Genomic DNA, 53,697 nt, shown 5'->3' with positions numbered 1-53,697 from the left:
AACGCTCGGCTGGGAAACCCCAGCCGAGCGTCTGCATAAACTCATCGCGGCCTAGACAACCGACCACGTGTTGCAACGACCCCTAGAAACCGCCGATCGGACGGGGCCTTCGGACTGTCAGGCGGGGATCAGAAGCGGCGGGTGACCAGCGCCCGCTTCACTTCCTGGATCGCCTTGGTGACCTCGATGCCACGGGGGCAGGCCTCGGAGCAGTTGAAGGTGGTGCGGCAGCGCCACACGCCCTCACGGTCGTTGAGGATCTCCAGGCGCTGCTCGGCACCCTCGTCGCGCGAGTCGAAGATGAAGCGGTGCGCGTTGACGATGGCGGCCGGGCCGAAGTACTGGCCGTCGTTCCAGAAGACCGGGCAGGACGACGTGCACGCGGCGCACAGGATGCACTTGGTGGTGTCGTCGAAGCGCTCGCGGTCCTCGGCGGACTGCAGGCGCTCGCGGGTCGGCTCGTTCCCCTTGGTGATGAGGAACGGCATGACGTCCTTGTACGCCTGGAAGAACGGGTCCATGTCCACGACCAGGTCCTTGAGGACCGTGAGGCCCTTGATGGCCTCGATCGTGATCGGCTTCTCCGGGTTGACGTCCTTGATCAGGGTCTTGCACGCCAGCCGGTTGCGGCCGTTGATCCGCATCGCGTCGGAGCCGCAGATGCCGTGCGCGCAGGAACGGCGGTAGGTGAGGGTGCCGTCCTGCTCCCACTTGATCTTGTTGAGCGCGTCCAGGACGCGCTCCTTCGGGTCCATCGTGAGCTGGTAGTCGACCCACACCGGGTCCGGGTGCTCCTCCGGGTTGAACCGGCGGATCCGGAAGGTGACGGTGATCAGCTGAGTGGCACCGCTCTCGGCCGCGTCCAGAGCGGCCGAGTGCTCCACGGTCGGAGTGCTCATCAGTACTTACGCTCCATCGGCTGGTAGCGGGTCGTGACGACCGGCTTGTAGTCGAGGCGGATGGAGGTCGTGCCGTCGGCGGCGACCTCCTGGTACGCCATGGTGTGCTGCATGAACTTCACGTCGTCACGGGTCGGGAAGTCCTCGCGGTAGTGGCCGCCGCGGGACTCCTCGCGGGCCAGCGCGGAGACGGCCAGCACCTCGGCCAGGTCGAGCAGGTTGCCCAGCTCGACGGCCTCCAGGAGGTCCGTGTTGTAGCGGAAGCCCTTGTCCTGGATGGAGACGTTCTTGTAGCGCTCACGCAGCGCGGCGATGTCCTCGACCGCCTGCTTCAGGGTGGCGCCGGTGCGGTACACCATCGCGTTGGCGTCCATGGTCTCCTGCAGCTCCTTGCGGATCTGCGCCACGGACTCGGTGCCGGTGGACTCGCGCAGGCCGTCGACCAGCGCCTGCACCTTCTCGGCCGGGTTCTCGGGCAGCTCGGTGAAGTCCACCGTCTGCGCGTAGTCGGCGGCGGCGATGCCGGCCCGCTTGCCGAACACGTTGATGTCCAGCAGCGAGTTGGTGCCCAGGCGGTTGGCGCCGTGCACGGACACGCACGCGACCTCGCCGGCGGCGTACAGGCCGGGGACGATGTCGGTGTTGTTGCGCAGGACCTCACCCTCGACGTTGGTCGGGATGCCGCCCATGGCGTAGTGCGCGGTGGGCTGGATCGGGATCGGGTCCGTGTAGGGCTCGATGCCGAGGTAGGTGCGCGCGAACTCGGTGATGTCCGGCAGCTTGGCGTCCAGCTGCTCCGGCGGCAGGTGGGTGAGGTCCAGGTAGACGTGGTCGCCGTCCGGACCGCAGCCGCGGCCTTCGCGGATCTCGGTGTAGATCGCGCGGGAGCAGACGTCACGGGACGCGAGGTCCTTCATGACGGGGGCGTAGCGCTCCATGAAGCGCTCGCCGTCCTTGTTGCGCAGGATGCCGCCCTCGCCGCGGGCGCCCTCGGTGAGCAGGATGCCCATGCGCCAGATGCCCGTCGGGTGGAACTGGAAGAACTCCATGTCCTCCAGCGGCAGGCCGCGGCGGTACACCAGGGCCTGGCCGTCACCGGTGAGGGTGTGGGCGTTGGAGGAGACCTTGAAGAACTTGCCGGTGCCGCCGGAGGCGAACACGACCGACTTGGCCTGGAAGACGTGGATCTCGCCGGTGGCCAGCTCGTAGGCGACGACGCCGGCCGTCTTGCCTTCGTTGATCAGCAGGTCGAGGACGTAGAACTCGTTGAAGAACTCGACGCCGTGCTTGACGCAGTTCTGGAACAGCGTCTGGAGGATCATGTGGCCGGTGCGGTCGGCCGCGTAGCACGAGCGGCGGACCGGGGCCTCGCCGTGGTTGCGGGAGTGACCGCCGAAGCGGCGCTGGTCGATCCGGCCCTGCTCGGTGCGGGAGAAGGGCAGGCCCATCTTCTCCAGGTCGAGGACGGCGTCGATGGCCTCCTTGCACATGATCTCGGCGGCGTCCTGGTCGACCAGGTAGTCACCGCCCTTGACCGTGTCGAAGGTGTGCCACTCCCAGTTGTCCTCCTCGACGTTGGCGAGGGCGGCGCACATGCCGCCCTGGGCCGCGCCGGTGTGGGACCGGGTCGGGTAGAGCTTGGTCAGGACCGCGGTGCGGCTGCGCTGCGTCGACTCGATGGCCGCGCGCATGCCGGCGCCACCGGCGCCGACGATGACGGTGTCGTACTGGTGAATCTGCATGGGGGGTTAACTCGCCTCTGGCCTCTGCCGATGGTCGATGGTGCTCGCGGCTCAGATGTTGGGGTCGAAGGTGAAGATCACCAGGGTGCCCAGCAGCACGGTGAAGACCGTGGCGGTGCCCATGAGCCCCTTGAGCCAGAGCCGGGTCGAGTCCTTCTCGGCGTAGTCGTTGATGACCTGACGCATGCCGTTGGCGCCGTGCAGCATGGCGAGCCAGAGCATCGTGAGGTCCCAGACCTGCCAGAACGGCGAGGCCCAGCGGCCGGCCACGAAGGCGAAGCCGATCTTGGAGACGCCGCCGTCGAGCACCAGCATGATCAGCAGGTGGCCGAGGATCAGCACGACCAGGACGACACCGGACAGGCGCATGAAGAGCCAGGCCAGCATCTCGAAGTTGGTCCGGGTGCGGCGCGGCGTCTTCTTGGTCCGCTTGCGCGGCGGCTCGATGACGAACGCGTCGGCCGGATTGCCGGTGCCGAGGCCCTTGCCGGTGTGCGCCTGGTTGGAGGGGACCACCACAGCGTCGGAGATTTCCGTGGACATCAGTCAGCTCACTTCCCGAACCAGTCGACCAGCGTGTGCTGCAGGATCGGGTAGAAGGCGCCGGCCATCAGGACGACCCAGACTCCGACCACCGTCCAGAGCATCTGCTTCTGGTACTTCGGGCCCTTCGACCAGAAGTCCACGGCGACGACCCGCAGGCCGTTCAGGGCGTGGAACAGGATGGCGGCCACGAGGCCGTACTCCATCAGGTTCACGAGAGGAGTCTTGTACGTCTGGATGACGGTGTCGTAGGACTCCGGCGACACTCGCACCAGTGCGGTGTCCAGGACGTGGGCGAACAGGAAGAAGAAGATGAGGACGCCGGTGACTCGATGAGCCACCCAGCTCCACATGCCTTCCCGGCCGCGGTACAGCGTTCCAGCCGGCACGGAAAAACCCTCCGGAAGCGATTGGGGGCTCGGCCGGCTTCGGTGTCGGTCAGCCCGGCCGGGTACGGTCCTCCGGCCGCGAGCATCCTATCGACGCCGTCTCGGGAACCGCCTCCGGGGGCCCCAGGTGTGATCAATCAGGCACGACTGGCCTAGTTCGGCGGGAACCGGACCCTTATCGGGCACTTTGGGTGATCGGTCGATTGCGCTACGGTGTCCCATCCGCCGCCGCCGACACCCCTCCGAGGCATCTGTGCCGCATCGTCCCCGAGCGTCCGTCGTCCCCCTCCTGTGCGTGCTGGCGCTCGCCACGGGCTGCACCACGGTCGGCGGGCCGTCCGACGGCCGGGCCGTGCCGGTGCGCGAACTGTCCGCTGCCGAACTGCGGACCGCCGCGGTGACCGGCGCCGACCTCGGCACCGGCTACGCGGTGACGGTCATGGCGCCCGGTCACGGTGACACCGGGCAGGGCTCCGGGCGGGAGACGTCGGACGTCCCGGCCTGTCAGCCGCTGCTGGACGCCGTGGCACCCGGCGGCGGCGCGGGCCCGGGCACCGCCCCGCCCGGCGCGGGGCTGCCGTACGCGGAGACCGATCTGAGCGTGGCCCGGTCCGCCGACCCCGCGGGCGCGGCGTACGGCGCCCTGGTGGGCTACCGCTCGGGGCGGGCCGCGCAGGTGCAGGCGGAGCTGGAGAAGCTGTTCGGCCCGTGCGCCGTCTTCACCTCGACGGCGCCGCCGCCACCGGCGGAGCGGGGGAAGAAGGGGGTGCAGTCGACGCACACCCGGCACCGGCTGGCCCAGGCCGACACGCCCACGCCCGAGGGAGCGGACGCGGCGACCGGATTCACCCTCACGAATGAATCGGGTACGGCCGTGCTGTCCCAGCGGGCCGTGCTGACCCGGGTCGGTCCCGCGCTCGCGGTGTTCACCACCTTCGGCGTCTCCACCGAGCCGGCCGCGGCACCGGACGAGCGGATCGTGCGGCAGCAGGTGGCGAAGCTGCGGGCGGCCCAGGCCAGGAAGTGAGGGGCCGCCCGGACGGGTCGGCGGGGGCCGGCGGCTCAGTGCGCGCCGGCCTCCGAATGGGTGGCGACGAGGTGCTCCAGCCGGGTGAGGGCGATCCGGCGCAGCTCGTCGGCCGCGACCAGGCGCTCCTCGTCCGGCTCGTTGGCGAGCCGGGTGCGGATCGAGGAGAGCACGGTGTCGAGCATCTCCTCGGGCGCGACGCCCTCCAGGCAGACCACGAAGACGTGGCCGAACCTGGCCTCATACGCGGCGTGGGCCGCCCGCAGTGCGGTGTGCGCCGCCTGGCTGCCCGGGGCCCGCATGCCGAGCAGCGGCTGCGGCATCCAGCTCTCGTCCGCCAGGGCCTCGGCGAGGTCGGCCGGGCGGAGGTCGTAGGAGGCCTCGCTGGCGGCGGCCAGCAGGGACTCTATGTCGGGGTACGGCCGGTGGGCGGTGAGACGCAGGGCCCAGCGGTGGCTGCCGCAGCAGGCCAGCAGGGCCTCCTCGGCGGCGCCGGCGTCGGCCTCGTTGAAGCGGTGCAACCCGAGGAGGGTCGGCTCGGAGTTGGGGTCGAGCCGCTGTGACGGGATGTCGCTGGCCAGCGGGTCCTCCTCGTGAGGGCGGAAGGTGGCCGGTGAAGGGTCCGGGTGGAGCAGGTGAAGTATGGGGCTGCGGGACGGCGGCCGGCGCCTGTCGGGCAGCGGCTCAACGGTAGTTGAGCGATCATCAGTTGGGGAGGGCGCACGCGGATTTCATCCGAACGAGCTATCAAGTTGTGACGTTGACACCTTCGTGTCAGCGCCCTCCCCGTCTTCGTCTGCTAACGGGCCGCGGACGCTCAGGTGCAGCGCGTCCCGGCGGCCGGCATCGTGCCCGCGGTCAGGTAGGCCTCCAGGGCCTGGTCGATGCAGGCGTTGCCCTTGCCGAACGCGCCGTGGCCCTCGCCCACCCGGGTCAGCAGGGTGGCACTGGCGAAGCCCTTGGCCAGCGCCTCGGCGGCGGCGTACGGGGTGGCCGGGTCACCGGTGGAGCCGACGACCAGGATCGGGTCGGCGCCCTCGGCCCGGATGGTGTGCGGCTTCTCGGGGCTCTGGAACGGCCAGCCGTTGCACGAGGACTCGGTGAAGTCCTGCACGTCGACGCCCTTGGTGAGCAGCGGGGCCTGCTCCTGGAGCTGCTTGACGGCCTGCTGGGCGCGCTCGGCCGTGGGGGCCGGGGCGGAGCCGTCGGCGCAGGAGATCGCCGCGTGCGCCTCCTCCATCGGGGAGTAGTGGCCGTTCTCGTCGCGCTCGTCGTAGTCGTCGGCGAAGGCGAGCAGGACGTCGCCCTTGCCGTTCTTCATCGCGACGGAGAGCGCGACGCGCAGGTACTGCCAGGTGCTGTTCTCGTCGCCGTAGAGCGCGCCGCGCACGCCCGTCCAGGCGAGGTCGCTGCCGACCTTGCGGCCGTCCTTGGTGGGCAGCGGGTGGTCGCGCAGACCGTCCAGGAAGTCGGCGGCCTTCTTGGCGGCCTGGCCCGAGTCCTTGCCCAGCGGGCACTCGGCCGCGTGGTTGTCGACGCAGTCGGCGGCGAAGCGCTCGAAGGACTTCTCGAAGCCGGCCTGCTGCTTGACGACCGAGTCGAGCTCGTCGGCGGCGGGGTCGACGGCGCCGTCCAGGACGAGGCGGCCGGCGTTCTTCGGGAACTCCTCGGCGTACAGCGAGCCGAGGTAGGTGCCGTAGGAGACGCCCAGGTAGTTGAGCTTCTTGTCGCCGACGGCGGCGCGCAGCACGTCCATGTCGCGGGCGGAGTTGCGGGTGCCGACGAAGGCCAGCAGCTTGCCGGACTTGGCCTGGCAGGCGGCGATGAACTCGGCGTTCTGCCGGTCGGACTGGGCCTTGCGGGCGGCCGGGTCGAGCGGCGAGTCGACCTGGGCCTCGGCGTCGCGCTGCTTGTCGTCCAGGCAGGCGATCGGGGAGCTGGCACCGGTGCCGCGCGGGTCGAAGCCGACCACGTCGAAGCGGCTGTGCAGGGGGCCGGCGAAGTCCTTGGCGCCGTACTTGACCATCTCGACGCCGGAGGCGCCCGGGCCGCCGGGGTTGACCACGAGCGAGCCGATCCGCTGGTCGGGCTTGGTGGCCGGGTACTTGACCAGCGCGAGGTCGAGCGCGTCCTTGGCCGGGTCGGCGTAGTCCAGCGGGACGTGCAGCTTGCCGCACAGCATGGCGGAGACGTCGGCCTTGGCGTCCGCGGCCTTCGGGTCCGGCGGGCAGGGGGCCCAGGTGATCTGCTGGGCGTAGAAGGGCTTGAGCGCCGGGTCGTCCGCCCCGGTCGGCTTCGGCGCCGGGGTGGCCGTCGCGGTGGCGGCGGCGGGCGCCGGGCTGCCGGCGGCCTTGTCCTGGGCCGTCGGGGCGTTGTCGTTGCAGGCGGAGGTGAGGAGCAGGGTGCCGGCTGCCAGGGCGGTCAGCAGGACCCGTGGGCGGGCGGCCCGGTTGATGTTCATCGCACGTGTGTATCACTGCCGGGTGATGCCGTGGATCAACGGGTGCCGGGCTGCCCGCCGGGGCTCTGATCAGGCGCGATGCACCTTGTGGTTGGCGGCCTGGGCACGCGGCCGGACGACCAGCAGGTCGATGTTCACGTGCGACGGGCGGGTGACGGTCCAGGCGACGGTGTCGGCGACGTCCTCCGACGTCAGCGGCTCGGCGACGCCAGCGTAGACGGCCTCCGCCTTCGCCTCGTCGCCGCCGAAGCGGGTGAGCGCGAAGCCCTCGGACTTCACCATGCCGGGGGCGATCTCGATCACCCGGATCGGCTCGCCGCACAGCTCCAGCCGCAGCGTCGCCGCGATGGTGTGCGCGGCGTGCTTGGCCGCGACGTACCCGCCGCCGCCCTCGTACGCGGCCAGCGCGGCGGTCGAGGAGAGCACCAGGACGGTGCCGTCGCCGGTGGCTCGCAGGGCGGGCAGCAGGGCCTGCGTCACGTGCAGCACGCCGAGCACGTTCACCTCGTACATGGCGCGCCAGTCGGCCGGGTCGCCGTGCTCGACCGAGTCGGCGCCGAGCGCCCCGCCGGCGTTGTTCACCAGGACGTCGACCCGGCCGACCTCGGCGGCGAAGGTGTCCACGGCCGCCCGATCGGTGACGTCCAGGGTGAAGGCCCGGCCGCCGATCTCCTTGGCGAGCGCCTCGATGCGCTCGGTGCGCCGGGCGGTCAGCACCACGTCGAATCCCTCGGCGGCCAGCCGGCGGGCCGTCGCCGCGCCGATCCCGCTGCTGGCACCGGTGACCACGGCCACCTTCTGCTCGGTCATTGCCACTCCCTGGGGCTTGTCGGTGTAGGGGTACGCACTTCGGTCGTCAGTCCGATCATCTCAACCGCGTCGGCTCCCCGGTCTCCGGCCCGGCAGGCCCTACATTGCGAGCAACGAGCCCCAGCCCGCCGAGCCCCGTGGAGGGACCCATGGCAGCCGAGCCGCGCCGTGCCGAGTCAGGCTTCCCGATCGAGCCGCTGTACGGACCGGAGGCGCTGGCCGGGTGGGATCCGGGGAGCCGGCTCGGGAGGCCGGGGGAGTTCCCGTACACCCGGGGCGTCTACCCGTCGATGTACACCGGCCGGCCGTGGACGATGCGCCAGTACGCGGGCTTCGGCACCGCGGCCGAGTCCAACGCCCGCTACCGGCAGCTGATCGCCGGCGGCGGCACCGGGCTCTCGGTGGCCTTCGACCTGCCCACCCAGATGGGCTACGACTCGGACGCGGCGCTCGCCGCGGGGGAGGTCGGCAAGGTCGGGGTGGCCGTCGACAGCGTCGAGGACATGGCGGTGCTGTTCGACGGGATCCCGCTGGGCGAGGTGTCCACCTCGATGACCATCAACGCGCCGGCCGGCCTGCTGCTGCTCCTCTACCAGCTCGTGGGCGAGGCCCAGGGGGTGGCGCCGGCCCGGCTCACCGGGACGATCCAGAACGACGTGCTGAAGGAGTACATCGCGCGCGGCACCTACATCTTCCCGCCGGCCCCCTCGCTGCGGCTGGTCGCGGACGTGTTCCGGTACTGCCGGGCGGAGATCCCGCGCTGGAACACCATCTCGATCTCCGGCTACCACATGGCCGAGGCCGGGGCCGGTCCGGCGCAGGAGATCGCCTTCACGCTGGCCAACGGCATCGCGTACGTGCGCACCGCGCTCGCCGCCGGGATGGCCGTCGACGACTTCGCGCCCCGGCTCTCCTTCTTCTTCGTGGCCCGCACCACGCTGCTGGAGGAGGTCGCCAAGTTCCGCGCCGCGCGCCGCATCTGGGCCCGGGTGATGCGCCAGGAGTTCGGCGCCCGGGACCCCCGCTCGCAGATGCTGCGCTTCCACACCCAGACCGCCGGGGTGCAGCTCACCGCCCAGCAGCCCGAGGTCAACCTCGTCCGGGTCTCCGTGCAGGCGCTCGCCGCCGTGCTCGGCGGCACCCAGTCGCTGCACACCAACAGCTTCGACGAGGCGATCGCGCTGCCCACCGAGAAGGCCGCCCGGCTCGCCCTGCGCACCCAGCAGGTGCTCGCGTTCGAGACCGACGTGACCGCCACCGTCGACCCGTTCGCCGGCTCCTACGTCGTCGAGTCGCTGACCGACGAGGTGGAGGCCGCGGCCCTCGCCCTGATGGCCCGGGTGGAGGAGCTGGGCGGCGCGGTGGCCGCGATCGAGAGCGGCTACCAGAAGGCGGAGATCGAGCGCACCGCCTACCGCGTCCAGCAGGAGACCGACGCCGGAGAGCGGACGGTGGTCGGTGTCAACCGTTTCCAGCTGGACGCCGAGGAGCCGTACCAGCCGCTGCGGGTCGACCCGGCGATCGAGCGGCAGCAGGCCGAGCGCCTCGCCCGGCTGCGCGCGGAGCGTGACGCGACCGCGGTGGACCGGACGCTGAACGCGCTGCGTCGGACCGCCGAAGGAGGGGAGAACGTGCTCTACCCCATGAAGGACGCACTGGCGGCCCGCGCTACCGTCGGCGAGGTGTGCGACGCGCTGCGCGAGGTTTGGGGCACCTACGCGCCGGTGGAACGCTTCTGACTATCCGTCAAACAGGCAAGGGCCGTGACCGTCGCCCCGGGTGATCGTTGCACAGGACAAGCAACCCGGGGAAGGCGGCTGAAACGAGATGTCATACCCACCTGCTCGGCCGGTATGCGCCCATCCGGGGACTAATTTTCCGGAAGTCGGGCCAAAAACCCCCGACAGGCCTACGCTTGGGGAGATGAACCGTCCTGAGCCCGCTCAGCCGGGCGCCACTCTGGCCGCTGCCCGCCCCGCCGCCGAACTGCGCGCCCGGGTCAAGAGGCTCGAGCCCGAGCTGATCGCCTTCCGCCGCGATCTGCACCGGCACCCGGAGCTGGGCCGCCAGGAGTTCCGCACCACCGGCCTGATCCGCGACCGGCTGGTGGCGGCCGGGCTCGCCCCCCGGGTGCTGCCCGGCGGCACCGGTCTGATCGTCGACATCGTCCCCGCCGGGACGGCCGCCGGCACCGGGATCCTCGCCTTCCGCGCCGACATCGACGCACTGCCGATCGACGACGCCAAGACCGACGTCCCCTACCGCTCGACCGTCCCCGGCCGGGCCCACGCCTGCGGCCACGACGTGCACACCGCGGTCGTGCTCGGCACCGCGCTGGTGCTGGCCGACGCCGCCCGCAGCGGCGAGCTGCGCCGCCCGGTCCGGCTGGTGTTCCAGCCGGCCGAGGAGGTCATGCCCGGCGGCGCGCTGGACGTCATCAAGGCCGACGGGATGGACGGCGTCGAGCGCATCTTCGCCGTGCACTGCGACCCGAAGGTCGAGGTGGGCCGCATCGCGCTGCGCACCGGGGCCATCACCTCCGCCTGCGACCGCCTGGTGCTCCACCTGGACGGCCCCGGCGGGCACACCGCCCGGCCGCACCTGACCACCGACCTGGTGACCGCGATCGCCCGGATGGCCGCCGACCTGCCGGCCGCGTTCGCCCGTCGGATGGACCCGCGGTGGGGCGTCAGCCTGGTCTGGGGCCGGATCGCCTCCGGCTCCGCGCCCAACGTCATCCCGCAGCACGCCGAGCTGGAGGGCACCATCCGCTGCCTGGAGCTGGACGGCTGGCGCGAGGCGCCGGACGTCCTGCACGACCTGATCGCCAAGGTTGCCGAGACCTACCGGGCGAAGTGGACGCTCGACTACCACCGCGGGGTGCCGCCGGTGGTGAACGAGGCGGTCTCCGTCGCCCTCCTGGAGGAGGCCATGACGGCCCGGTTCGGCCGGGGCGGCGAGCAGGTGGTCGAGGGCACCGAACAGAGCCTGGGCGGAGAGGACTTCTCCTGGTACCTGGAGCACGCTCCGGGCGCGCTGGCCCGGCTGGGCGTCCGCGCCCCCGGCGACACCTCCGTCCGCGACCTGCACCAGGGCCGCTTCGACGTGGACGAGCGGGCGATCGGGATCGGTGCGGAGCTGTTCGCGGCGCTGGCGCTGGAGGCCCACGGGAGCTGACCCGCATCCGCGCATGTTCGGCCGTCGCGTGGCGGATCCGTCGGGATCCGGGGTTTTGGCGCTGTTCCGTAAACTGGAGCGCATCAGTTCCGGATCACCGTCCGCGCACGGGAAATGGGCCTCGGGGCGACCGTCAGACCACGGTTTGATAACAACCCGAATGCTCCGGCACCCCGTAACACAACCGTGTTCTACGCGCGTTACGGTGGCGTCCGACCACGCTAATCGGGTGCGTGTGAGAAGGAGAAACTCCCTTGCGCCGTTCAATGAAGCTCGCCGCGGTTGTGCTCTCGGGTTCCCTGGGCATGGCCTCGCTCGCCGCTTGCGGCGCAAAGAGCACTGACAACACCTCCTCCGGCTCGTCCTCCGACGGCGGCCTCAAGGTCGGTATGGCCTACGACATCGGTGGCCGTGGCGACCAGTCGTTCAACGACTCCGCCGCCCGCGGTCTCGACAAGGCCAAGTCCGACCTCGGCGTCTCGGTCACCGAGGCCGAGGCCAAGGCCGGCGAGGCCGAGGCGGACAAGGAGACCCGCCTCAAGAACCTGATCGACGCCGGCTACAAGACCGTCATCGCGGTCGGTTTCGTGTACCAGCCGGCCGTCAACAAGGTCGCCAAGGACAACCCGGACGTCAAGTTCGCGATCATCGACTCGCACGACGACGCCCAGCCGGCCAACGTCACCTCGCTGGTCTTCGCCGAGCAGGAGGGCTCCTACCTCGCCGGTGTGGCCGCCGCGCTGAAGAGCAAGGCCAAGCACGTCGGCTTCATCGGCGGTGTGCAGACCGAGCTGATCAAGAAGTTCGAGGCCGGTTACCGTGCGGGCGTCAAGTCCGTCGACCCGAACATGCCGGTTGAGGTCACCTACCTCACCACGCCCCCGGACTTCTCCGGCTTCGCCTCGCCCGACAAGGGCAAGGAGGCCGCGCAGGGCCAGCTCGACAAGGGCGCGGACGTCATCTACTCCGCCGCCGGCTCCTCCGGCAACGGCGCCATCGAGGCCGTCGCCAACAAGCAGGGCGCCCTGGCCATCGGCGTCGACTCCGACCAGGCCGCCCAGCCGGCCCTGGCGAAGTACAAGAACAGCATCCTCACCTCGATGGTGAAGAACGTCGACAACGCGGTCTTCGCCTACATCCAGTCGGTCAAGCAGGGTGCCCCGTTCACCGGCACCAAGCTCTTCGACCTGAAGGCCGACGGTGTCCAGCTCGCCACCACCGGTGGCAAGATCGACGACATCAAGACCCAGCTGGACGCCGCCGCCAACGCGATCAAGACCGGCGCCACCACCGTCCCGACCGCGCCCGCCCAGTAAGGCACCGCGCGGCCCGGACGTCGTAGCGGCTGCCGCCTGCCCGGCAGCGCGATGATGGGCACAGCAACACGGGAGGGGCCCGGCAGGGTGCGCTCAACGCGTACCCCCGGGCCCTCTCCCGTCCCCCCTCGCTTCCCCGTTCCCCCCTTTTGGCCCTCCCAGCGCAACGACGCGCCTCCAGACCACCAGGAGATCGCCATCACCGCATCCGATCCCGTCCCCCTGCGCAAGGACGGAACCCCCAGCGCGGGGACGGCGACAACGGCCGTCGAACTGCGCGGCATCACCAAGCGCTTCCCCGGCGTCGTGGCCAACCACGACATCAACCTCACCGTCCGCGGTGGCACCGTGCACGCCCTCATGGGTGAGAACGGCGCCGGCAAGTCGACGCTGATGAAGATCCTCTACGGCATGCAGAAGCCGGACGAGGGCACCATCGCGATCAACGGCGAGCAGTGCGAGTTCAATTCCCCGGGCGACGCCATCGCCCGCGGCATCGGCATGGTGCACCAGCACTTCATGCTCGCCGACAACCTCACGGTGTGGGAGAACGTCGTCCTCGGCGGCGAGAGCCTCTACGGCATCGGCGCCAAGGCCAAGGCGAAGATCAAGGAGATCTCCGACCAGTACGGTCTGGGCGTGCGCCCGGACGCGCTGGTCGAGGACCTCGGCGTCGCCGACCGCCAGCGCGTCGAGATCCTCAAGGTGCTCTACCGCGGCGCCCGGATCCTGATCCTCGACGAGCCCACCGCCGTCCTCGTCCCGCAGGAGGTCGACGCGCTGTTCGACAACCTGCGGGAGCTGAAGTCCGAGGGCGTCACCGTCATCTTCATCTCGCACAAGCTGCACGAGGTGCTCGCGGTCGCCGACGCGATCAGCGTCATCCGCCGCGGCACCACGGTCGGCGACGCGGACCCGAAGTCCGTGACCGCCCGCCAGCTCGCCGAGATGATGGTCGGCGCCGAGCTGCCCTCCCCGGAGAGCCGCGAGTCGACCGTCACCAGCACCGAGATGCTGAACGTCCAGGGCCTGCGGATCGCCAAGACCGACGCCGAGGGCATCGAGCGCGTCGTCCTCGACGACATCTCGCTGACCATCCGCAAGGGCGAGGTCCTCGGCATCGCCGGTGTCGAGGGCAACGGCCAGGCCGAACTGGTCGAGGCCATCATGGGCATGCTCCCGCTGGACGCCGGCACCGTCACCCTCGACGGCAAGGACCTGTCCGGCAGCCTCACCCGCGCCCGCCGCGAGGCCGGCATCGGCTACATCCCCGAGGACCGCCACCGCCACGGCCTGCTGCTGGAGGCCCCGCTCTGGGAGAACCGGATCCTCGGTCACGTCACCGAGAAGCCGAACTCCAACGGCCCGCTGCTCGACCCGGCCGGGGCCCGGCAGGACACCTGGCGCATCGTCCAGGAGTTCGACGTCCGCACCCCGGGCATCGAGGTCACCGCGGCCTCCCTCTCCGGCGGCAACCAGCAGAAGCTGATCATCGGCCGCGAGATGGCCCACGACCCCAAGCTGCTGATCGCCGCGCACCCCACCCGCGGCGTGGACGTCGGCGCGCAGGCGCAGATCTGGGAGCACATCCGGGTCGCGCAGCGCAACGGCCTGGCCGTGCTGCTGATCTCCGCCGACCTGGACGAGCTCATCGGCCTCTCCGACACCATCCGGGTCATCTACCGCGGCCGCCTGGTCGCCGACGCCGACCCGGCGACCGTGACCGCCGAGGACCTGGGCACCGCGATGACCGGTGCGGCCCGCGGCCACCTGGAGTCCGACCCGGAGGCCGTCGCCGCGGCGCAGGCCGTCGCGGCCGAGGGCACCACGGTCGAGGACGCGCACCCGCACACCGACACCGCCGACGACGCCGAGGCGGGGGAGTAACCCACATGACCAGTCCCAACCCCCCTGCCGCCAAGCGCAGCCTGGCGCAGCGGATCAGCGGTGAGCGGATCGTGTTCGCACTGGCGGCGCCGGTGCTCGCGGTCGTGCTCTCGGTGACGATCTGCTCGATCCTGCTGGCGACCTCGGGCAAGAACCCGTTCGACGCGTGGAACGTGATGATCACGTACGCCACCAAGTCGGACGGCCAGGTGGCGATCCTCAACCGGGCCACCACCTACTACCTGGCCGCCGCGGCCGCCGCGTTCGGGTTCCGGATGAACCTGTTCAACATCGGCGTCGAGGGCCAGTACCGCGTCGCGGCGCTGTTCACGGCGTACGTCGGCAGCCAGATCGACCTGCCGTCGTTCATCCAGGTCCCGCTGCTGCTGATCACCGCCATGCTGGCCGGTGGCCTGTACGCGTCGATCGCCGGTGCGCTGAAGGTCTTCCGCGGCGTCAGCGAGGTCATCGCGACCATCATGCTGAACGCCATCTCGATCGCGATCGTCGGTCTGCTCCTCGTCCCGGGCATCTTCGCCCCGAAGGTCAGCAGCACCAGCAACTCGATCCAGACCAGCCCGGTCTCGCAGTCCAGCCACTTCTTCTCGATCAACACGGCCGGCGGTCCCCTCTGGGGCTTCCTGTTCATCGCGATCCTGGTCGGCGTGGTCTTCCAGTTCGTGCTGACCCGCACCCGCTTCGGCTTCGACCTGCGCGCCACCGGCCGCTCGGAGAGCGCCGCGACCGCGTCCGGCGTGAACGTCAAGCGGATGGTCATGATCTCGATGGCCGTCTCCGGCGCCATCGCCGGTCTGATCGGCCTGCCCGAACTGCTGCAGAACTCGTTCTACTTCGGCCAGAGCTTCCAGGCCGGTCTCGGCTTCCTCGGGATCTCGGTCGCGCTGCTGGGCCGCAACAGCCCGCTCGGCATGGCCTTCGCGGCGCTGCTGTTCGCGTTCCTGGACGCCACCGGCTCGCAGCTGCCGCTGAACGGCGGCTTCCCGTTCGAGATCGTCGCGGTCATGCAGGGCACCATCGTCATCTGCGTCGTCGTCGCGTACGAGCTCGTGCGCCGCTACGGCCTGAAGCGCCAGCAGCAGAAGGTCGGCGCCCAGCTCGCCGCCCAGCTCGCGGCCACGGAGAAGAAGGAGGTGTCCGCATGAGCACGGCTACCGCTGCCGCTCGTCCCAAGGCGCCCGGTGCGCCCGCCAAGAAGCGCAAGCTGTCCTGGCCGGTCGTGCTGCTGCTGATCGCCGGCGCCCTCGCGCTCTTCTCCGCCGTGGGCATGGCCACCGGCAACCACTCGCTGACCTCCTCCGGGCAGATCACCGCCGCGCTCAGCGCCGCGGTGCCGATCGGCATGGCCGGTCTCGGCGGTCTGTGGTCCGAGCGGGCCGGCGTGGTCAACATCGGCCTCGAAGGCATGATGGTCGCCGGCACCTTCTGCGGCGCCTGGGCCGGCTACCTGGTGAACCCGTGGGTCGGCCTGCTGGCCGGCATGGCCGGCGGCGCGCTCGGCGGCCTGCTGCACGCGCTCATCACCGTCACCTTCGGCGTCGACCACATCGTCTCCGGCGTCGGCATCAACCTGCTGATCCCCGGCATCTGCGCGTACGTCAACCGGATCTACTACAAGGACTACGTCGCCGTCGGTGCCGGCGCCAACCAGTCCCCGCCGGCCGACCCGCTGCCGTACATCACCATCCCGGGCCTGTCGCCCTGGCTGCAGGGCATCGAGAAGCACCACTGGTTCTTCGTCTCGGACCTCGCCGGCGTGATCGGCGGCATGGTCACCAACATCTCGGTGGTCGTGGTCCTGGCCGGTGCGCTGATCGTGGTCAGCTACTTCGCGCTCTGGCGCACGGTCTTCGGCCTGCGGCTGCGCTCCTGCGGCGAGAACCCGACCGCGGCCGAGTCGCTGGGCGTCAACGTCTACAAGTACAAGTACCTGGCGGTCGTGGCCTCCGGCGCCTTCGCGGGCCTCGGCGGCGCCTACCTCTCACTGGTCGCCGCGCACTTCTACAAGGACGGCCAGACCAACGGCCGCGGCTTCATCGGCCTCGCGGCGATGATCTTCGGCAACTGGATGCCGGGCGGGCTCTCCATGGGCGCCGGGCTGTTCGGCTTCACCGACAGCCTCCAGCTCCGTGACCCGCAGTCGGTGCACGTGCTGCTCCTGACCGTCTCCATCGCGATGGGCCTCCTCGCGCTGTGGCAGCTGTACCGCCGCAAGTACACCTCCGCGGTGATCTCGCTGGTGGTCGCCGGCGGCCTCGGCGCCTGGTACGCGCTCACCGACGAGGTGCAGCGCCCGCTGATCGTCGCGACGCCGTACGTGATCACCCTCGTGGTGCTCTCGCTGGCCTCGCAGCGCCTGCGGATGCCGAAGGCGGACGGCCAGATCTACCGCAAGGGCCAGGGCAAGTGACGGCCCCCGCGATCGACTGGGAGCGGCTGCGCGAGGCCGCGCGCGAGGCGATGACCCGCGCGTACGCGCCGTACAGCAAGTTCCCGGTCGGCGCGGCCGCGCTGGTGGACGACGGGCGGCTGGTCACCGGCTGCAACGTCGAGAACGCCTCGTACGGGCTCGGTCTGTGCGCCGAGTGCGGGCTGGTGTCCGCGCTGCACGCCAGTGGCGGCGGTCGGCTGACCGCGTTCACGTGCGTGGACGGCTCCGGCGAGCTGCTGATGCCGTGCGGGCGCTGCCGCCAGCTGCTGTACGAGCACGGAGGGCCCGACCTGCTGGTCGACCTGGCCTCCGGCGTGAAGCCGATGAGCGAAGTCCTGCCCGAAGCGTTCGGGCCGGAGCGGCTCTAGCATCTGCATTTGTTACGCGCGTAGAGTGTCGCGAGTGGGCCGAAACCCGGTCATCTCGCGACACTCTTCGCTTTTTGAATCCCCTCTTGGAGCACGCATGGACGCCATCTCCGTCATCAGGACCAAGCGCGACCGCGGAGAGCTGAGCGACGCTCAGATCGACTGGGTCATCGACGCCTACACCCGCGGCGAGGTCGCCGACGAGCAGATGTCCGCCCTGGCCATGGCCATCCTGCTGAACGGCATGAAGCCGCGCGAGATCAGCCGCTGGACCGAGGCCATGATCCGTTCCGGTGTCCGGATGGACTTCTCCTCGCTCCCGCTGCCCACCAGCGACAAGCACTCCACCGGCGGTGTCGGCGACAAGATCACCCTCCCGCTCGCCCCGCTGGTCGCCGCCTGCGGCGCCGCCGTCCCGCAGCTCTCCGGCCGCGGCCTCGGCCACACCGGCGGCACCCTCGACAAGCTGGAGTCCATCCCGGGCTGGCGGGCGCTGCTCTCCAACGACGAGATGATGGACGTCCTGCGCGGCGCCGGCGCCGTCATCTGCGCCGCCGGCGACGGCCTCGCGCCCGCCGACAAGAAGCTGTACGCGCTGCGCGACGTCACCGGCACCGTCGAGGCCATCCCGCTGATCGCCTCCTCGATCATGTCCAAGAAGATCGCCGAGGGCACCGGCGCGCTCGTCCTCGACGTCAAGGTCGGCTCCGGCGCGTTCATGAAGAACATCGACGACGCCCGCGAGCTCGCCCGCACCATGGTCGGCCTCGGCACCACCGCCGGCGTCAACACCGTCGCCCTGCTCACCGACATGTCGACCCCGCTCGGCCTCACCGCCGGCAACGCGCTGGAGGTCCGCGAGTCGGTCGAGGTGCTGGCGGGCGGCGGCCCGGCCGACGTCGTCGAGCTCACCCTCGCGCTCGCCCGCGAGATGCTCGCCGCGGCCGGCGTGCACGGCAAGGACCCGGCGGACGCGCTGCGCGACGGCTCGGCGATGGACCACTGGCGCCGCATGATCACCGCCCAGGGCGGCGACGTCGACGCACCGCTGCCGGTCGCCCGCGAGCAGCACGTCATCCCGGCCCCCGCCTCCGGTGTGCTCACCACGCTCGACGCGTACGCCGTCGGCGTCAGCGCCTGGCGCCTGGGCGCCGGCCGCGCCCGCAAGGAGGACCCGGTGCAGGCCGGGGCCGGCATCGAGATGCACGCCAAGCCCGGTGACACCGTCGTGGCCGGCCAGCCGCTGCTGACCCTGCACACCGACACCCCCGAGCGCTTCGAGTACGCCATCGAGGCCCTCGCCGGCGGCATCGAGGTCGCCCCGGCGGGCACCGCGTTCACCCCGAACCCGATCGTCCTCGACCGCATCGCGTAGTCGCCGGACGGGCACTGGGCCCGGTCGGCGCGGCGCGGGTGCGCCGGGCCGGCCGGGCCCGATGTGCGTGGGTCAGCCGACGGTGGCGAGGGTGACCTTGAGGAACTCCTCCGGGGCCTCCTGGATCAGGTCGTGGCCCACGGGGAGGACGTGCACCGTCCAGGCCGGGTCGTCGCGCAGACGGCCGTAGGTGTCCAGGAACGGCGTGCCCTCGAAGCGCTCGGCGTGGATGTAGACGCGGCGGGCGACGGAGTCCGCGGCGCCTGTGAGCCGGACCGGCTGCAGCAGGGCGGCCATCGGGTGGACGGTCGCGCGCGGGTCGAGGGCGGGGTGCAGGCCGACCATGGTGTGCCCGTTCCCGGCGGCGGCCCCGGCCAGGTACCGCTGCTTCCAGAGCTCGTTGGCGATCCCGTGGGCCGACTCGCCGTCGCGCGGGACGAACGCGTCCGCGTAGAGCAGGGCGCAGACCCGCTCCGGCACCCGGTCGGCCACCCCGGAGATCACCATGCCGCCGTAGCTGTGCCCGACCAGCACGGCGTCGTCGATCCGCTCGGCCTCCAGCAGCCCGACCACGTCCTGGACGTGCGTGTCCAGATTGATCGCCCCGTTGTTCAGGTGCCCGCGCTCACTGACCCCGCTCAGCGTCACCGGATGCACCTCGTGCCCGGCCGCACGCAGCCCCTCGGTCAGTGGCCGGTACCACCAGCCGCCGTGCAGGACGCCGGGGACGAGGACGAAGGTGGCCATGATGGATTCCTCTGCTGTTCGTACGAACTGACGGAGGAAAACCTACGGCCGGGCCGGGCGGGGTGTCAGGCGCAGGTGAGCAGACCGCTGGTGTCGAGGGTCCACGGGCCGACGGTGATCGTGGCGCCGAAGTCGAACTTCTCGTGGGACGCGTAGCCGCGCTCCGGGTGCACGATGCCGGTTCCGCCGCGGGGGTCGATGAGCAGGTGGACCGGGATGCCCATCGCCGCGTAGTCGCGGACCTTGTCGTGGTAGTCGTTGTCGGGATTGGACTCGGAGACGACTTCCACGGCGAGCAGCACCTCGTGCGGGAGAACCGCCGGCTGCTCTCCCGCCAGGGTGGCCTCGGGGAAGACCATCAGATCCGGGTTACGCAGCTGGCCGGGGCCTATCGGCGCTGGCTGTCAAGAGCCCGGGACTGCTCTTCGAGTGGTATGGGCCTGGCGGGTCGCGTACAGGGTGACGGCGGCGGCGAGGGTCATGGCGGTGAGGCCTACGGCGGCGGCGCCGGGCCAGCCGGTGGCGTGGTAGGCGTCGGCGCCGATCGTGCCGCCGAGGCTGTTGCCCAGGTAGTAGGCGATCAGGTAGAGGGCGGAGGCCTGGGCGCGGCCCTCCGTCGCGGTGCGGCCGACGGCGGACGAGGCGGTGGCGTGGCCGGCGAAGAAGCCGGCGGTGATCAGGACCAGGCCGAGCAGGGCGCAGACCAGGGAGCCGGCCAGGGACAGCAGGAGCCCGGCGGCCGTCACGCCGATGGAGACGTAGAGGGCGCCGCGGCGGCCCAGGCGGCCGGAGAGCCGGCCGGCGGCGGCCGAGGTGCCGGTGCCGACCAGGTAGACGACGAAGATCGAGGCGGCGACCGACTCGGGCAGGTGGAAGGGGGCGCCGATCAGCCGGTAGCCGACGGTGTTGTAGACCGCGCCGAACACGGCCATGAACAGCAGCCCGAGCGCGTACAGCCGGACCAGCAGCGGGTTGCGCAGGTGCCGTCCGACGGTCCGGGCGAGGGCGCGCGGGTCCACCGGGGCCGGGGTGAAGTGCCGGGCGGCGGGGATGAGCAGTCGGAACGCGAGCACCGCGAGCAGCGCGAGGACGGCGGAGGAGGCGAGGCCCCAGCGCCAGCCGAACCCGGCGGCGGTCCAGCCGGACAGCAGCCGGCCGCCCATGCCGCCGATGCTGTTGCCGGCCACGTACAGGCCCATCGCGGAGGCCAGTGCGCTCGGATGGACCTCCTCGGCGAGGTAGGCCATCGCGGTGGCGGGGAGCCCGGCGAGGGCGGCGCCCTGGAGGACGCGCAGGACGACGAGGGTGGTGAGGTCGGGCGCGAACGGCAGGGCGAGGGCGAGGGCGGAGGCGGCGAGCGTGGAGGCCGTCATCACGGCGGTGCGGCCGTACCTGTCGGACAGCGCGCTCGCGGGCAGGAGGCCGAGGGCGAGTCCGAGGGTGGCGGCGGAGGCGGTCCAGCTGGCCTGACCGGGCGTGAGGTCGAGGTCGGCGGAGAGGACCGGCAGCAGGCCCTGGGTGGAGTAGAGCAGGACGAACGTGGCGACCCCGGCGGCGAACAGGGCGAGGTTGGCGCGGCGGAACGCGCGCTGGCCGGGGCGGTGGCGGTCGTCGTGGGTCGGGACGCGGGCGGCGGAGGCATCCGGGGCGGGCACGGATGCCCTGGTATCGGCGGGCTGCATGAAGTCGACGTTAGGCCTGCCGGGTTGATGCGTCCAATGCATGAACACGCGATGATCGATGCACTGGCGCATGAGTCGAGGATGGTGGCGGGATGACCGCGAAGGAAGCGGCGAACGGCACGGAGCAGTCCCGGTACCGGCCGGCCGAGCTGGGGCCCGACCTGCCGGCCGTCCAACTGGCGCCTCGGCTGGCCCAGTTCGCGGCCGTGGCCCGGCTGGAGCACGTGACACAGGCGGCGGCGGTGCTCGGCATGCCGCAGCCGACGCTGTCGCGGTCGGTGGCGCGGCTGGAGGAGGAGCTGGGGGTGGAGCTGCTGGCCCGTCAGGGCCGGACGGTCCGGCTGACCAGGGCGGGACGGCTGCTGCTGGCCTCGGTGGAGCGGGCGCTTGCCGAGATCGAGCGCGGCGCCGAGGCGGCCCGGGCGGAGGCGGACCCGTCGGTCGGGCGGGTGGCGTTCGGCTTCCTGCACACCATGGGGACGGACGCCGTCCCCGCGCTGCTGCGCGACTTCCGGGCGGCGCACCCGCAGGTGCGGTTCCAGCTGGTGCAGGACTACGTCGGCGCGATGCTGGAACGGCTGCTGGACGGCGAGCTGGACCTGTGCCTGGTGGCGCCGCTGCCCGATGACCCGGCCTTCGCCGCCCGCCCGCTGGACGAGCAGCGGCTGCACCTGGTCGTCCCGGCGGACCACCGGCTGGCCGGGCGGCGGCGGATCCGGCTCGCGGAGGTGGCGGAGGAGACGTTCGTCGGGCTGGAGGAGGGGTACGGGCTGCGGGCGATCACGGACGGGTTCTGCGCGGAGGCCGGGTTCGTGCCGCGGCTGGCCTTCGAGGGGGAGGAGGCGGAGACGCTGCGCGGGCTGGTGGCGGCCGGGCTGGGGGTGGCGCTGTTGCCACCGGCGCTGGTGCCCCGGCCGGGGGTGGTGGACCTGGAGGTGACGGCGCCGCGGACCCGGCGGGCGATCGGGCTGGCCTGGGCGGCGGGGCGGCCGCTGACGCCGCCGGTGCGGGCGTTCCGGGACTTCGTGCTGTCGCGGCGCGGGCGGCTGCTCGAACACGACTGAGACCCGCGGATTCCGGCGCCGAACCGCGGGGCGGGGTGCGGCGAACTCCGGGGGAGGGGGGTCGCCGATCTCGCTTTCGTCCCGGGATACGGGACGGGACTGACCCGAGTGGTGGAATTCCCGGTGGACTTTCGGCGAACCGGCCGTGTGGGGAGTGGTGGGTCTACGCGCGTAGGGTCTATATTTCCGCAATGGAGAAGCAGATCCCTGTCACCACCGCGGGCACCGGCCCGCGCATCCCCACCCCCGACCAGATCCGCCGCGCGCCGAAGGTGCTCCTGCACGACCACCTCGACGGCGGGCTGCGCCCGGAGACCATCGTCGAGCTGGCCGCCGCCGTCGGCTACGCGGGCCTTCCCACCACCGACCCCAAGGAACTCGGTGAGTGGTTCCGCGAGGCCGCCGACTCCGGCTCGCTCGTCCGCTACCTGGAGACGTTCGCGCACACCTGCGCCGTCATGCAGACCCGGGACGCCCTGATCAAGGTCGCCGCGGACTGCGCCGAGGACCTCGCCGCCGACGGCGTCGTCTACGCCGAGGTCCGCTACGCCCCCGAGCAGCACCTGGAGGGCGGCCTGAGCCTGGACGAGGTCGTCGAGGCCGTCCAGGAGGGCTTTCGCCTCGGCGAGGCCAACGCCCGCGCGGCCGGCCACCGCATCCGGATCGGCACCCTGATCACCGCGATGCGGCACGCCGCCCGCTCGCAGGAGATCGCCGAGCTGGCCAACCGCCACCGGGACTCGGGCGTCGTCGGCTTCGACATCGCGGGTGCCGAGGCCGGCTACCCCCCCACCCGCCACCAGGCCGCCTTCGACTACCTCAAGGGCGAGAACAACCACTTCACCATCCACGCGGGCGAGGCCTTCGGCCTGCCGTCGATCTGGGAGGCCCTGCAGTGCTGCGGCGCCGACCGGCTCGGCCACGGCGTGCGGATCGTCGACGACATCACGGTGAACGAGGACGGCAGCGTCGAGCTCGGCCGCCTTGCCGCGTACGTGCGCGACAAGCGCATCCCGCTGGAGATGTGCCCGACCTCCAACCTCCAGACGGCCGCCGCGACCTCGTACGCCGAGCACCCGATCGGGCTGCTCAGCCGGCTGAAGTTCCGGGTCACCGTGAACACCGACAACCGCCTCATGAGCGGCACCAGCATGAGCCAGGAGTTCGGCCACCTGGTGGACGCCTTCGGCTACACGCTGGGTGACATGGAGTGGTTCACGGTGAACGCGATGAAGTCGGCGTTCCTGCCGTTCGACGAGCGGCTCGCGATGATCAGCGACGTCATCAAGCCGGGCTACGCCGAGCTCAAGGCCGAGTGGCTGTTCAGCACGGGCGGCGGCCAGGGCTGAGCGGGTCCGGAGCGGCCTCCGGGTGAGTCCCGGGTGAACGCCGCTGCCCCGCAGGGCAGTTGGCGTTCATCCGACTACTCACTCGGGTGAGTGAACGCCTTTTGGTCCTCGCACGACCGGCTCACTACGGTGTGCCAGTCATCGCCGACAGGCCGTGGCGGACGGTCCGCCGTCCGTTCCCGCGTGTCGCGTCGGCCACCGACGAGGACTCAAGGGGACGAACTCATGAAGCAGGCTCTCAAGGCCGCCGGCACCGCGGCGCTCGGCATCGCCATCGCGGCGGTCGGCGCCGGCACCGCGTCCGCGGACGCCCCCGCGCCCGGCGGCGTCGGGCTGCCCACCACGGCGCTGCAGAACCCCGCGGTCACCGGCGCGGTCACCGACACCGCAAACAAGCTGCCCGGCGGCGACAAGGTCACCAGCACCCTCGGCCCCCTGGCCCCGAGCGCCGGGCAGGCCGCCCCCGCTCCGGCCGCCCCCGCGGAGGCCGCCCCGGTCGCCGGCGTCACCCAGACGCGCGCTGCGGTGCCGAACATCCCCGGCCTCGACAAGACCCCTGTCGGCGGGCTGACCGGTGCCCTGCCGGGCCTCGGCGGCTGACCGTTCCACCCGCACGGCGACGGGCCGCGCACCCCGGTGATCCCGGTGGTGCGCGGCCCGTCGCCGTGCGTCACGGCTCCTGGGGGAGCAGGACCCAGAGCGCCAGGTAGATCAGGAACTGCGGGCCGGGCAGCAGGCAGGAAGCCAGGAAGATCAGCCGGACCGTCCAGGCCGACAGGCCGAAGCGCTCGGCGATCCCGGCGCAGACGCCGGCGATGACTCGGTTGTGACGGGGACGGGCGAGGCGCGGGCTCATGGGGCTCTCCGTGGAGTCGTGCCCGGTCCGGCCTCTCCGGCGGGCGTACTTCCATGCTCCGCCGCCGCCGGCCCGGAATCCTCCGCCCGCCAGCCGATTCGCCCGCCCCCCGTCTCACCGGCGAGGCGTACCCACGAGTCGGGGCCACCTCGGGGTCCACCCCGAGTCCCCGCGCAGGTGCCCGGCGGTTTCCAGGGGTCAGTTCGCGCGTGGGGGCTGCTGGGGCCGGGCGTAGGGGTTGTCCGCGACGGGCTGGGCGGGCGGGGTGGTCGGCGCGGGCTGGGGCGGCGGGGCCACGGGGGAGGACTGGAGCGGCTGGGCGTTCGGGTTGTAGGCCGCCGGCGCCGACGGCTGGGCCGGCTGCTGGGCCGCCGGGGTGGTGCCGCGGTTGACCACGGCCTTCACGGCGCTGGCGATCAGCAGGACCGGCAGGATGAAGGCCTGGAAGTAGATGTGGTAGACGCCGCCCTCGAAGACGAACCCCAGGTAGTAGGCGTAGCCGGCGAACACGGCACCGGCGAGGATGTTGAGGACCCGCCAACCGCCCTTCAGGCCGCCGATGTTGATGGCGCCCAGGATCACCATGGCGATGCCGCTGATGGCCAGCAGGACGACGTACCAGGAGAACAGGGGCTGGTTGCCGAAGTCGAGGTTGTTCAACGCGGAATCCTGTGGGCTGGAAGGAAGAAACGGTGAACCGTTGGGGACGAGAGCGCACGGTACTGGAGGCCGCCGACATCCGTCGCGCGCTTTTCGTCACGGAGCCGTTGCGTTTCGCGGGAATCGGGCTGAGAGGGTGGGGAAATGACTGACTATGACGTGCTGCGGGTCTTTTGCGGGCCCGGCGGGGAATGCGGGAACGCGCTGGGCGTCGTGCGGGACGGGGCGTCGGTGCCGGGTCGCGACGAGCGGCAGGCGGTGGCCCGGGAGTTCGGGTTCAGCGAGACGGTGTTCGTCGACGACCCGGTGCGGGGCGTGATCGACATCTACACGCCGACGCTGCGGCTGCCGTTCGCCGGGCACCCGTGCGTCGGGACGGGCTGGCTGCTCGGGGTGGACCGCCTCGTGACGCCCGCCGGCGAGGTGGGCGTCCGGCGGGAGGACGGGCTGACGCTGATCGAGGCGCGCGCCGACTGGGCACCGCCGCGCACCCTGCGGCAGTACGGGTCGGAGGCGGAGGTGGACGCGCTGGAGGTGCCGCCGCCGGGCGACTGGATCTACGCGTGGGCGTGGCAGGACGAGGCGGAGGGGACGGTCCGGGCGCGCGGCTTCCCGGGGCGCGGCGACGGGATCGACGAGGACGAGGCGACGGGTGCGGCGGCGCTGCTGCTGACCGCGCGGCTCGGGCGGGCGCTGACCGTCACGCAGGGCCGGGGCTCGCGGATCGTGACCGCGCCGCGCACGGGCGGGCTGATCGAGGTCGGCGGTCTGGTGCTCAGGGAGTCGGCTCGGCCGACGCCCGGGCGGCCGGGACCGGAGTGATCGCGGCGGCGACCGGGGGGCTCACCAGGCTGGTCATCTTCGAGGTCTTCGGGGCATTCGCGGCCTTCGCCGCCCGTTGAACGCCCTCCGTCGCCCCCTCGGGCCTGCGGGTCCGGGGCCGCCGTTCCCGCACCAGGCGCCGCAGCGCCGGGACGAGGGTCACGTGCGTCACGGCGACGCCGATCACCGCGAGCAGTATGTGGTCGACGTTGAGGACGTGCCCGGGCGTCCAGGAGGAGAGGAACTCCAGGCCGGTGGCCAGCAGGGCGGAGACGCCGGTGGTGCGCAGGAAGGACGGCAGCCACGGGGCGCGCGGCCGTCCGCCGGCCAGCGGGAGCAGGACGCCGAGCGGGGCCAGCAGGACGAGCTCGCCGACCACCTGCCAGGCCGAGGAGGAGCGCAGGGAGGCCAGCGGCGTGAGATTGGCGTCGTAGACCCAGGCCACCGGCAGGGGTCTGAGCACGACCAGCCACAGGACCAGCGACAGGTGGAGGGCGAGGCCCGCCAGTCCGACCTGTCGCAGGGGACGGTGGACGGCCGGCGCCGGCCCGGTGTCGGCCCGTGCGCCGGAACGCTCGTCGCGTGTCCTGGTGCCATCTCGCTGCACGGGGGGAAGGACGTGAGCCGGTGGCGCGGCGGTTCCACGCCGGGCGTGAACATTCCGACACGCGCCCCGATCCGCCCCGAGCGGGCGGAACCCGTCACTTGCAGGCGTTCGCCGCCGCCGTCGGAACGGCGCTGAACACGGTGTCCTGCGGCGGGCTGGTCGGCCCGGCCGGGCTGGGCGACGGGCCGGGGCCGGCCTTGGCGGTGCTCCGGGCCGCGGGCGGGCTCGGTGCGACCGGGGTCGGGGTGGCCGGCGCGGTCGGTATGTGCGGGGCGGTCGGGCAGGCCGTCCGGCTGGCGGGGGCACCCGCGTCCACCGGGACGGCGGTCGGGCGGATCCCGCAGCCGGAGGCCAGCGCGAGCAGGAGCAGTACGCCGGCGGCCCGGCGGGCGGCGGGACGCCGGACGGTGGCGGGGGCAGGGGGGTTCACTGGGCGTCCTCGTGCTCGACGGCGTCCCGGACGGTGCCGTCGCCGGCCCCGTCCGCGGACGGCGGCGGTGGTGGTGTCAGCGGCAGCGTCAGCGTGAACACCGCCCCGACCTCCCCGTTCGCCGCCGTGATCGTCCCCCCGTGGATCTGTGCGTTGGCCATCGCGATGGACAGTCCGAGGCCGCTGCCCTCGGAGCGGGCCCGGCCGCGGTCGGCCTTGTAGAAGCGGTCGAAGACGTGCGGCAGCACGTCCTCGGGGATGCCCGGGCCGCTGTCCGAGACCTCGACGACCACCGAGCCGTCGGTCTCGCGGACCTTGACCCGCACCGGCGAGCCGCCGTGCTTGAGCGCGTTGCCGATCAGGTTGGCGAAGACGACGTCCAGGCGGCGCGGGTCCACGACGGCGAGGATGCCGCGCGGGGCGTCCAGTTCGACCGCGTCGTACCAGGCCCGGCCGTCGATGCAGGACATGATCAGGTCGGCGACGTCCACCTCGTCGGCGACGAGCTTGGCGGTGCCGGCGTCGAAGCGGGTCACCTCCATCAGGTTCTCCACCAGGTCGGACAGCCGCCGGGTCTCGCTGACGACCAGCCGGACGGCCGGCTCGATCATCGGGTCGAGCGACTCGGCCTCGTCCTCCAGGATGTCGGTGACGGCCGTCATCGCGGTCAGCGGCGTGCGCAGCTCGTGCGACATGTCGGCGACGAACCGCCGGCTCTGCGCCTCGCGCGCGCTCAGCTCCTCGACCTGTTCGTGCAGCGACTCCGCGGCGCGGTTGAACGTCCGCGCGAGGTCCGCGAGTTCGTCCGACCCGTCGACTTCGAGGCGGGTGTCCAGGCGGCCCTCGCCGAGCGCCAGGGCGGCGTCGCCGAGTCGCTTGACCGGCCGCAGCACCGTCGCCGAGGCGGCCTGCGCGAGCAGTGCCGAGCCGATCAGGGCCAGCAGGGTGGCGATGGCCAGCGACCAGCCCAGGGTGTTGAGATCGGCCCGCTCGTTCTCCAGCGACTTGAACATGTACGCCGTCGGCCCGTTCGGCACCACCTTGGTGCCGCCGATCACGAACGGCCGGCCCTCCAGGTTCTGCCGCTGCCAGTACAGGTGGTACGGGTACGGGTTGCTCTCGGTGATCTCGCGCGGGCGGGCCACGGTGGACTGCAGCGCGGCCGGCACGTCGGCGAGCGTGTAGTGCGCCGGGTCGGAGGAGGCCGGGCACTCGGGGTGCGCCGGGTCGACCACGACGACGTCGTAACTGAGCCCGGAGCTGGCGACGTTCGTGGCGAGCGCGGCCAGTTCCGGACAGCTCGCGCCCAAGGGCAGGTCGGAGACGTTCCGGGTGAGCGAGACCCGGAAGTCGTTGAGGGCCGTGTCCTGGGCGCGCTTGAGCACCGCGTCGCGGTTCAGCCAGTAGGCGATGCCGGAGGCCGACACGGCGGCGAGCAGCGCGACCGCCGCGAACACCGCGATCAGCCGGACCCGCAGCGAGCGCAGGCTCCGCCACGGGCCCGTGGCGAAGCGCCGGGTCGTCGTCTGTTGGTCAGTCACAGGAGCCTGTCGTCGTACGGGAGTTTGCGGGCACAAAGGGCGCGGCTCAGGACGGCGGGTCCAGCCGGTAACCGACCCCGCGCACCGTCCGGATCAGGGTCGGCGCGGACGGCACGTCCTCGACCTTGGCCCGCAGCCGCTGCACGCACGCGTCCACCAGACGGGAGTCGCCCAGGTAGTCGTGCTCCCATACCAGCCGCAGCAGCTGCTGCCGGGAGAGCGCCTGGCCGGGACGGCGGCTGAGTTCCAGCAGCAGCCGCAGCTCGGTCGGGGTGAGCTGGAGGTCCTGCCCGTCCTTGGTGACGGTCATGGCGGCGCGGTCGATCACCACGCTGCCGTAGGCGGAGGAGTCCGAGCTCTCCCGCTCGCCGCGCCGCAGCACGGCCCGGATCCGGGCGTCCAGGACGCGCGGCTGCACCGGCTTGACCACGTAGTCGTCGGCGCCGGACTCCAGGCCGACCACGACGTCGATGTCGTCGGACCGGGCGGTCAGCAGGATGATCGGCAGCTGGTCGGTGCGACGGATCCGACGGCAGACCTCGAAGCCGTCGATTCCGGGCAGCATCACGTCCAGCACGATCAGATCGGGCCGCTGCTCCTTGAAGAGCCTCAGACCGTCCTCGCCGGAGGCGGCGGTGGCCACACGGTGGCCCTGGCGGGTGAGGGCGAGTTCGAGGCCGGTCCGGATGGCGTCGTCGTCCTCGATCAGTAGGAGGAAAGGCACGGCCCCATTTTGGCCCACCGGAAGCCGCGAATCACCCCCCGGACCGGTCACCGCCCGTACGGGAACCGGAAGGAGCGCCACCGGCGTCCGGTAGGAGGGAGGCGGACCGGGACGAACGGCCCGTTCCCTGTGACACCCCTGTGACAGTCGGCGGACAGCGCCATCACAACCGCCGGGCAGGATTTTCCATGTCGCCGCAGGACAGCGGGCCAACCGGCCCGGCTGGAGGGCGGCAACCGGAACCCGCTCGTACCGAACCAAGGGGGCGCACGATGAACGCCATGCTTCAGACCCGGACCAACCCGGCTGTCCGCACCGCGCGTTCCTCAGCGACCACCCACCGGACCCGGTACGAGATCAGGACCGACGAGAACTCCGGTGCCGTGACCGTACGGGGGTGCGCGCACAGCACCGGGAACCCTGCCACTCGCCGGGTGAGCGGCGCGGGCAGGGCGGGGGAGCTGTACGGGATCGGCCGGATGGGGAGTGCGGTCGACTCCGCCAACACCCTCACGCTGCGGGGGATCCTCCCCGTCCGCGTCGAGGGCAAGGACGCCCTGGGGGGCAACGGGGGGAACGGCCTGCGGAAGGTCGGCTCGGGGGAGCCGACCGGCCGCGAGGCCGCCGGTGCGACGCTGCTGCGGCTGAACCCCGCCGCCGCGCGCACCACCGAGGCGGGACAGGGAGGCGCGCAGGGGGAGCACCCGGCCGTCGCGGAGGACCACATCACGGAGTTCACCGCGTACGTGCGCGAGCGCCGCGCCTCCCTGTACGCCACGGCGTACCACCTGACCGGTGACCGCTACGAGGCCGAGGACCTGCTGCAGAGCGCGCTCTTCAGCACCTACCGCGCCTGGGGCCGGATCACCGACAAGGCCGCGGTCGGGGGCTACCTCCGCCGCACCATGACCAACCTGCACATCTCCGCCTGGCGGCGCCGCAAGGTCAACGAGTACCCGACCGAGGAGCTGCCGGAGACGGCCGGCGACACCGACGCGATGGGCGGCACCGAGCTGCGCACCGTGCTCTGGCAGGCGCTGGCGAAGCTGCCGGAGAACCAGCGGACCATGCTGGTGCTGCGGTACTACGAGGGCAAGACCGACCCGGAGATCGCCGACGTGCTGGGGATCAGCGTCGGCACGGTCAAGAGCAGCATCTGGCGCGCCCTGCGCCGCCTGCGCGACGACGAGCACCTGAACAAGTCCGGCGACACGATGCGGGCGTTCGGCGAACTGGTCGCGTGACGGCTGTAACAGGAAGGGACGCTCGAAGCGTCTGAGTAAAGGGGACTCCCGTCGGGGGACGGGAAGAGGACGGTCACGGACTGCGGACGTCGGCTCGGGGGAGCGATGTCCACGGGGGAGCCCGACGACCGTCCGACGGCGACGGGCCCGGTGCGGGGGAGACGCACCGGGCCCGTCGTTCTGCCGTTCGGGGCCCGGCCCGCCGCCCGGCCCGCCGCCCGGGGCGGCCTCAGACGGACGAGAGCTGAGGCTGCCCGGCCGCCGCGGTGATCCGGCGGGCGGCCTCCGGGCCGGCGCACGGGTGGGCGCCCAGGGCGACCTGACGGCCGACGATCGAGCGCTCGGCGCGCATCAGCCGCCAGCCGCGGCGCACCAGCACCGGCAGCGACTTGCGGCCCTCGCGGACGTCCCGGCGCAGCCGGCGCCAGGCCGTGGTGAGCGAGCCGTTGCGCAGGCACAGCGCGTCGCCGAGCAGGCCCTCGTCGGCGCACCGGACGGCGATCTCGGCGGCGAAGATGCCCTCGGCGATGAACGCGGGGGCGCCGGCCAGGTCGAGCGTGCGGGTGCCGACGCGGCCGTTGTCCGGGATCGAGTACACCGGCACCTCGGTGCGGCCGGTCTCGTGGAGGTCGCGGATGGCGGCGACGGCCTGGTCGCGGTGCCAGGCGAGCGGCGAGTCCCAGTCGACCGCGCCGTCGGGCAGCAGCGGCAGGGTGGGGTCGTCGCCGTCCTTGTAGAAGTCGTCCAGCTGGAGCACCGGCAGGCCGCTGCGGCCGGCGAGCGAGGACTTCCCGGATCCGGAGGGGCCGGACAGCAGGACCACCCGGGCGCGGGTCGTCGGCACAGGGTTCAGCGGCTCGTCACTCACGGGACACCAGTCTGACGCATCCGGGCCCGATGCCGAAACCGGTCGGACTACACCGGTTCCGCCGCGGCCGGCGCGGCCAACGCGGCGTGCAGCAGCGGGAGGTGGGCGGTGTCGGTCTGGAGGTAGACCAACGGGCCGGGCCCGGGCGGCCGGTAGGCGGTGGCCGCCCAGTCCTGGTCGTGCCAGACCTCGGGCTCGGGCTCGTGGAACTCGCCACCGGCCGCGAGCTCCAGGCGCAGGGCGGATGAGGCGAAGGTCACGGTCGCGGAGCCGGGGGTGATCAGCAGTCGGCCGCCGACGTAGCCCGCCTCCTCGCCGGGACGGTCGACGCGTGCCGAGCAGGGGATCCGGGCGGGCCGTCCGGCGGCCAGCCGGCGCCGGGTGCGGGCGAGCCGCAGCCGGCGGACGAAACCGTCCGCGAACAGCGCCATGAGCTCGCCCAGGAACTCGCCCATCGGGTCTCCTCTCCGTTCTGCCGTCCCTGCCCAGTGTCCGGACGGGCCGGCCGGTCCGTGAGCGCCGAAGGGATCGTCCCGGTGCGACCAAAGTCGTCGGTCGGGCGGACGGCGGGGGTGCGGACGGCCGCGAACGCCGACGGACCCGCACCAGGGGGGGAGAGGTGCGGGTCCGTCCTATGACCGTCCGGGCCCTGGGGGGGAGAGGGCACTGGGGACGGCCAGTCTGTGGAGTTGTTACTCGGTTTCGACGGAGAGTCAGATCCCCATCGGGTGCCAGACCGTCTTCGTCTCCAGGAAGGAGAGTAGCCGGTCGGTACCGGGCGCATTGGTCCAGTCCTGGGCGAACGGGTCCAGCTCCGGACGGACCACCCGCTTCAGGGTATCCGCGGCGGCGGCCTCGAGGGCGGGCGCCGCGCCGGGACCGTCGGCCGCGATGGCGCCGGTGAGGTCCAGCGCGTTGACGTCCTGGTGCGAGGCCAGGGTCGGCGCGATGTCCGCGGTGCGACCCGAGACGATGTTGACCACGCCGCCCGGGAGGTCCGAGGTGGCGAGCACCTCGCCCAGCGACAGGGCCGGCAGCGGGGCGTCCGCGGCGGCGGCGACCACGACCGTGTTGCCGGTGGCGATCGCCGGGGCGATCACCGAGACCAGGCCGAGCAGCGAGTGCCCGTACCCGGCCTGCGGGGCGACGATCCCGACCACGCCGGTCGGCTCCGGGGTCGACAGGTTGAAGAACGGGCCGGCGACCGGGTTGGCGCCGCCCGCGATCTGGGCGACCTTGTCCGTCCAGCCCGCGTACCAGACCCAGCGGTCGATCGCGGCGTCCACCAGTGCGGCGGCCTTCTTCGGGCCGATGCCCTCGGAGACGGCCACCTCGGCGGCGAACTGCTCGCGCCGGCCCTGCAGCATCTCGGCCACCCGGTACAGCACCTGGCCGCGGTTGTACGCGGTGGTGCCGGCCCAGCCCTTGACCGCCGCGCGGGCGGCCAGGACGGCGTCCCGGGTGTCCTTGCGGGTGCCCAGCGGAGCGTTGGCGAGCCACTCGCCCTTTGCGTCGGTCACCTCGTACACCCGCCCGCTCTCGGAGCGCGGGAACTTCCCGCCGACGTACAGCTTGTAGGTCTTGAGGACGTCAAGACGCGCAACGACATCAGACATCGAGGTAGGCCTCCAGACCGTGGCGGCCACCCTCGCGGCCGTAACCCGACTCCTTGAAGCCGCCGAACGGCGAGGTCGGGTCGAACTTGTTGAAGGTGTTGGCCCAGACCACGCCGGCCTTGAGCCTGTTGGCCATCCAGAGGATGCGCGAGCCCTTCTCCGTCCAGACGCCGGCGGAGAGGCCGTACGGGGTGTTGTTGGCCTTCGCGACCGCCTCGTCGGGGGTGCGGAAGGTCAGCACCGACAGGACCGGGCCGAAGATCTCCTCCTGGGCGATCCGGTGGGCCTGGCTGACGCCGGTGAACAGGGTCGGCTTGAACCAGAAGCCGGTGCCCGGGAGTTCGCACGCCGGCGACCAGCGCTCGGCGCCCTCGGCCTCGCCGGCCTCGGTCAGCGCGGTGATCCGGGCCAGCTGCTCGGCCGAGTTGATGGCGCCGATGTCGGTGTTCTTGTCCAGCGGGTCGCCGACCCGCAGGGTGCCCATCCGGCGCTTCAGGGCGTCCAGCAGCTCGTCCTGGACCGACTCCTGGACCAGCAGGCGCGAACCCGCGCAGCAGACGTGGCCCTGGTTGAAGAAGATGCCGTTGACGATGCCCTCGACCGCCTGGTCGATCGGCGCGTCGTCGAAGACGATGTTGGCCGCCTTGCCGCCCAGCTCCAGCGAGAGCTTCTTGCGGGTGCCGGCCAGCTGCTTGGCGATCGCGCGGCCGACCGGGGTCGAGCCGGTGAAGGCGACCTTGTTGACGTCCGGGTGCGCGGTGAGCGCGGCGCCGGTGCGGCCGTCACCGGTGACGATGTTGACGACGCCCTTGGGCAGACCGGCCTGGCGGCAGATCTCGGCGAAGCGCAGCGCGGTCAGCGGGGTGGTCTCGGCCGGCTTCAGGACGACCGTGTTGCCGGTGGCCAGGGCGGGCGCGATCTTCCACGCCAGCATGAGCAGCGGGAAGTTCCACGGGATGACCTGGCCGGCGACGCCCAGCGGCTTCGGGTTCGGGCCGTAGCCGGCGAAGTCGAGCTTGTCGGCCCAGCCCGCGTAGTAGAAGAAGTGCGCGGCGACCAGCGGCAGGTCGACGTCGCGGGTCTCGCGGATCGGCTTGCCGTTGTCGATCGACTCCAGCACGGCCAGCTCGCGGCTGCGCTCCTGGATGATCCGGGCGATCCGGAACAGGTACTTGGCGCGCTCGCTGCCCGGCAGCGCCGACCAGTCGGCGAACGCCTTGCGGGCGGCGGCGACCGCGCGGTCGACGTCCTCGTCGGTGCCCTGGGCGAACTCGGCGAGCACCTGCTCGGTGGCCGGGTTGACCGTCTTCAGCGCCTCGCTGCCGGAGGAGTCGACGAACTCGCCGCCGATGAAGTGGCCGTAGGAGGTGGCGATGTCGCCCGCGGCGGCGGGGGACTCGGGGGCCGGGGCGTAGGCGAAGAGGCCGGAGGCCTTCACCGGCTCCTCGATGTTCTTCTTCTTGGCCATGGTGATCAGTCCACCGTCACGTAGTCGGGGCCGGAGTAGCGGCCGGTGGCCAGCTTCTGGCGCTGCATCAGCAGGTCGTTGAGCAGGCTGGAGGCGCCGAAGCGGAACCAGTGCGGGCTCAGCCAGTCGTCGCCGAGGGTCTCGTTGACCATCACCAGGTACTTCATGGCGTCCTTGGTGGTCTTGATGCCACCGGCGGGCTTCACACCGACCTGGACGCCGGTCTGCGCGCGGAAGTCGCGGACGGCCTCCAGCATCAGCAGGGTGACCGGCGGGGTCGCGTTGACGGCGACCTTGCCGGTGGAGGTCTTGATGAAGTCGGCACCGGCCAGCATCGCGAGCCAGGAGACGCGGCGCACGTTGTCGTACGTCTGGAGCTCGCCGGTCTCGAAGATGACCTTGAGGTGGGCGTAGCTGCCGTCGGCGCGCTTGCACGCCTCCTTGACGGCGACGATCTCGTTGAAGACGTCGAGGTAGCGGCCGGAGAGGAAGGCGCCCCGGTCGATCACCATGTCGATCTCGTCGGCACCCGCGGCGACCGCGTCGGCGGTGTCGGCGAGCTTCACCGGCAGGGCGGCGCGGCCGGCCGGGAAGGCGGTGGCGACGGAGGCGACCTGGATGTCGGTGCCCCGCAGGGCGTCCTTCGCGGTGGCGACCATGTCCGGGTAGACACAGATGGCGGCCACGCGGGGGGTGGACGGGTCGGAGGGGTCGGGGGTCCTGCCCTTGGCGCACAGGGCGCGCACCTTGCCGACCGTGTCCGCGCCCTCCAGCGTGGTCAGGTCGATCATCGAGATCGCCAGGTCGATGGCGTAGGCCTTCGCCGTGGTCTTGATCGAGCGGGTACCGAGGGCGGCGGCACGCGCCTCCAGGCCGACCTGGTCGACGCCGGGCAGGCCGTGCAGGAAGCGGCGGAGCGAGGCCTCGGACGCCGCAACGTCCGCGAGGCCGCTGCCCGCAACGCCGGGGGCATTGGCTGCAACAGTGGACATAGTCACCAGACCAGCATATCTACGCGCGTAGCCGACCGCTAGAGGGCCTTGCTTTCGTGGCCGGACCGAGATCTCCTGCGCCCGGACGGGAGCGGTGGAACGGGGGAGGGGCGCGCGGGGGAGGGGGCGTGCAGGGGCTGATCGGGGGCGCGCAACCGGTGCCGGGCGGGCCGGGGGCCTCCCGTGCAACCGATGCCCTACCGAGACCTCATCCCGGGAGGCATGGGGCAGAATCGTCGGCATGACCGATTCCGACGGCAAGCCCCACCAGGGCTCCGCCGCCCCCGACGGGGAACCCGGGTACGCGGACCGCGTGTACCGCTCGGTTCCCGGCGTGATCTCCGGTGTGCTGCTGCTGGCCGTCGCCGCGTGGCTGATCGGCGACGCCGCCCTGAACGGGACCGGGAAGACACCCGCCGTGTCGCTCGCGGCCGTGCCGGTGTTCGCCTTCCCGGTGATCGCCTACACGCTGCGCCCGGCGGTGCTGGCCAACGACCGGCGGCTGGTGGTGCGCAACCCGTGGCGCACGATCACCGCGCCGTGGGCCGCGGTGGACGCGCTGCGCGCCGGCTACTCGGTCGAGCTGCTCGCCGAGGGCAGGAAGTTCCAGGTGTGGGCCGTTCCGGTGTCGCTGCGCCAGCGCAAGCGGGCCAACCGCGTCCGGGCCCGCGGCGGCGCCCCCGAGCACACCTCCCGGATGGGGATGGTGTTCGGCGGCGGTGGCGGCGCGTCCGCCGGCGCGCCGGTGCTGGGCTCCTCCGATCCGACCCGGGCCTGGTCCGACCAGGTGACCTCGGTGCTCCAGGAGATGGCCGAGCGCAACGCCTCCCGTCCGGACGCCGCCGGGCCGGTCGTCGTGCGGTGGTGCTGGTGGGTGATCGCGCCGACGCTGCTCGGCCTGGCCGCGCTGATCACGGTGATCGCCGTCTGAGCCCTGTGGTGCGTCGAGCGGCCCGCCGGACTCTCCGGTGGGCCGCTCGTGCGTCCGGCGCGGGAAGTCGGCCCGGCCGGCTTCCCGCGAGCGGGTGAGGGGGCCGGGCCGAAGCGCGACCACGGGCGTGCCGGTCAGCGGCCCAATTGGGCGGCCAGGACGTCGATGGCCTTCTTCGATTCGGCGAGCCCGGCGCCCGTCCGTTCGCGGTAGACCTTGATCGCGTTGATCAGCTTGCCGCGCTGCACGTGCGCGACCACCTCCGGCATCGTCCGGGGGTCGCGGGACGCCACGGCCGGGGGCAGGCCCTCCGGGCGGGGGTAGGGGATGCCGAAGTGGCCGATGATGGCGTCGAGTCTGGCCTCGATGGCCACGAGTCGCTGCTCGGTGCTCACCGCGTCGGATGTGTCCATGCGTGGAGCCTATGGCAGCGGGTCGGCCCCGTGGGAGGCCGGACACCGCACGAGCGCCCCCGACAGGAGGCGCTCGTGCGGCGATCCGGGACGGTGTCAGCCCTCGATGCCCGCGGCCACGGCCAGGTCGCGCTTGACGGCGTCGAGCAGCTCGGCGGCGCGCACCCGGGCGCCGGCCAGGTCGGCGGCCGAGGCGACCGGGAGGACGACCTCCAGGTAGCACTTCAGCTTGGGCTCGGTGCCGGACGGCCGGACCACGATCCGCGCGGAGCGGACGGCGTCGCCGGCCAGGTAGTAGCGCAGCCCGTCGGTGGGCGGCAGCTCGGCCGAGCCGGCGGTGAGGTCGTCGGCCCGGGTGACGCTCAGGCCGGCCAGGACGGTCGGGGGCCGCTCGCGCAGGCGGGCCATCGCGGCGCCGATCAGCGACAGGTCCTGCACGCGGACGGAGAGCTGGTCGGTGGCGTGCAGACCGTGCTCCAGCGCCAGGTCGTCCAGCAGGTCGCTCAGGGTGCGGCCGGACTTCTTGAGGGTCGCGGCCAGCTCGGCGACCAGCAGGGCGGCGGTGATGCCGTCCTTGTCGCGGACGCCCTCGGGGTCGACGCAGTAGCCGAGCGCCTCCTCGTAGCCGTAGCGCAGGCCGTCGGCGCGGGAGATCCACTTGAAGCCGGTGAGCGTCTCGGCGTACCCGAGGCCGGCCGCCTCGGCGATCCGTCCCAGCAGGGTGGCGGAGACGATCGTGGTGGCGAAGGTGCCCTGGACCTTCTTGGCGACCAGGGCCGAGCCGAGCAGCGCGCCGACCTCGTCGCCGCGCAGCATGCGCCAGCCGGAGGTGCCGTTGCCGCTGCCGGCCGCGTTGGCGTTGACCGGGACGGCCACCGCGCAGCGGTCGGCGTCCGGGTCGTTGGCGATGACGATGTCCGGGCCGACCTGGGCGGCGGTGCGGAAGGCGAGGTCCATCGCCCCCGGCTCCTCCGGGTTGGGGAACGCCACGGTCGGGAAGTCCGGGTCCGGCTCGGCCTGTTCGGCGACCACGGTGGGCGCGGGGAAGCCGGCCTTGCGGAAGGCGGCGAGCAGGGTGTCGCGGCCCACGCCGTGCATCGGGGTGTAGACGACGTCGAGGTCGCGCGGGCCGTGCTGGTCGACGATCGACGCGGCGCGGGCCAGGTACGCCTCCACGATGTCCTCGCCGAGCACCTCCCAGCCGTCCTCGGCACGCGGGACGTCGTCCAGCGAGCCGATCGCGTCGATCTCGGCGGCGATGCCGGCGTCGGCCGGCGGGACGATCTGCGAGCCGTCGCCCAGGTAGACCTTGTAGCCGTTGTCCTGCGGCGGGTTGTGGCTCGCGGTGACGGTGACGCCGGCGGCGGCGCCCAGGTGGCGGATCGCGAAGGCGAGCACCGGGGTGGGCAGCGGGCGGGGCAGCAGCGCGGCGCGCAGGCCGGCGCCGACCACGACGGCGGCGGTGTCGCGGGCGAAGTCGTACGACTTGTGGCGGGCGTCGTAGCCGATGACGACGAGGTCGCCGAGGCCCTGCGCCTTCACGTACGCGACCAGGCCGGCGGCGGCCCGGATGACGACGGCGCGGTTCATCCGCATCGGGCCGGCGCCGAGTTCGCCGCGCAGGCCGGCGGTGCCGAACTGGAGCCGGTCGGCGAAGCGCTCGGTGAGCTCGGCCCAGGCGAGCTTGCCGTTCTCGTCGGCCGCCGGGTCCTCGGCGCGCGCCAGCAGCGCGGTGAGCTCCTCGCGGGTCTGCGGGTCGGGGTCCTCGGCCAGCCAGGCCCTGGCCCGGGCGAGGAGGTCGGGGTTAAGTGCCAGCGTCATGGCGGCTGCTCCATCGGGAAGTGCGTCGGTGTGTCGGCCGGGGGGTTCCGCAAAGAAGGTGTGCGCATGCGGACGGGGCCCGCGGGCGGGTGTGATCAGCGGGATCACGGCCGCCCGCGGGCCCCGTCGTTCATGATTGTGCGCCGTGCGGGGTCAGATCCGCTCCAGGACCTTGCCCAGCAGTTCGCCCATGCGCTCGGCCGAGGCCTTGCCGGCCTCCAGGACCTCTTCGTGGTTGAGCGGCTCGCCGGTGATGCCCGCGGCCAGGTTGGTGACCAGCGAGATGCCGAGCACCTCGGCGCCGGCCTCGCGGGCGGCGATGGCCTCCAGGGTGGTGGACATGCCGACCAGCTCGCCGCCGATCACCCGGGCCATGTTGACCTCGGCCGGGGTCTCGTAGTGCGGGCCGCGGAACTGCACGTAGACGGCCTCGTCCAGGGACGGGTCGACCTCGCGGCACAGGGCGCGCAGGCGCTTGGAGTACAGGTCGGTGAGGTCGACGAAGTTGGCGCCGACGATCGGGGAGTCCGCGGTCAGGTTGATGTGGTCGCTGATCAGCACCGGCTGACCGGGGACCCAGCCCTGGCGGAGACCACCGCAGCCGTTGGTCAGGACGATGATCCCGCAGCCGGCCGCGGCGGCGGTGCGCACGCCGTGGACCACGGTGGCCACGCCGTGGCCCTCGTAGTAGTGGTTGCGACCGAGGAAGATCAGGGCGCGCTTGTCGCCGATCTTCACCGAGCGGATCTTGCCGGCGTGGCCGGCGACGGCGGGGGCGGGGAAGCCCGGGAGCTCGGTGACCGGGAACTCGGCCACGGTCTCGCCGAGGGCGTCGGCGGCCGGCACCCAGCCGGAGCCCATCACCAGGGCGACGTCGTGGCGCTCGGCACCGGTCAGCTCGCGCAGGCGCGCGGCGGCGGCCTGGGCGGCGGCGTAGGGGTCGGCGGAGACGACCGACTGAGGAGTAGCGTTCACGGATCCGAGGATAGACGGGAATCGGCTACGCGCGTAGAAAATCCGGCGCGGCTTGCCGGATCGTTACCCGGTTGACCCGAAAGCACAGCTCGGTGGCGCTTTCCGGGTGGCCCGCCTCGTCGGTACCGACAGTTCCGCACCGCCCTCCGGTGGTGTTCCGCGAGGGGTCAGCAGGGCCGGCGGCGGAGGTCCATCACGTAGTCGTCCGGGGCGCCGGCGCTCTCCGCCGCGTCGGCGATCAGGCCGAGGTATCGGGCCGCGGGCAGGCCGCCCTCGTAGTCGTTGAGGACGTACGTCCAGACGGGGATGTCGCCGTCCAGGGTGTGCGCGCGCAGCCGGATCTTGCGGTAGATGCCGAGCTGGACGCCCTCCCAGCGGTCCAGGCCCTCCTCGTCCATCGGCGCGATCTCGTAGAGGGAGACGAAGACCTGGTCCTTCTCGTCCTCGACGACGGTGGCCAGCGAGCCCTCCCAGCCGAGCTGTTCGCCGCCGAAGGTGAGCCGCCAGCCGTCCAGCCAGCCGGTTCCGCGCAGGGGGGAGTGCGGGGCGCGGCGGGTCATCTGCCGGGCATCGAGGTTCGTGGCATACGCGGCGTAAAGGGGCATGCGGGCCAGACTACGGCGACTGGGCGATCGCACAGAAGCCCGTACCCCGGCGTGGCAGTGCTCCGGGCGTGCGGGACAATGGTGAGCGTGACTCGGATCGTGATCATCGGTGGCGGACCAGGCGGCTACGAGGCGGCTCTCGTCGCCGCTCAGCTCGGCGCGGAGGTGACCGTCGTCGACCGCGACGGTCTGGGCGGATCGGCGGTGCTCACGGACTGCGTTCCGTCGAAGACGCTGATCGCGACCGCGGAGGTGATGACCACCTTCGACAGCTCCTACGACGAGCTCGGCATCACCGTCGCCCGGGACGGGGGCGCGCGCGAGCACGGCGACAAGGTCGTCGGTGTGGACCTGGGCAAGGTCAACCGCCGTGTGAAGCGACTGGCGATCGCCCAGTCCCACGACATCACCCAGTCGGTCACCCGCGCCGGTGTCACCGTGCTGCGCGGCCGGGGCCGGCTCGGCGCCGGGGGTCAGGCCGTGGACGGCTCCCGCGAGGTGCTCGTGGACGCCCCCGACGGCACGGTGCACTCGCTGCGCGCCGACGCGGTGCTGATCGCGACCGGCGCCCACCCGCGCGAGCTGCCGGACGCGCAGCCGGACGGCGAGCGGATCCTGACCTGGACCCAGGTGTACGACCTGGAGGAGCTGCCGCGCGAGCTGATCGTGGTCGGGTCCGGTGTGACCGGTGCCGAGTTCGCCGGCGCCTACCAGGCGCTCGGCTCCAAGGTGACGCTCGTGTCCAGCCGCGACCGCGTGCTGCCGGGCGAGGACCCGGACGCCGCCGAGGTGCTGGAGGACGTGTTCCGCCGCCGCGGCATGAACGTCATGGGCCGCTCGCGTGCCGAGAGCGCCAAGCGGATCGGCGACCGGGTCGAGGTCACCCTCGCCGACGGCAAGGTGATCGAGGGCACGCACTGCCTGATGGCGGTCGGCTCGATCCCCAACACGGCCGAGATGGGCCTGGAGGAGGCCGGGGTCAAGCTCAACGACTGGGGCCAGATCCAGGTCGACCGGGTCTCGCGCACCAGCGCCCCGGGCGTCTACGCGGCCGGCGACTGCACCGGCGTCTTCATGCTCGCCTCGGTGGCGGCCATGCAGGGCCGGATCGCGATGTACCACGCGCTCGGCGACGCGGTGCAGCCGCTCAACCTGAAGACCGTCGCCTCCAACGTCTTCACCGACCCGGAGATCGCCACCGTCGGCTACACCGCCGCCGACGTGCAGTGCGGCAAGATGGACGCGGTCGAGGTCAAGCTGCCGCTGCGCGGCAACCCGCGGGCGAAGATGCAGGGCATCCGGGACGGCTTCGTGAAGCTGTTCTGCCGCCCGGGCACCGGCATCGTGGTCGGCGGCGTCGTGGTCGCCCCGCGCGCGAGCGAGCTGATCCACTCGATCTCCCTCGCGGTGGACGCCAATCTCACCGTCGAACAGGTGGCCAGCGCCTTCACTGTCTACCCGTCGGTGTCCGGCTCGACCGCCGAGGCCGCCCGGCAGCTGCACATCCGCAAGCGGGCCGAGGGCGAATCCTGAGCGTCCGGCGCACAGTTGAGGGCGGTCGCCGATCGGCGGCCGCCCTTTTCGCGCGCGTGATCCTCACCCGTACGGCGGGCGCAGTCCCGGGTCATTGACGGCGCGTATTGTACGGTCACGCGCCGCTCGTGCGTGAGCATTTCCCGCTACTAGCTGCAAACGCCTGAAAGCAGACGGTCACGCAGGTTACCTTCGGTTCTGTGTTTGCAGCAGAACGTCGCCAGTTGATCCTCGAAATGGTGCGCGCCAACGGAGCGGTCTCGCTCCGGGAGTTGGCCCGCGTCGTCCAGACCTCCGAAGTGACCGTGCGCCGGGACGTACGGGCGCTGGAGGCAGAAGGGCTCCTCGACCGCCGGCACGGCGGCGCGGTGCTCCCCGGCGGCTTCAGCCGCGAACCCGGTTACCCGCAGAAGACCCACCTCTCCGCGGCCGAGAAGAGCGCCATCGCGGACCTCGCCGCCGGGCTGGTGGAGGAGGGCGACGCGGTCGTCGTCGGCGCCGGCACCACCACCCAGGAGCTGGCCCGCCGGCTCGCCAGGGTGCCCGGCCTGACCGTGGTCACCAACTCGCTGCTCGTCGCCCAGGCGCTGGCGCACGCCAACCGGGTGGAGGTGGTGATGACCGGCGGCACCCTGCGGGGCTCCAACTACGCGCTGGTCGGCAGCGGTGCCGAGCAGTCGTTGCACGGGCTGCGGGTGTCCAAGGCCTTCATCTCCGGCAGCGGGCTCACCGCCGACCGCGGGCTGTCCACCACCAACATGCTGTCCGCGAGCGTGGACCGGGCGCTGGTGCAGTCGGCCGCCGAGGTCATCGTCCTCGCCGACCACACCAAGCTCGGCGCGGACACCATGTTCCAGACCGTGCCCACGGAGACCATCACCCGGCTGGTCACCGACGAGCACGCGACCTCGGACGACGCCTCGGCGCGCGAGCTGGACGCCCTCGCCGACTGCGGGGTGCAGATCGACCTGGCGCCGCTCGGCGCCGCCCCCAGCGGGGACGCCCCGGTGCACGGCACCGGCAGCGGGCCCGTCCACCAGACCCAGCCCGGCCCGCTGCCGCGCCGGGCCGCCCCGCCGCCCGGCGGCGCGCCGCTGCCCGGCCAGCGCCGGCCCGGGACGCACGGCGGCCCGGCCGGGCCGGGCGGGATGCAGGTCAGGCTGGCCGAACTGGGCGTCCCGCGCGGGCGGTGACACCTGCGGGTGAAACGCGACCGGTCCGCACACCCGCGGGGGGCGTACGGACCGGCCGGTCGACGGGGTGTCAGTCCTTGATCTCGCAGAGCGCGGCGCCGCTGCTGACGCTCGCGCCGACCTCGGCCTTGAGGCCGACGACGGTGCCGGCCTTGTGGGCGTTGAGGGGCTGCTCCATCTTCATCGCCTCCAGGACGACGATGAGTTCGCCCTCGGCGACGACCTGGCCCTCCTCGACGGCGACCTTGACGATCGTGCCCTGCATCGGCGAGGCCAGCGTGTCACCGCTGACGGCCGAGCCGGCCTTCTTCGCGCCCACCCGGCGCTTGGCCTTGGCCGCACCCGTCGCGCCCGCGGCGGGGGCCGCCGAGACGCCGAGGGAGGACGGCAGGGAGACCTCGATCCGCTTGCCGCCGACCTCGACGACGACGGTCTCGCGGCCCTCGGCCTCCTCGCCCTCGCCGGGCGCGCCGGCGAACGGGGGGATGGTGTTGTCGAACTCGGTCTCGATCCAGCGGGTGTAGATCGTGAACGGGCCCTCGCTGCCGTGCACCTCGGGCGCGAACGCCGGGTCGGTGACGACGGCCTGGTGGAACGGGATGGCGGTGGCCATGCCCTCCACCTTGAACTCGTTCAGCGCGCGCCGGGCGCGCTCCAGGGCCTGCTTGCGGTCGCGGCCGGAGACGACCAGCTTGGCCAGCAGCGAGTCCCAGGCGGGGCCGATGACCGAGCCGGTCTCGACACCCGAGTCCAGGCGCACGCCCGGGCCGGACGGCGGGGCGAACAGCGTCACGGTGCCGGGGGCGGGAAGGAAGCCGCGGCCCGGGTCCTCGCCGTTGATGCGGAACTCGAAGGAGTGGCCGCGCACCTCGGGGTCGCCGTAGCCGAGCTCCTCGCCGTCGGCGATGCGGAACATCTCGCGGACCAGGTCGATGCCGGTGACCTCCTCGGTCACCGGGTGCTCGACCTGCAGACGGGTGTTGACCTCCAGGAAGGAGATCGTGCCGTCCAGCGCGACGAGGAACTCGCAGGTGCCGGCACCCTCGTAGCCGGCCTCCTTGAGGATGGCCTTGGACGCCCGGTACAGCTCGGCGTTCTGCTCGGGGGTGAGGAACGGCGCGGGGGCCTCCTCGACGAGCTTCTGGTGGCGGCGCTGCAGCGAGCAGTCGCGGGTGGAGACCACCACGACGTTGCCGTGCTTGTCCGCGAGGCACTGGGTCTCGACGTGACGCGGGTTGTCGAGGTAGCGCTCGACGAAGCACTCGCCGCGGCCGAACGCCGCGACGGCCTCGCGCACGGCCGACTCGTACAGCTCGGGGATCTCCTCCAGCGTGCGGGCGACCTTGAGGCCGCGGCCGCCGCCGCCGAAGGCCGCCTTGATCGCGACCGGGAGACCGTGCTCCCGCGCGAACGCGACGACCTCGTCCGCCCCGGAGACCGGGTCGGGGGTGCCGGCGACCAGCGGGGCACCGGCGCGCTGGGCGACGTGACGGGCGGTGACCTTGTCACCGAGGTCGCGGATGGCCTGCGGGGGCGGGCCGATCCAGGTCAGACCCGCGTCGAGGACGGCCTGGGCGAACTCCGCGTTCTCCGACAGGAAGCCGTAACCGGGGTGGACCGCGTCCGCGCCCGAGTCCTCGGCGGCCTTCAGGACCTTCGCGATGTCCAGGTAGCTGGTGGCCGGGGTGTCACCGCCCAGCGCGTAAGCCTCGTCGGCCGCGCGCACGTGCAGCGCATCCCGGTCCGGCTCGGCGTAGACGGCGACGCTGGCGATACCGGCGTCCGAGCAGGCCCGGGCGACGCGGACGGCGATTTCCCCGCGGTTGGCGATGAGCACCTTGCGCACTGTGGCTCCCTTCTTGAACCTCGTTGAGTTTATGGATTCCTGGGCAGTACCGGCGAGTAGCCCCAGGTTGTGAACTATCCCACACGGACGGTGATCTGTTGCGCGGGCCCGTGGACGACCACCCGGACGTCCTCGCAGGTGGGGTGGCCGGGGCGGGCGCGGCCCGGTGCCGGTACGGTCGTGGCGCGACGGCGTGGCGGCCCGGTGGGCTTGGCCACACTCACGCGGTGGCCGGGGTCCGGGGGGTGGTCCGGCGCAGGGCGGCGGCGGTCACGTCGGCGGCCAGTTCGACCATGTCCGGGCCGTACGCGTCGGGGTTGACGATCCGCAGCACCAGGGCGAAGGTGCCGTTCTGTCCGTAAGTCCGGGCCAGCTTGCGGTGGTTGGCGACGAGATAGCGCACGCCGGCCTGGTTGGCGATGCCGGTCTGCCCGGAGACGAGGTAGACCGGGCGCCCGCCCTCCGGGGTCGCGATCCGGGCCAGCAGGGTGTGTGCCTGGTCGCGGTCGGCGGTGAACTCGTGGTCGCCCACGACGATGACGTTGCTACCGGGCCCGGGGCCGCTGGTCATCAGCGCCCCCGGCAGACCCCAGGCCAGGTGGGCGGCCATCCGCTCGTTGCTGACCGGGCCGCCGAGACAGAACTCGGTCTTGGCGCCGAGCCCCCGGCCGACCTCGTCGTGCGCGACGAGCTCGGCCTTGGCCCCGCACTCCTCCACCAGCCCGGCCAGCCACATCAGCGCGTAGGCGTCCCGGCGGGTCACCGTCTTCGCGTCCGACCCGGTGCCGACGCTGCGGTTCACGACGATCAGGCACTCGCCGCCGGCGGGCAGGCCGAAGAAGGCCCGTACCCGCTCCACCCTGCGGCGGCGCCGCAGGGCCTGGGCGAGCCAGCCGAGCCCGGCACTGATGGCGCTCGCCACCAGGCCCAGTACGACGTTGAGCACGTTGTCGGTCATCGGCGCCGTCCCTCCCCGTTCGAAACGGCGGACAGCCTAGCCGGGGGCGCCCGTCGGGACCATTGACGGTGCTGCCGGTGGTCCTTAGCGTTCGCCAAATGACGTTGAAGGCGGGGAAGTTGGGTGTCGCGGCGGCCGTACTGGCGGTGCTCGTGGCGGCGGGGTGCCAGACCGTGGGGTCGAGGGTGTCGCCCGGTGCGCCGACCTCGACGGCGGATCCGGCGCGAAGATTCGGGTGCCTCACCGAGGAACAGAACCGGATGAACGGCATCAACGTGCCGGCCGTGTCCGGGGTGCGGCCCGGGTACTTCCAGCAGTCCGACGCCGGAACGGCCAAGGTCGCGCTGTTCTTCTCGCACCAGCTCGGCGGTTCGATCTGCGACTGGGTGCCCTACCTGCCGGCCTTCACCGAGGCCGGGTACGCGGTGCTCGCCACCGAGGAGCCGGACAGCCCGGCGCGGGACGTCCCGGCGGCGCTGACCTGGCTGGGAGGGAAGGGCATCACCAAGGCGGTCCTGATCGGCGCCTCCAAGGGCGGCACCGGCTCGCTGGAGGCCGCGGCCGAGCGGTCGACCCCGCTGCCGGTGGCGGCGGTGGTCTCACTGAGCGGCCCGACCGACTACGCCGGGGACCACGCGCGCATCGCGGTGGCGAAGATCAAGGCCCCGGTGTTCTTCGCGGCGGAGGAGGACGACTCGCCCTTCGCGGACGACGCCAAGGACCTGTACGCGATCTCGGTGTCGCCCGCGAAGACGCTCAAGATCTACCCGGGCTCGCGGCACGGCGCCGACCTGCTCGCCGACGGTGCCCTGCGGGACGTCCTGGCCTTCCTGGCGCAGAACGTGCCGCCGCAGTGAGCTCGGACTAGTCGGTGGCCCAGAGGTCCGTGATGCGGACGCCGAGGCCGGCCAGCAGGGTGCGCAGCAGCGGCAGGGAGAGGCCGATGACGTTGCCCGGGTCGCCGTCGATGCCCTCGATGAACGGTGCGGAGCGGCCGTCCAGGGTGAACGCCCCGGCCACGTGCAGCGGTTCGCCGGAGGCGACGTAGGCGGCGACCTCGGCGTCGTCCGGGGTGCCGAAGCGGACGGTGGTGGAGGCGGTGGCCGAGGCCTGCTCGCCGGTCACGCTGTCGATGACGCAGTGGCCGGTGCGCAGCACGCCGGAGCGGCCGCGCATCGACTGCCAGCGGGCGAGCGCGTCGGCGGCGTCGGCGGGCTTGCCGAGGGCCCGTCCGTCGAGTTCCAGGACCGAGTCGCAGCCGATCACGAGCTCGCCGCCGACGAGTTCGGCGGCGACCGCCTTGGCCTTGGCCTCGGCGAGCACGAGGGCGAGTTCGGCCGGGGTGGCGGCGGTGATGGCGTCCTCGTCGACGCCGCTGACCACCACGCGCGGGTCGAGGCCCGCCTGGCGCAGCAGCCCGAGGCGGGCGGGGGAGGCGGAGGCGAGGACGAGGGCGCGCGGGTCGGTCATGCCCACCAGGGTAGGGGGTCGTGGTGTCGGCCGTTCGGGTGAACGGTGGTCCCCGCGGGGTCTCCGGGGGCTCTCGGTGGTATCCGCCGGGGGGCTTCGCGGGGCGCCGCGGTGGTCACAGCAGGAGCAGCACGGCGATCACGAGGAGGTAGGCGGCGAGCACACGGCCGGCGCGGTGCAGTTTCTCCTGCACCCGGCGGGCCTCGGGGGAGGGCTCGTCGCGGGGGTCTGACCAGAGCACCCCTCCAGGGTGCGCCGCGGGCCGGGCGGGGCGCCTGAGTATCCGTACTCAGGTTCCGGGCGATTCGGGCCGGAACGGAGTGCCTGGGGCAAGGGGCGCGGTGCTCGCGACAAGGAAAGGAGTGGGAAGTCGGCCCGGCCGACTTCCCACTCCTCAAGGTGTGCTGCGCGTGCTCAGCTCGCCCAGCCGGAGGTCCGCCAGGCGCTGACGCCGGGACGGACCGCGGGGCGGTGCAGACGGGCGCGGTCGTTCCACGGGGAGGCCGGGCCGACGCCCGCCCGGCGCGCCGCCTCGGCGGCGGCCTGCGCGGCGGCGGCCCGGGCCTGGACCACCGCCAGGACGGTGGCGAGCTCCTCGGGGGTCGGCTGCCCGTGCAGCACGTGGATCGGGGCCATGGCTCAATCCTCTCGCTACGGCCTTGTTCTGGGCAGTGGGCCTACAGGGGGATGTTGCCGTGCTTCTTCGGCGGGAGCACCTCGCGCTTGCCGCGCAGCGCCCGCAGGCCGCGGACGATGTGGCGGCGGGTCTCGCTCGGCGCGATCACCGCGTCCACGTAGCCGCGTTCGGCCGCGAGGTACGGGTTGAGCAGGGTGTCCTCGTACGAGGCGATGAGCTCGGCCCGCTTCTCCTCGGCGGTGCCGGTGGCCTCGGCCTCGGCGATCTCCCGGCGGTGCAGGATGTTGACCGCGCCCTGGGCGCCCATGACCGCGATCTGGGCGGTCGGCCAGGCCAGGTTGAGGTCGGCGCCGAGGTGCTTGGAGCCCATGACGTCGTAGGCGCCGCCGAAGGCCTTGCGGGTGATCACGGTGATCAGCGGCACGGTGGCCTCGGCGTAGGCGTAGATCAGCTTGGCGCCGCGGCGGATGATGCCGTCCCACTCCTGCTCGGTGCCGGGCAGGAAGCCGGGCACGTCGACGAAGGTCAGCACCGGGACGTTGAAGCTGTCGCAGGTGCGGATGAAGCGGGCGGCCTTCTCGCTGGCGTTGATGTCCAGGCAGCCGGCCAGGTCCATCGGCTGGCTGCCGACGATGCCCACCGACTGGCCCTCGACCCGGGCGAAGCCGGTGATGATGTTGCCGGCGAACAGCGGCTGGGTCTCCAGGAACTCGCCGTCGTCGACGATGTGCTCGATCACCTTGCGCATGTCGTACGGCTGGTTCGCCGAGTCCGGCACGATCGTGTCGAGTTCGAGGTCCTCGTCGGTGATGTCGAGGTCCGCCTGCTCGGGGTAGGACGGCGGGTCCGAGAGGTTGTTGGAGGGCAGGTACGAGAGCAGGCTCTTGACGTACTCGATCGCCTCCTTCTCGTCCGTGGCCAGGTAGTGCGCGTTGCCCGACTTGCTGTTGTGGGTGCGCGCGCCGCCCAGTTCCTCCATGCCGACGTCCTCGCCGGTGACGGTCTTGATGACGTCCGGGCCGGTGATGAACATGTGCGAGGTCCGGTCGGCCATCACGACGAAGTCGGTGATCGCGGGGGAGTACACCGCGCCGCCCGCGCAGGGGCCCATGATCAGTGAGATCTGCGGGATCACACCGGAGGCGTGCACGTTGCGGCGGAAGATCTCGCCGTACAGGCCGAGCGAGACCACGCCCTCCTGGATCCGGGCGCCGCCGGAGTCGTTGATGCCGATGACCGGGCAGCCGGTCTTCAGCGCGAAGTCCATGACCTTGACGATCTTCTCGCCGAAGACCTCGCCGAGGGAGCCGCCGAAGACGGTGAAGTCCTGGGCGAACACGGCGACCTGGCGGCCGTCGACGGTCCCGTAGCCGGTGACCACGCCGTCGCCGTACGGGCGGTTCTTCTCCTGCCCGAAGTTGGTCGAGCGGTGCCGGGCGAACTCGTCGAACTCGACGAAGGAGTCCTCGTCCAGCAGCTCCGCGACCCGCTCCCGGGCCGTCAGCTTGCCCTTGGCGTGCTGCTTCTCCACCGCCTTGGCGGAGCCGGAGTGCACCGCCTCGTCGATCCTGCGCCGCAGGTCGGCGAGCTTGCCCGCGGTGGTGTGGGGGTCGTACGGGGCCTCGGTCATTCCGGTGGCTCTCCCTGATCCTGGGCCGCGACCTGTTCGAGTGCGCGCGGACCGGAACGGGGGCCCGCACAGGAGGGCAGGGCGGCGCTGCGAACTACCGTTGGGTAGCGTAGCCAGCACGGAGGGCCAGACGTAACGCCCGGCCGTTATGGTCAGCGACACAGTTTTGTTGACGGCCGTTCTGCGGGACGATGGGACGGCGTGGGCCGTCGGGCCCGTCTAGGGTCGTTCCCATGAGCGCACCCGAGACCCCCCGCCGCAGTGGACTCCGCGGCTTCGGCCACGCCGGGCCGTCGCCGTGGACCGACTTGGACCGCCCGCCGCTGGACGAGGACGCGCTGCGCCGGGACCTGGTGCTCCCGGGAGGCCTGTGGACCTCGCTCGACGTCGTCACCGAGACCGGCTCCACCAACACCGACCTCGCCGCCCGCGCCCTGACCGGCGCGCCGCAGGGCGCCGTCCTGGTCGCCGAGGCGCAGAGCGCCGCGCGCGGTCGGCTGAACCGGCAGTGGACGGCGCCGCCGCGCTCGGGGCTGTTCCTCTCCGTCCTGCTGCGCCCCGAGGAGGTGCCGGTCGAGCGGTACGGCTGGCTGCCGATCCTGGTCGGCGTCGCCGTGGCCAGCACCCTGAACCGGGTCGCCGGCGTCGAGGTCGGGCTGAAGTGGCCCAACGACCTCCAGGTCGAGGTCGACGGCGCCGAGCGCAAGCTCGGCGGCATCCTGACCGAGCTGAGCGGCGGCGCCGTCGTCGCCGGGGTCGGCCTCAACGTCACGCTGCGCGAGGACGAGCTGCCCGTCCCCACCGCCGCCTCGCTCGCCCTGGCCGGCGCCGCCGTCACCGACCGCTCCACGCTGCTGCGCGCCCTGCTGCGCGAGTTCGCCGAGCTGTACGGCGACTGGACGGCCGCCGCCGGCGACCCGCACGGGAGCGACCTGCTCCGCGCCTACGTCGACCGCTGCACCACGCTCGGGCGCCCGGTCAAGGTGCACCTGCCGGGCGACATCGAGCTCACCGGCGAGGCCGTGGCGATCGACGGCGACGGGCGGCTGGTGGTTCGTACGCCGGAGGGCGCGCGCCGTGCGGTGGGCGCGGGGGACGTCGTCCACGTGCGCCCCGAACCCCGCTGAACGGCAGTCTTCACCTCTCCTTGACTCGGGCGGATGCCCCGGATCACGCGATTCCGTGCGAACATTCCACCTGGCAGCGGTGTGAGGCGCGCCACTGTCCGCCCGGGTGGCGGACGGGCGCCCGGACAGGTAGGACACGAGGAAAGTGCGGCGACCGCACGGGGACGGACCGGTGGCAGAGGACGGCAGCAACGGCGGGACGGCGGACAGCCACGACCAGACGGTCGCGCTCGAACTCGAACGCCTGATCCTGGACGCACCGCGCCGCTACACCCCCTACCAGGCCGCGAGGGCCGCCGACGTCCCGATGGAGCTGGCCACCCGCTTCTGGCGGGCGATGGGCTTCCCCGACATCGGACAGTCCCGGGCCCTCACCGACGGTGACGTGATCGCGCTGCGCCGACTGGCCGGACTGGTCGAGTCCGGCCTGCTCAGCGAGTCGATGGCGATCCAGGTGGCCCGCTCCACCGGGCAGACCACGGCGCGGCTGGCCGGCTGGCAGATGGACACCTTCCTGGAGAACCTCACCCAGTCCGTCGAGCCCGGCCTCACCCGCGCCGAGGTCGCCTACCCGCTGGTCGAGCTCCTGCTGCCCGAGCTGGAGCAGTTCCTCGTCTACGTCTGGCGGCGCCAGCTGGCCGCCGTCACCGGGCGGGTCGTGCAGGCCGCCGAGGACCACGAGATCACCAGCGGCCGGCTCGCCGTCGGCTTCGCCGACCTGGTCGGCTTCACCCGGCTCTCCCGGCGGCTGGAGGAGGAGGAACTCGGCGAGCTCGTCGAGACCTTCGAGAACACCTGCTCCGACCTGATCGCCGGGCAGGGCGGCCGGGTCATCAAGACCCTCGGCGACGAGATCCTCTACGTCTCCGAGGACCCGGTGACCGCCGCCGAGATCGCGCTCGGCCTGATCGACGCGCTCGCCGAGGACGAGACCATCCCCGCGCTGCGGGTCGGCATGGCCTTCGGCACCGTGACCTCCCGGATGGGCGACGTCTTCGGCACCACCGTCAACCTGGCCAGCCGGCTCACCTCCATCGCGCCCAAGGACGCCGTGCTGATCGACGGCGAGTTCGCCGCCGCGCTGGAGCAGAACGGCAGTGTCGCCCCGCCCGACGCGGACGGGCCCGGCCTCGCCGAGGCGCTCTCGGCCGCCGCCGGGATGCCCGCCTCCGGGCTTCCGCTGCCCTCGTCGGACTCCGGGCACCGCTTCCACCTGCAGCCGATGTGGCGGCGGCCGGTGCGGGGGCTCGGGCTGGTCGAGCCCTGGCTGCTGTCGCGGCGGCTCAAGCCGGAGTAGCCGACGGGAGTCGGGGTAGCCGAGGCTGGTCGGGGTACCCGGGCTGGGGCCTGGGGTCGGGTTTGCGGCTGGGGCCGGGTGCCTGCCGGTGAACCGGCGACGGGCGTATGGGGTGAAACGGGGCATAACCGGGTGAAGTCGCCATAGTCTTGGTGCAGCGGCCGGGACGGGTGCGGCCGCCCTCGGTAGGACCGGGCACAGGGAGCGGGGCGAGCCGGTGAGCAGTGAGGCGACCATGACGGACCGCGGCTGCGACTGCGACGCCTCCGGGCGGCCCGCCGCCCTGCCCGACCTGCGGCTGCAGTCCGTGGTCGAGCTCGCCCAGGACATGGCCGGGGCGCTCACCCCCCTGGAGGCCGTCCGGGCCGCCGCGGCCCGCGCCACCGAGGCGCTCGGCGCCACCATGGCCGCCGTCTCCGTCTGGGACCGCGAGTCCGGGCGGCTGCGGGTCCTCGTCAACCACGGCGACCTCGCCCCCGGTGAGGAGGAACAGCCCGAGGACGAGTCCTACCCCGTCGCCGACTTCCCCGAGATCGTCACCTATCTGGAGGAACGCTGGACCACCGGACGGCTGCCGCGCGCCTGGCTGCAGACCGCTGAGAACAGCGAACCCCACGCCGGTCACGTGCATCCCACCGCCGGCGCGTACTGCCAGGAACGCGCCGCAGCGCTGCGCCGGCGCGGGCGGGGCTGCTGCGTCGTCGCGCCGATCGTCCTGCACGGGCAGGCCTGGGGTGAGCTCTACCTGGCCCGGGCCGCCGGGATGCCCGAGTTCACCGAGGCCGACGCCGACTACGCGACCCTGCTGGCCGCCCAGGTCTCGGCCGGGCTCGCCCAGACCGAGCGCCTCGCCGACCTGCGCAAGCTCGCCTTCTCCGACCCGCTCACCGGCCTCGCCAACCGGCGCGCGGTGGACGCCCGGTTGGAGAACGCCCTGGAGGCGCACAACCGGGACAACACCGTCGTGTCGCTGGTCGTGTGCGACGTCAACGGCCTCAAGCGGGTCAACGACCAGCTCGGCCACGAAATGGGCGACCGCCTGCTGGAACGATTCGCCCACCAGCTGTCGCTGGCCGCCGCCAAACTGCCCGGCAGCCTCGCGGCCCGGCTCGGCGGCGACGAGTTCTGCCTGCTCGTGGAGGGCCAGAAGGCCGACGAGGTCGTGGCCGTCGCCGAGGAGCTGTGCGCGCGGGCGCTGGCGCTGTCCGAGGGGGAGGGCGTGGCGTGCGGGGTCGCCTCGACGGGGGATTCCATCGGGCCCGTCACCACCCCCGACCGCCTCTTCCGGCTCGCCGACGCCGCCCAGTACCGGGCCAAGGCCGCCCGCGCCGCCCACCCCGTCGTCGCCGGGCGCAGCCACGGGCCCGGCTTCTCGCCCGACCCCACCGTGCTGCTGGCCGACGCCGCCGACCCCCACCACCGGGCGGACGGGCGCGGGCGGCCCGGCGGTCGGATGGGCAACGGCGACCGCCGGCGGTTCAGGGGTGCCGCGCACAGCGCCGACCCCGGGCAGTTGCTCACCGCCGTCCTGTCCGCCCTCGACCAGCACAGCGCCGCGAGGACCGTCCACAGTGCCGACACCCTCGGCAAGCTGGTGGTCGTCGCCGAGGCCGCCGCCCGGCTGCTGGACGCGGTGGGGTGGTGGGTGTCGTACGTGCCGCCGGGGTCCCAGCTGATGCGGACCGCCCAGCACGCCGTCTACCGGATGACGAGCGGGCCCAGCAGCACTCGTGCCGAGACCCAGCGCGCCCAGATCGAGGCCCCGGACGCGGTCTTCGATCTCCGGCACTACCCGATGACTCGACGGGCCGTTCGGGGCGGTGCGTTCGCCCTCCGGGCGGGGGCGGCGGGGAACGACCCGGCGGAGGAGGCGATGCTCGTCGTCTCCGGCTACCGGGGGATGGTCGCGGCGGGTGGGCAGAATCCGGCGGGTGGCTGGCTCGTGGAGCTGTTCGCGGATGATGCGACGCTTCCTCTGGGGCAGGCGGCTTGTGCGATGCGGGCGTTGGTGGCGGTGGCGCTTTCGGGGCCGGCTTCGCCGCCGGGGGTGTGAGGGTTCCGCTGCGCGGGGCTTCGGGGTCGTGGGCTTGGGGTGTGGTCGTGGGCTTTCGGGTGGGTGGGGTTCGCCGGGGGTGGCTGCGGGGGTGG

Annotated in this window: 51 protein-coding genes and 1 pseudogene; 21 read left to right on the top strand and 31 right to left on the bottom strand. The window is 72.4% G+C overall.

The window, feature by feature from the left end; genetic code table 11:
• Nucleotides 1-128 precede the first annotated feature (128 nt).
• The 4 genes from AB0C76_RS33675 to sdhC are packed head-to-tail and all read right to left on the bottom strand — an operon-like array spanning nucleotide 129 to nucleotide 3,573.
• Entirely contained in the window at nucleotides 129-899 is a 771-nt protein-coding gene (locus AB0C76_RS33675) for a succinate dehydrogenase iron-sulfur subunit (RefSeq protein WP_329927597.1), read from the bottom strand.
• Nucleotides 899-2,641: a succinate dehydrogenase flavoprotein subunit gene (gene sdhA / locus AB0C76_RS33670; protein WP_359972929.1), complete on the bottom strand. Its 1,743-nt coding sequence runs from the start codon at nucleotides 2,639-2,641 to the stop codon at nucleotides 899-901. Before sdhA ends, AB0C76_RS33675 begins: the two co-directional genes overlap by 1 nt.
• Before the next feature lie 51 nt (nucleotides 2,642-2,692).
• On the bottom strand, nucleotides 2,693-3,184 hold the full coding sequence (gene sdhD / locus AB0C76_RS33665) for a succinate dehydrogenase, hydrophobic membrane anchor protein (protein ID WP_359972927.1): 492 nt from the start codon (nucleotides 3,182-3,184) through the stop codon (nucleotides 2,693-2,695).
• An 8-nt stretch (nucleotides 3,185-3,192) separates the two neighbouring features.
• Nucleotides 3,193-3,573 (bottom strand): succinate dehydrogenase, cytochrome b556 subunit, encoded by a 381-nt coding sequence (gene sdhC / locus AB0C76_RS33660; RefSeq protein ID WP_218198520.1) that lies wholly within the window; start codon nucleotides 3,571-3,573, stop codon nucleotides 3,193-3,195.
• Between the two features lie 295 nt (nucleotides 3,574-3,868).
• On the opposite strand from sdhC, the gene AB0C76_RS33655 reads away from it, so the two are divergent.
• Entirely contained in the window at nucleotides 3,869-4,600 is a 732-nt protein-coding gene (locus tag AB0C76_RS33655) for a hypothetical protein (RefSeq protein ID WP_359972925.1), read from the top strand.
• Nucleotides 4,601-4,635: 35 nt separating this feature from the next.
• On the opposite strand, the gene AB0C76_RS33650 is transcribed toward AB0C76_RS33655, so the two are convergent.
• The 3 genes from AB0C76_RS33650 to AB0C76_RS33640 form a co-directional block, all read right to left on the bottom strand.
• On the bottom strand, nucleotides 4,636-5,121 hold the full coding sequence (locus AB0C76_RS33650) for a 2-oxo-4-hydroxy-4-carboxy-5-ureidoimidazoline decarboxylase (protein ID WP_359972923.1): 486 nt from the start codon (nucleotides 5,119-5,121) through the stop codon (nucleotides 4,636-4,638).
• 296 nt (nucleotides 5,122-5,417) lie between these two features.
• Nucleotides 5,418-7,061 (bottom strand): alpha/beta hydrolase, encoded by a 1,644-nt coding sequence (locus AB0C76_RS33645; protein WP_359972921.1) that lies wholly within the window; start codon nucleotides 7,059-7,061, stop codon nucleotides 5,418-5,420.
• Nucleotides 7,062-7,130: 69 nt separating this feature from the next.
• Nucleotides 7,131-7,871, bottom strand: a complete 741-nt coding sequence (locus tag AB0C76_RS33640; RefSeq protein ID WP_359972919.1) for an SDR family oxidoreductase — start codon at nucleotides 7,869-7,871, stop codon at nucleotides 7,131-7,133.
• Nucleotides 7,872-8,020: 149 nt separating this feature from the next.
• Here AB0C76_RS33640 and AB0C76_RS33635 point away from each other — a divergent pair, with 149 nt between their 5' ends.
• The 8 genes from AB0C76_RS33635 to AB0C76_RS33600 all read left to right on the top strand — a co-directional run bounded on the left by AB0C76_RS33635 (nucleotide 8,021) and on the right by AB0C76_RS33600 (nucleotide 18,443).
• Nucleotides 8,021-9,610 (top strand): methylmalonyl-CoA mutase family protein, encoded by a 1,590-nt coding sequence (locus AB0C76_RS33635; protein WP_359972917.1) that lies wholly within the window; start codon nucleotides 8,021-8,023, stop codon nucleotides 9,608-9,610.
• Nucleotides 9,611-9,794: 184 nt separating this feature from the next.
• Nucleotides 9,795-11,048 (top strand): amidohydrolase, encoded by a 1,254-nt coding sequence (locus AB0C76_RS33630; protein WP_359972915.1) that lies wholly within the window; start codon nucleotides 9,795-9,797, stop codon nucleotides 11,046-11,048.
• A 254-nt stretch (nucleotides 11,049-11,302) separates the two neighbouring features.
• Complete coding sequence (locus tag AB0C76_RS33625; RefSeq protein WP_359972914.1) at nucleotides 11,303-12,364, top strand: BMP family ABC transporter substrate-binding protein; 1,062 nt, start codon at nucleotides 11,303-11,305, stop codon at nucleotides 12,362-12,364.
• Between the two features lie 222 nt (nucleotides 12,365-12,586).
• The gene (locus tag AB0C76_RS33620; protein WP_359972936.1) at nucleotides 12,587-14,251 is read left to right on the top strand and encodes an ABC transporter ATP-binding protein; all 1,665 of its coding nucleotides are present in this window, start codon (nucleotides 12,587-12,589) and stop codon (nucleotides 14,249-14,251) included.
• Nucleotides 14,252-14,256: 5 nt separating this feature from the next.
• Complete coding sequence (locus tag AB0C76_RS33615) at nucleotides 14,257-15,414, top strand: ABC transporter permease (protein WP_359972912.1); 1,158 nt, start codon at nucleotides 14,257-14,259, stop codon at nucleotides 15,412-15,414.
• The gene (locus AB0C76_RS33610; protein ID WP_359972909.1) at nucleotides 15,411-16,679 is read left to right on the top strand and encodes an ABC transporter permease; all 1,269 of its coding nucleotides are present in this window, start codon (nucleotides 15,411-15,413) and stop codon (nucleotides 16,677-16,679) included. Before AB0C76_RS33615 ends, AB0C76_RS33610 begins: the two co-directional genes overlap by 4 nt.
• Complete coding sequence (locus AB0C76_RS33605) at nucleotides 16,676-17,068, top strand: cytidine deaminase (RefSeq protein ID WP_359972907.1); 393 nt, start codon at nucleotides 16,676-16,678, stop codon at nucleotides 17,066-17,068. The genes AB0C76_RS33610 and AB0C76_RS33605 overlap by 4 nt, the downstream gene beginning before the upstream one ends.
• Nucleotides 17,069-17,165: 97 nt before the next feature.
• The gene (locus AB0C76_RS33600; RefSeq protein WP_359972905.1) at nucleotides 17,166-18,443 is read left to right on the top strand and encodes a thymidine phosphorylase; all 1,278 of its coding nucleotides are present in this window, start codon (nucleotides 17,166-17,168) and stop codon (nucleotides 18,441-18,443) included.
• A 72-nt stretch (nucleotides 18,444-18,515) separates the two neighbouring features.
• Here AB0C76_RS33600 and AB0C76_RS33595 read toward each other — a convergent pair whose 3' ends face one another.
• From AB0C76_RS33595 to AB0C76_RS33585, 3 genes are all read right to left on the bottom strand, one after another.
• On the bottom strand, nucleotides 18,516-19,190 hold the full coding sequence (locus AB0C76_RS33595) for an alpha/beta hydrolase (RefSeq protein ID WP_359972903.1): 675 nt from the start codon (nucleotides 19,188-19,190) through the stop codon (nucleotides 18,516-18,518).
• Between the two features lie 65 nt (nucleotides 19,191-19,255).
• Nucleotides 19,256-19,567, bottom strand: a complete 312-nt coding sequence (locus tag AB0C76_RS33590; protein ID WP_359972933.1) for a Uma2 family endonuclease — start codon at nucleotides 19,565-19,567, stop codon at nucleotides 19,256-19,258.
• A 27-nt stretch (nucleotides 19,568-19,594) separates the two neighbouring features.
• Entirely contained in the window at nucleotides 19,595-20,872 is a 1,278-nt protein-coding gene (locus AB0C76_RS33585; protein ID WP_359972900.1) for an MFS transporter, read from the bottom strand.
• Between the two features lie 92 nt (nucleotides 20,873-20,964).
• Between AB0C76_RS33585 and AB0C76_RS33580 the strand changes: the two genes are divergently transcribed.
• From AB0C76_RS33580 to AB0C76_RS33570, 3 genes are all read left to right on the top strand, one after another.
• Nucleotides 20,965-21,936, top strand: a complete 972-nt coding sequence (locus AB0C76_RS33580; protein ID WP_359972898.1) for a LysR family transcriptional regulator — start codon at nucleotides 20,965-20,967, stop codon at nucleotides 21,934-21,936.
• A gap of 191 nt (nucleotides 21,937-22,127) precedes the next feature.
• Nucleotides 22,128-23,285 carry an adenosine deaminase gene (locus AB0C76_RS33575; RefSeq protein ID WP_359972896.1) on the top strand — a complete coding sequence of 386 codons (1,158 nt, stop codon included), beginning with the start codon at nucleotides 22,128-22,130 and terminating at the stop codon, nucleotides 23,283-23,285.
• A gap of 225 nt (nucleotides 23,286-23,510) precedes the next feature.
• Nucleotides 23,511-23,885, top strand: a complete 375-nt coding sequence (locus AB0C76_RS33570; protein ID WP_359972894.1) for an ATP-binding protein — start codon at nucleotides 23,511-23,513, stop codon at nucleotides 23,883-23,885.
• A gap of 70 nt (nucleotides 23,886-23,955) precedes the next feature.
• Here the strand turns inward: AB0C76_RS33570 and AB0C76_RS33565 are convergent, their stop codons facing one another.
• Together AB0C76_RS33565 and AB0C76_RS33560 are read right to left on the bottom strand one after the other, a co-directional pair.
• Complete coding sequence (locus AB0C76_RS33565) at nucleotides 23,956-24,141, bottom strand: PspC domain-containing protein (RefSeq protein WP_359972893.1); 186 nt, start codon at nucleotides 24,139-24,141, stop codon at nucleotides 23,956-23,958.
• A gap of 198 nt (nucleotides 24,142-24,339) precedes the next feature.
• On the bottom strand, nucleotides 24,340-24,801 hold the full coding sequence (locus AB0C76_RS33560; RefSeq protein ID WP_359972891.1) for a hypothetical protein: 462 nt from the start codon (nucleotides 24,799-24,801) through the stop codon (nucleotides 24,340-24,342).
• 144 nt (nucleotides 24,802-24,945) lie between these two features.
• Between AB0C76_RS33560 and AB0C76_RS33555 the strand changes: the two genes are divergently transcribed.
• The gene (locus AB0C76_RS33555; protein WP_359972889.1) at nucleotides 24,946-25,623 is read left to right on the top strand and encodes a PhzF family phenazine biosynthesis protein; all 678 of its coding nucleotides are present in this window, start codon (nucleotides 24,946-24,948) and stop codon (nucleotides 25,621-25,623) included.
• On the opposite strand, the gene AB0C76_RS33550 is transcribed toward AB0C76_RS33555, so the two are convergent.
• The 4 genes from AB0C76_RS33550 to AB0C76_RS33535 all read right to left on the bottom strand — a co-directional run bounded on the left by AB0C76_RS33550 (nucleotide 25,577) and on the right by AB0C76_RS33535 (nucleotide 28,925).
• A complete protein-coding gene (locus AB0C76_RS33550) occupies nucleotides 25,577-26,230 on the bottom strand; it encodes a VanZ family protein (protein ID WP_359972887.1) in 654 nt (217 codons plus the stop codon). The genes AB0C76_RS33555 and AB0C76_RS33550 overlap by 47 nt on opposite strands.
• A gap of 94 nt (nucleotides 26,231-26,324) precedes the next feature.
• A complete protein-coding gene (locus tag AB0C76_RS33545; RefSeq protein WP_359972885.1) occupies nucleotides 26,325-26,660 on the bottom strand; it encodes a hypothetical protein in 336 nt (111 codons plus the stop codon).
• Nucleotides 26,657-28,201 (bottom strand): HAMP domain-containing sensor histidine kinase, encoded by a 1,545-nt coding sequence (locus AB0C76_RS33540; protein WP_359972883.1) that lies wholly within the window; start codon nucleotides 28,199-28,201, stop codon nucleotides 26,657-26,659. Before AB0C76_RS33540 ends, AB0C76_RS33545 begins: the two co-directional genes overlap by 4 nt.
• Before the next feature lie 46 nt (nucleotides 28,202-28,247).
• Nucleotides 28,248-28,925 (bottom strand): response regulator transcription factor, encoded by a 678-nt coding sequence (locus tag AB0C76_RS33535; protein ID WP_188308557.1) that lies wholly within the window; start codon nucleotides 28,923-28,925, stop codon nucleotides 28,248-28,250.
• A 479-nt stretch (nucleotides 28,926-29,404) separates the two neighbouring features.
• Here AB0C76_RS33535 and AB0C76_RS33530 point away from each other — a divergent pair, with 479 nt between their 5' ends.
• Entirely contained in the window at nucleotides 29,405-30,169 is a 765-nt protein-coding gene (locus AB0C76_RS33530) for a SigE family RNA polymerase sigma factor (protein ID WP_359972931.1), read from the top strand.
• 229 nt (nucleotides 30,170-30,398) lie between these two features.
• Here AB0C76_RS33530 and AB0C76_RS33525 read toward each other — a convergent pair whose 3' ends face one another.
• The 5 genes from AB0C76_RS33525 to deoC all read right to left on the bottom strand — a co-directional run bounded on the left by AB0C76_RS33525 (nucleotide 30,399) and on the right by deoC (nucleotide 35,113).
• On the bottom strand, nucleotides 30,399-31,037 hold the full coding sequence (locus AB0C76_RS33525) for an ATP-binding protein (RefSeq protein ID WP_359972881.1): 639 nt from the start codon (nucleotides 31,035-31,037) through the stop codon (nucleotides 30,399-30,401).
• A gap of 47 nt (nucleotides 31,038-31,084) precedes the next feature.
• On the bottom strand, nucleotides 31,085-31,492 hold the full coding sequence (locus AB0C76_RS33520; RefSeq protein WP_359972879.1) for a hypothetical protein: 408 nt from the start codon (nucleotides 31,490-31,492) through the stop codon (nucleotides 31,085-31,087).
• A 258-nt stretch (nucleotides 31,493-31,750) separates the two neighbouring features.
• Nucleotides 31,751-32,653 carry an aldehyde dehydrogenase family protein gene (locus AB0C76_RS33515; protein WP_359972877.1) on the bottom strand — a complete coding sequence of 301 codons (903 nt, stop codon included), beginning with the start codon at nucleotides 32,651-32,653 and terminating at the stop codon, nucleotides 31,751-31,753.
• Nucleotides 32,646-34,121 carry an aldehyde dehydrogenase family protein gene (locus AB0C76_RS33510; protein ID WP_359972875.1) on the bottom strand — a complete coding sequence of 492 codons (1,476 nt, stop codon included), beginning with the start codon at nucleotides 34,119-34,121 and terminating at the stop codon, nucleotides 32,646-32,648. The genes AB0C76_RS33515 and AB0C76_RS33510 overlap by 8 nt, the downstream gene beginning before the upstream one ends.
• 5 nt (nucleotides 34,122-34,126) lie before the next feature.
• Nucleotides 34,127-35,113, bottom strand: a complete 987-nt coding sequence (gene deoC / locus AB0C76_RS33505) for a deoxyribose-phosphate aldolase (protein WP_359972873.1) — start codon at nucleotides 35,111-35,113, stop codon at nucleotides 34,127-34,129.
• Nucleotides 35,114-35,354: 241 nt separating this feature from the next.
• On the opposite strand from deoC, the gene AB0C76_RS33500 reads away from it, so the two are divergent.
• Nucleotides 35,355-36,044 (top strand): PH domain-containing protein, encoded by a 690-nt coding sequence (locus tag AB0C76_RS33500; protein WP_359972871.1) that lies wholly within the window; start codon nucleotides 35,355-35,357, stop codon nucleotides 36,042-36,044.
• Between the two features lie 134 nt (nucleotides 36,045-36,178).
• Here AB0C76_RS33500 and AB0C76_RS33495 read toward each other — a convergent pair whose 3' ends face one another.
• From AB0C76_RS33495 to AB0C76_RS33480, 4 genes are all read right to left on the bottom strand, one after another.
• Nucleotides 36,179-36,457: a hypothetical protein gene (locus AB0C76_RS33495; RefSeq protein WP_359972869.1), complete on the bottom strand. Its 279-nt coding sequence runs from the start codon at nucleotides 36,455-36,457 to the stop codon at nucleotides 36,179-36,181.
• Nucleotides 36,458-36,553: 96 nt separating this feature from the next.
• Nucleotides 36,554-38,278, bottom strand: a complete 1,725-nt coding sequence (locus AB0C76_RS33490) for a phospho-sugar mutase (protein WP_359972867.1) — start codon at nucleotides 38,276-38,278, stop codon at nucleotides 36,554-36,556.
• 153 nt (nucleotides 38,279-38,431) lie between these two features.
• A complete protein-coding gene (locus AB0C76_RS33485) occupies nucleotides 38,432-39,253 on the bottom strand; it encodes a purine-nucleoside phosphorylase (protein ID WP_329927566.1) in 822 nt (273 codons plus the stop codon).
• Between the two features lie 167 nt (nucleotides 39,254-39,420).
• Entirely contained in the window at nucleotides 39,421-39,858 is a 438-nt protein-coding gene (locus tag AB0C76_RS33480; RefSeq protein WP_359972865.1) for a gamma-glutamylcyclotransferase, read from the bottom strand.
• Between the two features lie 78 nt (nucleotides 39,859-39,936).
• On the opposite strand from AB0C76_RS33480, the gene AB0C76_RS33475 reads away from it, so the two are divergent.
• Together AB0C76_RS33475 and AB0C76_RS33470 are read left to right on the top strand one after the other, a co-directional pair.
• Nucleotides 39,937-41,391 (top strand): NAD(P)H-quinone dehydrogenase, encoded by a 1,455-nt coding sequence (locus AB0C76_RS33475; protein ID WP_359972863.1) that lies wholly within the window; start codon nucleotides 39,937-39,939, stop codon nucleotides 41,389-41,391.
• Nucleotides 41,392-41,591: 200 nt separating this feature from the next.
• Complete coding sequence (locus AB0C76_RS33470; protein ID WP_359972861.1) at nucleotides 41,592-42,584, top strand: DeoR/GlpR family DNA-binding transcription regulator; 993 nt, start codon at nucleotides 41,592-41,594, stop codon at nucleotides 42,582-42,584.
• A 70-nt stretch (nucleotides 42,585-42,654) separates the two neighbouring features.
• Here the strand turns inward: AB0C76_RS33470 and AB0C76_RS33465 are convergent, their stop codons facing one another.
• Both AB0C76_RS33465 and AB0C76_RS33460 read right to left on the bottom strand, forming a co-directional pair.
• Nucleotides 42,655-44,430: a biotin carboxylase N-terminal domain-containing protein gene (locus tag AB0C76_RS33465; RefSeq protein WP_359972859.1), complete on the bottom strand. Its 1,776-nt coding sequence runs from the start codon at nucleotides 44,428-44,430 to the stop codon at nucleotides 42,655-42,657.
• A gap of 220 nt (nucleotides 44,431-44,650) precedes the next feature.
• Nucleotides 44,651-45,388, bottom strand: coding sequence for a hypothetical protein (locus tag AB0C76_RS33460; RefSeq protein ID WP_359972857.1), 738 nt, complete (start codon nucleotides 45,386-45,388; stop codon nucleotides 44,651-44,653).
• Nucleotides 45,389-45,648: 260 nt separating this feature from the next.
• Here AB0C76_RS33460 and AB0C76_RS33455 point away from each other — a divergent pair, with 260 nt between their 5' ends.
• Nucleotides 45,649-46,245 carry a hypothetical protein gene (locus AB0C76_RS33455; protein WP_359972855.1) on the top strand — a complete coding sequence of 199 codons (597 nt, stop codon included), beginning with the start codon at nucleotides 45,649-45,651 and terminating at the stop codon, nucleotides 46,243-46,245.
• Between the two features lie 7 nt (nucleotides 46,246-46,252).
• Here the strand turns inward: AB0C76_RS33455 and AB0C76_RS33450 are convergent, their stop codons facing one another.
• The 4 genes from AB0C76_RS33450 to AB0C76_RS33435 all read right to left on the bottom strand — a co-directional run bounded on the left by AB0C76_RS33450 (nucleotide 46,253) and on the right by AB0C76_RS33435 (nucleotide 49,125).
• On the bottom strand, nucleotides 46,253-46,858 hold the full coding sequence (locus AB0C76_RS33450; RefSeq protein ID WP_359972852.1) for a nucleoside triphosphate pyrophosphatase: 606 nt from the start codon (nucleotides 46,856-46,858) through the stop codon (nucleotides 46,253-46,255).
• A 115-nt stretch (nucleotides 46,859-46,973) separates the two neighbouring features.
• Nucleotides 46,974-47,099 (bottom strand): hypothetical protein, encoded by a 126-nt coding sequence (locus AB0C76_RS33445; RefSeq protein WP_359972850.1) that lies wholly within the window; start codon nucleotides 47,097-47,099, stop codon nucleotides 46,974-46,976.
• 173 nt (nucleotides 47,100-47,272) lie between these two features.
• The gene (locus AB0C76_RS33440) at nucleotides 47,273-47,494 is read right to left on the bottom strand and encodes an acyl-CoA carboxylase epsilon subunit (protein WP_359972848.1); all 222 of its coding nucleotides are present in this window, start codon (nucleotides 47,492-47,494) and stop codon (nucleotides 47,273-47,275) included.
• Nucleotides 47,495-47,535: 41 nt separating this feature from the next.
• Nucleotides 47,536-49,125, bottom strand: coding sequence for an acyl-CoA carboxylase subunit beta (locus AB0C76_RS33435; protein ID WP_359972846.1), 1,590 nt, complete (start codon nucleotides 49,123-49,125; stop codon nucleotides 47,536-47,538).
• A gap of 233 nt (nucleotides 49,126-49,358) precedes the next feature.
• On the opposite strand from AB0C76_RS33435, the gene AB0C76_RS33430 reads away from it, so the two are divergent.
• The 3 genes and pseudogenes from AB0C76_RS33430 to AB0C76_RS33420 all read left to right on the top strand — a co-directional run.
• On the top strand, nucleotides 49,359-50,252 hold the full coding sequence (locus tag AB0C76_RS33430; protein WP_359972843.1) for a biotin--[acetyl-CoA-carboxylase] ligase: 894 nt from the start codon (nucleotides 49,359-49,361) through the stop codon (nucleotides 50,250-50,252).
• Nucleotides 50,253-50,424: 172 nt separating this feature from the next.
• Complete coding sequence (locus AB0C76_RS33425; protein ID WP_359972841.1) at nucleotides 50,425-51,549, top strand: adenylate/guanylate cyclase domain-containing protein; 1,125 nt, start codon at nucleotides 50,425-50,427, stop codon at nucleotides 51,547-51,549.
• Between the two features lie 328 nt (nucleotides 51,550-51,877).
• Nucleotides 51,878-52,903 (top strand): annotated as a pseudogene (locus AB0C76_RS33420) (sensor domain-containing diguanylate cyclase); the annotation flags it as partial.
• Between the last annotated feature and the right edge of the window lie 794 nt (nucleotides 52,904-53,697).

Origin of the sequence: Kitasatospora sp. NPDC048722 (assembly GCF_040650235.1) — a bacterium.
Taxonomy (GTDB): domain Bacteria; phylum Actinomycetota; class Actinomycetes; order Streptomycetales; family Streptomycetaceae; genus Kitasatospora.
The sequence above is the reverse complement of the archived record's forward strand: the minus strand, read 5'-3'. Positions and strand labels throughout refer to the sequence as shown.

Bases quoted from the DNA above. Each gene is read 5' to 3' on its own strand.
- AB0C76_RS33675 (WP_329927597.1), bottom strand. From the start codon at position 899: ATGAGCACTCCGACCGTGGAGCACTCGGCCGCTCTGGACGCGGCCGAG.
- sdhA (WP_359972929.1), bottom strand. From the start codon at position 2,641: ATGCAGATTCACCAGTACGACACCGTCATCGTCGGCGCCGGTGGCGCC.
- sdhD (WP_359972927.1), bottom strand. From the start codon at position 3,184: ATGTCCACGGAAATCTCCGACGCTGTGGTGGTCCCCTCCAACCAGGCG.
- AB0C76_RS33645 (WP_359972921.1), bottom strand. From the start codon at position 7,061: ATGAACATCAACCGGGCCGCCCGCCCACGGGTCCTGCTGACCGCCCTG.
- AB0C76_RS33640 (WP_359972919.1), bottom strand. From the start codon at position 7,871: ATGACCGAGCAGAAGGTGGCCGTGGTCACCGGTGCCAGCAGCGGGATC.
- AB0C76_RS33635 (WP_359972917.1), top strand. From the start codon at position 8,021: ATGGCAGCCGAGCCGCGCCGTGCCGAGTCAGGCTTCCCGATCGAGCCG.
- AB0C76_RS33630 (WP_359972915.1), top strand. From the start codon at position 9,795: ATGAACCGTCCTGAGCCCGCTCAGCCGGGCGCCACTCTGGCCGCTGCC.
- AB0C76_RS33615 (WP_359972912.1), top strand. From the start codon at position 14,257: ATGACCAGTCCCAACCCCCCTGCCGCCAAGCGCAGCCTGGCGCAGCGG.
- AB0C76_RS33610 (WP_359972909.1), top strand. From the start codon at position 15,411: ATGAGCACGGCTACCGCTGCCGCTCGTCCCAAGGCGCCCGGTGCGCCC.
- AB0C76_RS33600 (WP_359972905.1), top strand. From the start codon at position 17,166: ATGGACGCCATCTCCGTCATCAGGACCAAGCGCGACCGCGGAGAGCTG.
- AB0C76_RS33595 (WP_359972903.1), bottom strand. From the start codon at position 19,190: ATGGCCACCTTCGTCCTCGTCCCCGGCGTCCTGCACGGCGGCTGGTGG.
- AB0C76_RS33585 (WP_359972900.1), bottom strand. From the start codon at position 20,872: ATGCAGCCCGCCGATACCAGGGCATCCGTGCCCGCCCCGGATGCCTCC.
- AB0C76_RS33580 (WP_359972898.1), top strand. From the start codon at position 20,965: ATGACCGCGAAGGAAGCGGCGAACGGCACGGAGCAGTCCCGGTACCGG.
- AB0C76_RS33575 (WP_359972896.1), top strand. From the start codon at position 22,128: ATGGAGAAGCAGATCCCTGTCACCACCGCGGGCACCGGCCCGCGCATC.
- AB0C76_RS33570 (WP_359972894.1), top strand. From the start codon at position 23,511: ATGAAGCAGGCTCTCAAGGCCGCCGGCACCGCGGCGCTCGGCATCGCC.
- AB0C76_RS33565 (WP_359972893.1), bottom strand. From the start codon at position 24,141: ATGAGCCCGCGCCTCGCCCGTCCCCGTCACAACCGAGTCATCGCCGGC.
- AB0C76_RS33555 (WP_359972889.1), top strand. From the start codon at position 24,946: ATGACTGACTATGACGTGCTGCGGGTCTTTTGCGGGCCCGGCGGGGAA.
- AB0C76_RS33530 (WP_359972931.1), top strand. From the start codon at position 29,405: ATGGGGAGTGCGGTCGACTCCGCCAACACCCTCACGCTGCGGGGGATC.
- AB0C76_RS33520 (WP_359972879.1), bottom strand. From the start codon at position 31,492: ATGGGCGAGTTCCTGGGCGAGCTCATGGCGCTGTTCGCGGACGGTTTC.
- AB0C76_RS33515 (WP_359972877.1), bottom strand. From the start codon at position 32,653: ATGTCTGATGTCGTTGCGCGTCTTGACGTCCTCAAGACCTACAAGCTG.
- AB0C76_RS33510 (WP_359972875.1), bottom strand. From the start codon at position 34,121: ATGGCCAAGAAGAAGAACATCGAGGAGCCGGTGAAGGCCTCCGGCCTC.
- deoC (WP_359972873.1), bottom strand. From the start codon at position 35,113: ATGTCCACTGTTGCAGCCAATGCCCCCGGCGTTGCGGGCAGCGGCCTC.
- AB0C76_RS33500 (WP_359972871.1), top strand. From the start codon at position 35,355: ATGACCGATTCCGACGGCAAGCCCCACCAGGGCTCCGCCGCCCCCGAC.
- AB0C76_RS33495 (WP_359972869.1), bottom strand. From the start codon at position 36,457: ATGGACACATCCGACGCGGTGAGCACCGAGCAGCGACTCGTGGCCATC.
- AB0C76_RS33490 (WP_359972867.1), bottom strand. From the start codon at position 38,278: ATGACGCTGGCACTTAACCCCGACCTCCTCGCCCGGGCCAGGGCCTGG.
- AB0C76_RS33480 (WP_359972865.1), bottom strand. From the start codon at position 39,858: ATGCCCCTTTACGCCGCGTATGCCACGAACCTCGATGCCCGGCAGATG.
- AB0C76_RS33475 (WP_359972863.1), top strand. From the start codon at position 39,937: ATGGTGAGCGTGACTCGGATCGTGATCATCGGTGGCGGACCAGGCGGC.
- AB0C76_RS33460 (WP_359972857.1), bottom strand. From the start codon at position 45,388: ATGACCGACAACGTGCTCAACGTCGTACTGGGCCTGGTGGCGAGCGCC.
- AB0C76_RS33455 (WP_359972855.1), top strand. From the start codon at position 45,649: ATGAACGGCATCAACGTGCCGGCCGTGTCCGGGGTGCGGCCCGGGTAC.
- AB0C76_RS33450 (WP_359972852.1), bottom strand. From the start codon at position 46,858: ATGACCGACCCGCGCGCCCTCGTCCTCGCCTCCGCCTCCCCCGCCCGC.
- AB0C76_RS33440 (WP_359972848.1), bottom strand. From the start codon at position 47,494: ATGGCCCCGATCCACGTGCTGCACGGGCAGCCGACCCCCGAGGAGCTC.
- AB0C76_RS33435 (WP_359972846.1), bottom strand. From the start codon at position 49,125: ATGACCGAGGCCCCGTACGACCCCCACACCACCGCGGGCAAGCTCGCC.
- AB0C76_RS33430 (WP_359972843.1), top strand. From the start codon at position 49,359: ATGAGCGCACCCGAGACCCCCCGCCGCAGTGGACTCCGCGGCTTCGGC.